The 57671-nt window shown below is 42.5% G+C and carries 55 protein-coding genes, 1 pseudogene, 1 riboswitch and 1 other annotated feature (2 of these 58 only partly in view); of the genes and pseudogenes, 53 read left to right on the top strand and 3 right to left on the bottom strand.

What is annotated here, in order from left to right:
- From RG608_RS02955 to RG608_RS02875, 17 genes are all read left to right on the top strand, one after another.
- Nucleotides 1-277, top strand: the end of a protein-coding gene (locus RG608_RS02955) for an anti sigma factor C-terminal domain-containing protein (protein WP_268687381.1). 722 nt of this gene lie to the left of the window's left edge; the window shows 277 of its 999 coding nt (coding positions 723-999); its start codon lies off the left edge, out of view; the stop codon is at nt 275-277.
- A gap of 122 nt (nt 278-399) precedes the next feature.
- Nucleotides 400-1596 carry an elongation factor Tu gene (gene tuf / locus RG608_RS02950; RefSeq protein WP_268687380.1) on the top strand — a complete coding sequence of 399 codons (1197 nt, stop codon included), beginning with the start codon at nt 400-402 and terminating at the stop codon, nt 1594-1596.
- A gap of 315 nt (nt 1597-1911) precedes the next feature.
- Entirely contained in the window at nt 1912-3240 is a 1329-nt protein-coding gene (locus tag RG608_RS02945) for a lipopolysaccharide biosynthesis protein (protein ID WP_268687379.1), read from the top strand.
- A gap of 6 nt (nt 3241-3246) precedes the next feature.
- The gene (locus tag RG608_RS02940; RefSeq protein ID WP_268687378.1) at nt 3247-4239 is read left to right on the top strand and encodes a glycosyltransferase family 8 protein; all 993 of its coding nucleotides are present in this window, start codon (nt 3247-3249) and stop codon (nt 4237-4239) included.
- Between the two features lie 36 nt (nt 4240-4275).
- Nucleotides 4276-4992, top strand: a complete 717-nt coding sequence (locus tag RG608_RS02935) for a glycosyltransferase family 2 protein (protein WP_268687377.1) — start codon at nt 4276-4278, stop codon at nt 4990-4992.
- Nucleotides 4992-5351, top strand: a complete 360-nt coding sequence (locus RG608_RS02930; RefSeq protein ID WP_002912850.1) for a DUF2304 domain-containing protein — start codon at nt 4992-4994, stop codon at nt 5349-5351. Before RG608_RS02935 ends, RG608_RS02930 begins: the two co-directional genes overlap by 1 nt.
- On the top strand, nt 5341-6120 hold the full coding sequence (locus RG608_RS02925) for a glycosyltransferase family 2 protein (RefSeq protein WP_268687376.1): 780 nt from the start codon (nt 5341-5343) through the stop codon (nt 6118-6120). Before RG608_RS02930 ends, RG608_RS02925 begins: the two co-directional genes overlap by 11 nt.
- A 24-nt stretch (nt 6121-6144) precedes the next feature.
- Nucleotides 6145-9126, top strand: a complete 2982-nt coding sequence (locus RG608_RS02920; RefSeq protein ID WP_268687375.1) for a rhamnan synthesis F family protein — start codon at nt 6145-6147, stop codon at nt 9124-9126.
- Nucleotides 9113-10420 carry a DUF2142 domain-containing protein gene (locus RG608_RS02915; RefSeq protein ID WP_268687374.1) on the top strand — a complete coding sequence of 436 codons (1308 nt, stop codon included), beginning with the start codon at nt 9113-9115 and terminating at the stop codon, nt 10418-10420. Before RG608_RS02920 ends, RG608_RS02915 begins: the two co-directional genes overlap by 14 nt.
- A 3-nt stretch (nt 10421-10423) precedes the next feature.
- Nucleotides 10424-11671: a glycosyltransferase family 4 protein gene (locus RG608_RS02910; RefSeq protein ID WP_268687373.1), complete on the top strand. Its 1248-nt coding sequence runs from the start codon at nt 10424-10426 to the stop codon at nt 11669-11671.
- Between the two features lie 113 nt (nt 11672-11784).
- A complete protein-coding gene (gene cps2T, locus RG608_RS02905) occupies nt 11785-12933 on the top strand; it encodes a beta 1-4 rhamnosyltransferase Cps2T (RefSeq protein WP_268687372.1) in 1149 nt (382 codons plus the stop codon).
- On the top strand, nt 12930-13865 hold the full coding sequence (locus RG608_RS02900; RefSeq protein ID WP_268687371.1) for a glycosyltransferase family 2 protein: 936 nt from the start codon (nt 12930-12932) through the stop codon (nt 13863-13865). Before cps2T ends, RG608_RS02900 begins: the two co-directional genes overlap by 4 nt.
- A gap of 5 nt (nt 13866-13870) precedes the next feature.
- Nucleotides 13871-14677: an ABC transporter permease gene (locus tag RG608_RS02895; RefSeq protein WP_268687370.1), complete on the top strand. Its 807-nt coding sequence runs from the start codon at nt 13871-13873 to the stop codon at nt 14675-14677.
- Nucleotides 14677-15882 (top strand): ABC transporter ATP-binding protein, encoded by a 1206-nt coding sequence (locus RG608_RS02890; protein ID WP_268687369.1) that lies wholly within the window; start codon nt 14677-14679, stop codon nt 15880-15882. Before RG608_RS02895 ends, RG608_RS02890 begins: the two co-directional genes overlap by 1 nt.
- 16 nt (nt 15883-15898) lie before the next feature.
- Entirely contained in the window at nt 15899-17569 is a 1671-nt protein-coding gene (locus tag RG608_RS02885; protein ID WP_268687368.1) for a rhamnan synthesis F family protein, read from the top strand.
- 56 nt (nt 17570-17625) lie between these two features.
- Nucleotides 17626-20094: an LTA synthase family protein gene (locus tag RG608_RS02880; protein WP_268687367.1), complete on the top strand. Its 2469-nt coding sequence runs from the start codon at nt 17626-17628 to the stop codon at nt 20092-20094.
- 79 nt (nt 20095-20173) lie between these two features.
- Nucleotides 20174-20662, top strand: a complete 489-nt coding sequence (locus tag RG608_RS02875) for an EbsA family protein (RefSeq protein WP_308946532.1) — start codon at nt 20174-20176, stop codon at nt 20660-20662.
- Here RG608_RS02875 and RG608_RS02870 read toward each other — a convergent pair.
- Complete coding sequence (locus RG608_RS02870; protein ID WP_308946531.1) at nt 20659-20856, bottom strand: ferredoxin; 198 nt, start codon at nt 20854-20856, stop codon at nt 20659-20661. The two genes, RG608_RS02875 and RG608_RS02870, sit on opposite strands and share 4 nt — an antisense overlap.
- 45 nt (nt 20857-20901) lie before the next feature.
- Between RG608_RS02870 and RG608_RS02865 the strand changes: the two genes are divergently transcribed.
- The 16 genes from RG608_RS02865 to RG608_RS02790 all read left to right on the top strand — a co-directional run bounded on the left by RG608_RS02865 (nt 20902) and on the right by RG608_RS02790 (nt 33307).
- Nucleotides 20902-21339 (top strand): SAG1386/EF1546 family surface-associated protein, encoded by a 438-nt coding sequence (locus RG608_RS02865; protein ID WP_002895035.1) that lies wholly within the window; start codon nt 20902-20904, stop codon nt 21337-21339.
- A gap of 9 nt (nt 21340-21348) precedes the next feature.
- Nucleotides 21349-22026 (top strand): (d)CMP kinase, encoded by a 678-nt coding sequence (gene cmk / locus RG608_RS02860; protein WP_268687365.1) that lies wholly within the window; start codon nt 21349-21351, stop codon nt 22024-22026.
- Nucleotides 22027-22052: 26 nt separating this feature from the next.
- Nucleotides 22053-22183: a sequence feature (ribosomal protein L20 leader region), on the top strand.
- A gap of 16 nt (nt 22184-22199) precedes the next feature.
- The gene (infC, locus tag RG608_RS02855; RefSeq protein ID WP_002895037.1) at nt 22200-22730 is read left to right on the top strand and encodes a translation initiation factor IF-3; all 531 of its coding nucleotides are present in this window, start codon (nt 22200-22202) and stop codon (nt 22728-22730) included.
- A gap of 33 nt (nt 22731-22763) precedes the next feature.
- Complete coding sequence (gene rpmI, locus RG608_RS02850) at nt 22764-22964, top strand: 50S ribosomal protein L35 (protein WP_002895038.1); 201 nt, start codon at nt 22764-22766, stop codon at nt 22962-22964.
- A 44-nt stretch (nt 22965-23008) separates the two neighbouring features.
- Nucleotides 23009-23368 (top strand): 50S ribosomal protein L20, encoded by a 360-nt coding sequence (rplT, locus tag RG608_RS02845; RefSeq protein ID WP_268687363.1) that lies wholly within the window; start codon nt 23009-23011, stop codon nt 23366-23368.
- A 217-nt stretch (nt 23369-23585) separates the two neighbouring features.
- Nucleotides 23586-24053, top strand: coding sequence for a cytidine/deoxycytidylate deaminase family protein (locus RG608_RS02840; protein ID WP_268687362.1), 468 nt, complete (start codon nt 23586-23588; stop codon nt 24051-24053).
- A 32-nt stretch (nt 24054-24085) separates the two neighbouring features.
- Nucleotides 24086-24700, top strand: coding sequence for a tetratricopeptide repeat protein (locus RG608_RS02835; RefSeq protein ID WP_268687361.1), 615 nt, complete (start codon nt 24086-24088; stop codon nt 24698-24700).
- Nucleotides 24701-24876: 176 nt separating this feature from the next.
- Complete coding sequence (metK, locus tag RG608_RS02830; RefSeq protein WP_268687360.1) at nt 24877-26067, top strand: methionine adenosyltransferase; 1191 nt, start codon at nt 24877-24879, stop codon at nt 26065-26067.
- Nucleotides 26068-26336: 269 nt separating this feature from the next.
- Nucleotides 26337-27596, top strand: coding sequence for a UDP-N-acetylglucosamine 1-carboxyvinyltransferase (locus RG608_RS02825; RefSeq protein WP_002918752.1), 1260 nt, complete (start codon nt 26337-26339; stop codon nt 27594-27596).
- A gap of 33 nt (nt 27597-27629) precedes the next feature.
- Entirely contained in the window at nt 27630-28181 is a 552-nt protein-coding gene (locus tag RG608_RS02820) for a GNAT family N-acetyltransferase (RefSeq protein ID WP_002897261.1), read from the top strand.
- A complete protein-coding gene (gene spxR, locus RG608_RS02815; protein WP_032909696.1) occupies nt 28174-29451 on the top strand; it encodes a CBS-HotDog domain-containing transcription factor SpxR in 1278 nt (425 codons plus the stop codon). Before RG608_RS02820 ends, spxR begins: the two co-directional genes overlap by 8 nt.
- A 21-nt stretch (nt 29452-29472) precedes the next feature.
- The gene (locus RG608_RS02810) at nt 29473-30330 is read left to right on the top strand and encodes a methionyl aminopeptidase (protein WP_268687359.1); all 858 of its coding nucleotides are present in this window, start codon (nt 29473-29475) and stop codon (nt 30328-30330) included.
- A gap of 33 nt (nt 30331-30363) precedes the next feature.
- On the top strand, nt 30364-31287 hold the full coding sequence (locus tag RG608_RS02805) for a YihY/virulence factor BrkB family protein (RefSeq protein WP_268687395.1): 924 nt from the start codon (nt 30364-30366) through the stop codon (nt 31285-31287).
- Between the two features lie 252 nt (nt 31288-31539).
- The gene (locus tag RG608_RS02800; protein ID WP_268687358.1) at nt 31540-32016 is read left to right on the top strand and encodes a hypothetical protein; all 477 of its coding nucleotides are present in this window, start codon (nt 31540-31542) and stop codon (nt 32014-32016) included.
- A 116-nt stretch (nt 32017-32132) separates the two neighbouring features.
- Entirely contained in the window at nt 32133-32582 is a 450-nt protein-coding gene (locus tag RG608_RS02795) for a MarR family transcriptional regulator (protein ID WP_308946530.1), read from the top strand.
- 17 nt (nt 32583-32599) lie between these two features.
- Nucleotides 32600-33307: a B3/4 domain-containing protein gene (locus tag RG608_RS02790; protein WP_268687356.1), complete on the top strand. Its 708-nt coding sequence runs from the start codon at nt 32600-32602 to the stop codon at nt 33305-33307.
- 70 nt (nt 33308-33377) lie between these two features.
- Here RG608_RS02790 and RG608_RS02785 read toward each other — a convergent pair whose 3' ends face one another.
- A complete protein-coding gene (locus RG608_RS02785) occupies nt 33378-33818 on the bottom strand; it encodes a GtrA family protein (RefSeq protein WP_268687355.1) in 441 nt (146 codons plus the stop codon).
- 28 nt (nt 33819-33846) lie between these two features.
- A riboswitch (PreQ1 riboswitch) is annotated at nt 33847-33969 on the top strand.
- Here RG608_RS02785 and RG608_RS02780 point away from each other — a divergent pair.
- The 4 genes and pseudogenes from RG608_RS02780 to pulA all read left to right on the top strand — a co-directional run bounded on the left by RG608_RS02780 (nt 33967) and on the right by pulA (nt 39827).
- On the top strand, nt 33967-34482 hold the full coding sequence (locus RG608_RS02780) for a QueT transporter family protein (RefSeq protein WP_268687354.1): 516 nt from the start codon (nt 33967-33969) through the stop codon (nt 34480-34482). Its footprint overlaps the riboswitch before it by 3 nt.
- 105 nt (nt 34483-34587) lie before the next feature.
- On the top strand, nt 34588-36546 hold the full coding sequence (gene ligA, locus RG608_RS02775; protein ID WP_268687353.1) for an NAD-dependent DNA ligase LigA: 1959 nt from the start codon (nt 34588-34590) through the stop codon (nt 36544-36546).
- A gap of 9 nt (nt 36547-36555) precedes the next feature.
- Nucleotides 36556-37506, top strand: coding sequence for a diacylglycerol kinase family lipid kinase (locus tag RG608_RS02770; RefSeq protein ID WP_002906169.1), 951 nt, complete (start codon nt 36556-36558; stop codon nt 37504-37506).
- 23 nt (nt 37507-37529) lie between these two features.
- Nucleotides 37530-39827 (top strand): annotated as a pseudogene (gene pulA, locus RG608_RS02765) (type I pullulanase).
- Between the two features lie 53 nt (nt 39828-39880).
- Here the strand turns inward: pulA and RG608_RS02760 are convergent.
- Nucleotides 39881-42076, bottom strand: coding sequence for an LTA synthase family protein (locus RG608_RS02760; RefSeq protein WP_308946529.1), 2196 nt, complete (start codon nt 42074-42076; stop codon nt 39881-39883).
- A gap of 250 nt (nt 42077-42326) precedes the next feature.
- Here RG608_RS02760 and RG608_RS02755 point away from each other — a divergent pair, with 250 nt between their 5' ends.
- The 16 genes from RG608_RS02755 to RG608_RS02680 form a co-directional block, all read left to right on the top strand.
- Nucleotides 42327-43490, top strand: a complete 1164-nt coding sequence (locus tag RG608_RS02755; protein WP_308946528.1) for a class I SAM-dependent rRNA methyltransferase — start codon at nt 42327-42329, stop codon at nt 43488-43490.
- On the top strand, nt 43487-44164 hold the full coding sequence (gene aroD, locus RG608_RS02750) for a type I 3-dehydroquinate dehydratase (protein ID WP_308946527.1): 678 nt from the start codon (nt 43487-43489) through the stop codon (nt 44162-44164). The genes RG608_RS02755 and aroD overlap by 4 nt, the downstream gene beginning before the upstream one ends.
- The gene (locus tag RG608_RS02745) at nt 44154-45008 is read left to right on the top strand and encodes a shikimate dehydrogenase (protein ID WP_308946526.1); all 855 of its coding nucleotides are present in this window, start codon (nt 44154-44156) and stop codon (nt 45006-45008) included. Before aroD ends, RG608_RS02745 begins: the two co-directional genes overlap by 11 nt.
- An 11-nt stretch (nt 45009-45019) precedes the next feature.
- Complete coding sequence (gene aroB, locus RG608_RS02740) at nt 45020-46087, top strand: 3-dehydroquinate synthase (RefSeq protein WP_308946525.1); 1068 nt, start codon at nt 45020-45022, stop codon at nt 46085-46087.
- 90 nt (nt 46088-46177) lie between these two features.
- Nucleotides 46178-47344, top strand: a complete 1167-nt coding sequence (gene aroC / locus RG608_RS02735) for a chorismate synthase (RefSeq protein WP_308946524.1) — start codon at nt 46178-46180, stop codon at nt 47342-47344.
- Between the two features lie 15 nt (nt 47345-47359).
- On the top strand, nt 47360-48466 hold the full coding sequence (locus tag RG608_RS02730; protein ID WP_308946523.1) for a prephenate dehydrogenase: 1107 nt from the start codon (nt 47360-47362) through the stop codon (nt 48464-48466).
- 18 nt (nt 48467-48484) lie between these two features.
- Nucleotides 48485-48823 (top strand): YlbF/YmcA family competence regulator, encoded by a 339-nt coding sequence (locus tag RG608_RS02725; RefSeq protein WP_308946522.1) that lies wholly within the window; start codon nt 48485-48487, stop codon nt 48821-48823.
- Nucleotides 48824-48954: 131 nt separating this feature from the next.
- Complete coding sequence (gene aroA / locus RG608_RS02720) at nt 48955-50238, top strand: 3-phosphoshikimate 1-carboxyvinyltransferase (RefSeq protein ID WP_308946521.1); 1284 nt, start codon at nt 48955-48957, stop codon at nt 50236-50238.
- Nucleotides 50231-50707, top strand: a complete 477-nt coding sequence (locus RG608_RS02715) for a shikimate kinase (RefSeq protein ID WP_049542986.1) — start codon at nt 50231-50233, stop codon at nt 50705-50707. The genes aroA and RG608_RS02715 overlap by 8 nt, the downstream gene beginning before the upstream one ends.
- Nucleotides 50704-51537 carry a prephenate dehydratase gene (gene pheA, locus RG608_RS02710; protein ID WP_268687343.1) on the top strand — a complete coding sequence of 278 codons (834 nt, stop codon included), beginning with the start codon at nt 50704-50706 and terminating at the stop codon, nt 51535-51537. The genes RG608_RS02715 and pheA overlap by 4 nt, the downstream gene beginning before the upstream one ends.
- Nucleotides 51538-51555: 18 nt before the next feature.
- Nucleotides 51556-52905, top strand: coding sequence for an LCP family protein (locus RG608_RS02705; protein WP_308946520.1), 1350 nt, complete (start codon nt 51556-51558; stop codon nt 52903-52905).
- Between the two features lie 84 nt (nt 52906-52989).
- A complete protein-coding gene (gene rlmD / locus RG608_RS02700) occupies nt 52990-54360 on the top strand; it encodes a 23S rRNA (uracil(1939)-C(5))-methyltransferase RlmD (protein WP_308946519.1) in 1371 nt (456 codons plus the stop codon).
- Between the two features lie 233 nt (nt 54361-54593).
- Nucleotides 54594-55121, top strand: a complete 528-nt coding sequence (locus RG608_RS02695; RefSeq protein WP_308946518.1) for a hypothetical protein — start codon at nt 54594-54596, stop codon at nt 55119-55121.
- Nucleotides 55121-56482 carry a hypothetical protein gene (locus tag RG608_RS02690; protein ID WP_308946517.1) on the top strand — a complete coding sequence of 454 codons (1362 nt, stop codon included), beginning with the start codon at nt 55121-55123 and terminating at the stop codon, nt 56480-56482. The genes RG608_RS02695 and RG608_RS02690 overlap by 1 nt, the downstream gene beginning before the upstream one ends.
- A 55-nt stretch (nt 56483-56537) precedes the next feature.
- Nucleotides 56538-56738 carry a hypothetical protein gene (locus RG608_RS02685; protein ID WP_308946516.1) on the top strand — a complete coding sequence of 67 codons (201 nt, stop codon included), beginning with the start codon at nt 56538-56540 and terminating at the stop codon, nt 56736-56738.
- Between the two features lie 305 nt (nt 56739-57043).
- Nucleotides 57044-57671, top strand: partial view of an ABC transporter ATP-binding protein gene (locus RG608_RS02680; RefSeq protein WP_308946515.1) — the 5' portion only. 272 nt of this gene lie beyond the right edge of the window; only the first 628 of its 900 coding nucleotides appear in the window; the start codon lies at nt 57044-57046; the stop codon falls past the right edge of the window.

Genomic DNA, 57671 nt, shown 5'->3' with positions numbered 1-57671 from the left:
ACAGACTTTCTTAGACTATTTGAAAAAGGCCGATAAAAACCTTTTCCCAACTGTCAACAAGTACAACATGTACAACGATGTTGAGTCCTATCTCAAGAAATTTGGTCGGTTAGATATTCGCGAGGAAAAGAATCGAGATCAATTGACTTTTTCAGGTGTCATCCTTACTGGAAAATCCGAAAATTTCGCCCAACTAGAAGGTAAAGAATGGAACCATGCTTCTAGTATTGGAGCCTCTATTCAAAATCAACCTTACTACAAATTAGACAAGGAATAATTCACAAAAAAATGCTAAAAGACTTGCATTTTCATTTAAATTTGATAAAATAGTAAGGAAAGTTAGACTGTATTGCCTACTGTCTATCTATAAAATATATTTTATTGGAGGCTTTTACTCAAATGGCAAAAGAAAAATACGATCGTAGTAAACCACACGTTAACATTGGTACTATCGGACACGTTGACCACGGTAAAACTACTTTGACAGCAGCTATCACAACTGTATTGGCACGTCGCTTGCCTTCAGCAGTTAACCAACCTAAAGACTATGCGTCTATCGATGCTGCTCCAGAAGAACGCGAACGCGGAATCACTATCAACACTGCGCACGTTGAGTATGAAACTGCTAAGCGTCACTACGCTCACATCGACGCTCCAGGACACGCGGACTACGTTAAAAACATGATCACTGGTGCCGCTCAAATGGACGGAGCTATCCTTGTAGTAGCTTCAACTGATGGTCCTATGCCACAAACTCGTGAGCACATCCTTCTTTCACGCCAAGTTGGTGTTAAACACTTGATCGTGTTCATGAACAAAGTTGACTTGGTTGACGATGAAGAATTGCTTGAGTTGGTTGAAATGGAAATCCGTGACCTCTTGTCAGAATACGACTTCCCAGGTGACGATCTTCCAGTTATCCAAGGTTCAGCTCTTAAAGCTCTTGAAGGTGACTCTAAATATGAAGATATCATCATGGAATTGATGAACACTGTTGATGAGTACATCCCAGAACCAGAACGCGACACTGACAAACCATTGCTTCTTCCAGTCGAAGACGTATTCTCAATCACTGGACGTGGTACAGTTGCTTCAGGACGTATCGACCGTGGTATCGTTAAAGTCAATGACGAAATCGAAATCGTTGGTATCAAAGAAGAAATCCAAAAAGCAGTTGTTACTGGTGTTGAAATGTTCCGTAAACAGCTTGACGAAGGTCTTGCAGGGGACAACGTAGGTGTGCTTCTCCGTGGTATCCAACGTGATGAAATCGAACGTGGACAAGTTATTGCTAAACCAGGTTCAATCAACCCACACACTAAATTCAAAGGTGAAGTTTATATCCTTACTAAAGAAGAAGGTGGACGTCACACTCCATTCTTCAACAACTACCGTCCACAGTTCTACTTCCGTACAACTGACGTTACAGGTTCAATCGAACTTCCAGCAGGTACTGAAATGGTAATGCCTGGTGATAACGTAACTATCGACGTTGAGTTGATCCACCCAATCGCCGTTGAACAAGGTACTACTTTCTCTATCCGTGAAGGTGGACGTACTGTTGGTTCAGGTATGGTTACAGAAATCGAAGCTTAATTCGATTCCGTTCCCAGATAACAATTATAGTCAGACACTAAACCCCGTGAAAACGGGGTTTTTTTAGTATGTAGAATAATAAAAGGTAGTTGGTAATCTCCAGAATAGATAGCTTGATTTTGCAGAAGCATCTTGAAGATGATTTAAGAGGCGGGAAGGCAAGAAGTGTAGATATAAGCTTGATAGAATTTTTGCCCTTTTTAATTAGGTTTGGGAAGAAAGTATCATTTAAAACAGAGATTCTTTCAGGAAGGATTTTCACTTTTCACTGAAAGTATAGTATAATAAGAAATAGAATACATTTGGAGAAGAAAAATGCCCTCAAAATCAGGATCATCACCTTATGCTAAAAATAATGACGGTAATAAAGAAATAGAAAAAATAATCTCAAAAGAAGGACTGAAAAATAACTACATATGGAACATGCTGGGGACAGTCTCATCCTCATTGATATCAGTTGTTTTGCTTCTACTAGCTTCTAGATTTCTAGATTCAAGAGATTCTGATATTTTTAGTATTGCTTACGCTCTTGGTCAGCAGTTCTTTGTTTTAGGTTATTTTCAGGTTAGAAATTTGCAATCTACGGATGTAAAAGAAAGATACCAATTTGCTTCTTATCATAACACGAGACTTTTTACTGTCTTTTTGATGATTTTAACATCGTTTATCTATACTCTCTGGCAAGGGTATGATGTTTACAAATCTAGTATTATTTTATTGCTTGTTCTTTATCGGGCTATAGATGCGTATTCAGATGTTTTTCAAGGATTATTTCAGCAAAAAAACAGATCAGACTTAGCTGGAAAGGTGCAATTCTATAGGAGCTGGATTTGCATGTTAATATTTGCAATAGTCCTGTTGCTTACAAAATCATTGATGGTAGCTAGTATTGTTATTTGCTGTGCGAATTTCATTCTGACCTTCCCCTTAGATTTCAGAAACTGTAGATTACATTTTTCTCAGGAAAAGTTTTCGCCTAAACTCCATGATGACAGAAAAAATGTGTATTCTATTTTGAAAAATAGTTTTCCCTTGTTTTTAAATGGATTTTTGATAACGTATATCTATAATGAGCCAAAAATCGATATTGATTACCTTTTGACAAATGGCTATTTTTCATCTGGGGTTCAAAGAGACTTTAATGTTCTATTCATGCCTGTCTTTGTCCTATCCCTTTTGTTCTTCGTTCTGAGACCGTTGACTACACAGCTTTCTATTTATTGGAATGAGAAGAAATTTACACTATTTTTCAAACAGGTCAATACCCTATATATAGTAATGACTGTTTTAGGAGTTGTCATTGTTGTTTTAGGTTATATGATTGGTACAGAAGTGCTTGGTGCTGTTTACGGTATCCGATTACAGGAGTATAAGCTTCCTTTCACTATACTACTTATAGGTGGTATTTTGAATGTTTTTGCTCTAGTAGTCGATATCATTATGACCATCTTTAGAAAACAGCATTATCTGATGATAGCCTATTTATTGACATTTGCTGTTTCAAAATTTATTACGTTGCCATTTATCCGCGACCAAAAATTGCTCGGAGCTGCTAATTCCTTTTTAATCTCCATGTGCGTCTTTTATGCAACAAGTCTGATTATTTATGGCGTTGTTAAAAATAAGGAAAAAAGAAAGAAGTAGGATTCTATGAATATCTTATTTACATTAAATGATTCGTTTGTACCTCAAGTTGCAACCTGTATGTGTTCTATATTTGAGAATAATAAATCCGCTGAGAATATTACAGTATATTTAATTGGCGAGAGGATAAGCCAAGAGAATCAAAATAAATTAAAAGGATTCGCTAAAAGTTACGATAGAAAAGTTTGTATTATTTCTATAAATAATATCGAAGACTATATTGACTTTGATTTTGATACAAACGGTTGGTCTTCAATTATTTTGGCACGTCTTTTTTTAGATAAGCTTCTTCCACAAAAAGTTGATAGGATCTTATATCTCGATGGAGATACACTAGTTCTAGAAGATTTAAGTTCATTGTTTTATAGCGACTTAGGAGATAAGGTAATAGGTATGTGTCCCGAACCAACTGTGGATAAGTCAAGAAAGGAATTTCTAGCTTTGAAAGAGTACCCCTATCATAATTCGGGTGTCCTATTGATCGATCTAAAAAAATGGCGTAGTGAAGAGATTGGTAAACAGGTCATAGAATTTTATCAGTTTCATGAAGGAAAGCTATTCGCACCAGACCAAGATGCCTTAAATGGAGCCTTGAAAGAGCAAATTTTCACCTTGCCGATTTCCTTTAATTATTTTAATATTTATGATGTCTATCCTTACAAAACGTTGAGTGAATTAAGTAAGCCAACTATGTTTACATCACGGGAAGATTTTAATCATTTTCGAAAAGCACCTACAATTATTCACTATCTTGGTGAAGAGAGACCTTGGCGGAAGGGAAATACACATAGATTTAAAAAGGAGTATCTCTATTATCTCCACAAAACTCCATGGAAGGATACACCAATGGAAGAAGGTTGGCAGCTGTATTTTGTTTGTTTTAGAATCTTTAATATTGTTATGAAGCCTTTTCCAATGTTAAGATATAAGATTATCAATTCCCTAATCCCGAGCTTTATGAAATATAGAAAAAAACAGTTGCAGAAAAACAAAAAATAATGTGATGACATGTTATAGAAAGAATAGATTAAATTAATGAAAGTTTTAATGATAATTCCTGCTTATAATGAGGAAGAGAGTATTTTAAATACGGTTATGAGCATTGTAGAATATCGGAAGAAAGTTGATTTTGACTTAGACTACGTAGTGATCAATGATGGGTCAGTTGACAGAACTAAGGAGATTTTGGACAACCATCATCTGAATGCTATCCATTTGGTTATGAATTTGGGGATTGGCGGAGCTGTTCAGACGGGCTATAAGTATGCTCTTGAGAAGAATTATGATGTGGCCGTACAGTTTGATGGAGACGGCCAGCATGATATTGAGTCGCTGGATGCTTTGCTGGAGCCTATTCGTCGCCAGCAGGCTGATTTGGTTGTTGGTTCTCGTTTTATCGGTGACAAGGCTTCGGAGTTTCAGACGACTTTTATGCGGCGTTTTGGTATTACCATTATTTCAGCTTTTATTAAATTAACAACAGGCAAAAGGATTCTGGATACCACATCAGGCTATCGTTTGGCCAATCGAGACATTATTCGACAATTCGCTGCGCGCTATCCTATCAAGTATCCTGAGCCAGAATCAATCGTCCATATCTTGAAGCGGAAATATAAAGTGGTGGAAGCACCAGCCAATATGTTTGAACGTGCAGGAGGAGTCTCTTCGATTACTCCTATTAAGTCCATTCGCTATATGATTGAAGTTTGCTCTTCGATCTTGATTGCTGCTTTTATGAAAGAGAGTGAATAATGTCCATTTTGTCTATTGTTATGCTAGTGGCTTCAGTTCTATTCCTGTATTTTGTCTTTCGGAATATCAATCAAAACAATATTTTATTTGAGCAAGCCTTTATGTGGATTATTATTGGCTTTGTACTGATTGTTATCTCTATTTTTGATTGGATTCCAGTTTCGATTGCCAAATTGTTAGGCTTTGAACTGACCTCAAACTTTGTCATGTCCTTGGCCATCTTTTTCCTGCTGGTTATTGTTTTTTTACATACTATTTCTATTTCCAAGCAAAAGGAGCAAATCAAGCAGTTGGTGCAAGAACTGTCCATCATGAAGCAAAGAATGTCCAAGTTAGAGAGTGAAAAAGATGAAAAATAATCATACCTGGGTGATTTGTGCCTATGGCGAAAGCGAATTTTTAGAAGCTTGTATCCTATCTTTGCAAGCTCAAACCTTGCAATCAAAGATAATCTGCTATAGCTCAACACCGCTGGATTCAATCAAGCAGCTGTGCCAGAAGTACGGTATTCCTTTTTATACGAAAGAAGGCGGAGGTATCGGTAAGGACTGGAACAATGCTCTTTCCTTTGTTGAGACTTCTTATGCTACCATTGCCCACCAGGATGACTATTATGAGCCAACTTATCTAGAAGCAGTGATGCAGAAGATAGAGCAGTCTAAAGACATTCTCATTGCTTATACGGACTACTTTGAAGAGAAAAATGGAGTTAAAATTCCGGCTAATACTAATTTGAAAATCAAGACTCTCATGCTTAAAACCTTGAATCTGATGCCGACCAGCCGTTTTTGGAGAAATCGGATCCTGGCTTTTGGCAATCCTATTTCCTGTCCGGCGGTTACTTACAACTTAGAGGCGTTAAGGGATTTTCGATTTGATGAGGAAATGCGCGTGAGTCTGGATTGGTATGCTTGGTACAAGATTAGCGCCTATAAGGGTCGCTTTGCTTATATTTCTGAGAAGCTTATGTGCCACCGGATTCATGGAGAGTCTGAAACAACCAAGACTATTTCAGATAATACGCGGACCAAAGAAGACTTGTTCATGTATCAGCTTTTCTGGCCCAAGTGGGTTGCTAATCTGATAAATAAAGCATACATGAAGAGTCAAGATGCTAACTCAAACTAATAGAGTTATTTACAAGGAAAGTATATGAAAGATTTAATATCTGTTGTTGTAACTTGTTACAACCATCAAGATTACATTGAACAGTGTTTGCGCAGTATTTTTGCTCAGACCTATCGAAATATTGAGTTACTGGTATTGGATGATGGCTCCTCAGATCATTCTGCTCAAATCATAGAGGCTGTCTTGGCGGATTCCCCTTTTCCGAAGCGGTTTGAAAGCCATGAAAATATGGGGGTTGTCAAGACAAGAAACAAGGCTTTGCAGCAAATTCAAGGCACTTATTTTATTTTTGTGGATAGTGACGATTTTCTGGACTCAGACTATATTGAGAGTTTCTACACAAGCATGGTGCAAGAGGAGGCAGATATTGTCTATGGTGATTTGTATGATCCTGATAAAAAGGAAGTTTACCTTAAATCACGGCCATTTGACAAGCTAGCTTTCTTAACGGAAAATTTTATTTCCAACTGTTCTCTCATTCGTCGTTCGGTTGCTGATGGTATTTATTATGATGAAGCGCTGAATCGTGAAAAACTGGAAGACTATGATTTTCTTTTAAACTTAATTATCAATCAAGGCGCGAAACCAGTTTATGATGCAAAAACAAAGCTGAATTATCGGGTCTTTGATAAGGAATCAATTTCTAAACGGGATTCTACGAGATATCATTACGAAATGTATCTGAGAATCCTTCGTAAGTATGTGAGACAGATACCAGATGATATTTACCAAGCTTTGGGTAAGAACATATTTACACTGGAAGGTCGTTTGGATGAGTTGATTCAGCATATGGATAAAGTGAACGACTACGTTCTTGAACTGCAGGAGGATCAGCGACAGTTACATAAAAATCTAGACTCCTTGAAATCCAGACTGAGAACGATAAAAGAACAGCGAGATGATGCTATTCAGGAGCAGTTTCGTATTCGCCGATCTATTTCCTACCGGCTGGGAAATGGCTTGATTACGCCATTGAAACGTCTGGCTCAGATAATCAAAAATCCTCGCAGTATCAAAGCTGTTTTAAGTCGGATTAAGCAACAGCTGGTTCGTTTGAAACGCCAAGTTAAGTCTCCCAAGGTTTATTACTATCAAAGGCTGCGGAATTCTCAACGAGAAAAAGCTTTAGCTTCAGTTTCAAGTGGCGAAAAAGTCTTAGTCTATGTCATTTTTGAATCCGAGCCACGCTTGCAGCAGTATAAGACTATCTTTTTAGAAAAGTTAGCAGCTTTGGCTGATAAGACTCTCATCGTCGTTAACGGCGGACTGGCTGAAGAGGACATAGAAACTTTAGAGCAGTATGGGCAAGTCTTGGTGCGGGATAATAGTGGCTATGATACGGCAGCTTTTCGTGAAGGCATTCTTTCCTTAGGAAAGGAAACTCTGCAACATTGTTCTCAGCTGATGCTCGTCAATGACACCAATATCGGACCTATGAGTGATTTGACGGCTGTCTTTCAAACTATGGCTGACAGAAATCTTGACTTTTGGGGAATTTCCTATGGTGAGACCCAGGAAGATATCACTGGATTTAACCGCTATGGTTACATTCCCAATCACCTACAGTCTTATTTTTTGGTGATTGAGCCCTTGCTGCTTCAGTCCGAAGAATTCTACGACTATTGGCAAGTGCTGACTGACACGGATTCAAGGGACGAGGCTATCGGAAAACATGAAACGACTTTTACCAAGTACTTTGCCGACTTGGGCTATCGTTACGATGCCTTGGTTCACGAAAATCGGGATTCGGCTATGTATATTCATCCATTAAGGATGTTAAAGGCGGGTAGTCCTCTGATTAAGTATACTTCTTTGAAGAATTATGATGATCAGCAGTTTTTATGGCAAGGTCTGGAAAGAGAGTCAGAGGTTCCTGATGTATTGGACTATGTCCGGGAGAAGACAGACTACCCAGTGGAGATTCTTGAGAACATCGTTCAAAAATTCAAAGATGTGCCTCGTGATCAATATATTCTCATCATTGACGGTGTAGAGAATATCATTCCGCAGTGTACGCGCTACCGTGTGCTCAATAAGGCAGAGCAGCTTAGAAAGAATGGCTTTGCTGTGAAAGTGGTTAATGTGTCTGAGTTTAGTCTGGCTCAGGCCCAGTATGCCAGCCACATCATTATCTACCGCGCTCCTTGGTCCGCCCAGCTCCAGCTTTTGTGTGATTTGACTCGGAAGGAGAATAAGCCAGTCTATTTTGATATTGATGATTTGGTCTTTGATACCCTTTATACGGACCAGCTGAGCTATACCCAAGGCTTGTCTGAGAAGGAAAAGGGCAATTACGATGCAGGGGTGAAGAATTACGGGAAAATGCTAGCAGCTTGTGATGGGGCGATTACCTCCACTAATCAGTTAAAAGAGGAATTGTTCAAATATAAGGACTCCGTCCTGCTGAATCGTAATCTGGCGTCCAGCGAATTGATTGCGGTTAGCTCGCAGTTCTTGAAGGAAGACTTTGGCGCAGACGACAGAATCAAAATCGGCTATTTCTCTGGCTCCATCAGCCACAATGAAAATTTTGAACTCATCAAGCCGGCTATCAAAGAAGTGCTGGACAATTACCCATTCGTGGAGCTTCATATTGTAGGGCACTTAGATATCCCGCAGGATATGAAACAATATACGCAGCGTATTATCATCCATGAGTATGTGGACTGGAAGGCCTTGCCTCAGTTGATTAGTCAGGTTGATATTAATCTGGCTCCGTTGGTTGACTCAGTCTTTAATCGGGCCAAGTCAGAAATCAAGTGGATAGAAGCAGCTCTAGTCAAGGTGCCAACGATTGCCAGTCATATCGGTGCTTTTGCAGACATGATGATTGACGGTCAGACGGGACTTTTAGCTAAAGATAGTGAATGGAAAGAAAAGTTGGAAAGCCTGATTCTTTCTGCGGATTTACGCAGAGAACTGGCGGAGAACGCCTACGCTTTTGTATTAGAAAATTGCAGTTTAGATAAAAAAGATGAAATGGTGACTTATTTTGAAAAGAAATAAAGAAGTAAAAGTTGAGAATATTTTCTTATTATTGGCAAGTATCTTTGTCTTGACTTTTATGATTGCACAGCCGATTAATCGGGTGCCTGATGAGACCAATCACGCTCGTATGACATGGGAAATCTTCCATAAACCGACCAATCGAACATATAAATGGATGGAAAAAATCCCATCCACTCCGAATGTTTCGCCAGCAGAGTATAAGCAGTTGTTCTCAGAGAAGATAGATCTGGCGCAAGAAGAGTTTATCTTTGGCTTTAATCTCAAGGCTATCTCTTTCCTGCCTCAGCTCCTAGGTATGACCTTGGGGAGCATGCTTTATCCGTCAGTAGGCTTCATCGCGATGATGGGGCGGCTCTTTAATGCCTTGGTCTATATCTTTGGGATTTATTTCCTGATTAAATACTTCAAATATGGCAAAAAAGCTCTACTTTTCCTATCTCTTTTGCCTATTATGGTCCAGCAGGCAGCTTCTCTCTCTTACGATGTGATGAGCTATCTGGAGATTATGCTGGCAATTGGCTTTTTGACTAATATTGCCTATCATAAGAAATTCACTAATAGAAATGTACTGGAGCTTTTGGTGATTTCTATAGGCCTCTTTATCACTAAACCGAATAATGTCCTTTTATTAGGCTTGCTGCCTTTTATTGACTTTGAGTTTGAAGGATTCCTTGCGGTTCTCAATAAGCCTTTTGTTGCAACCAAAGCTTTTGTAGCTCGTAATCGCCCTATCTTTTATATACTTGGCTTTGCAGCTTTCTTTCTTGCTCTACATCTTGCCTTTCGCAATCAGGGTGGGCTCTTGCACTATTGCCAAGTTTTGCTGAATACGCTCTTTAAGCAAAGTGTTAATGGTGACTTGAATACCATTTTGACAATCGGTATGTTTGGCTTTTTGGGGAATTTTACTATCCAGCTGCCGCTTTGGCTGATTTTTATCGATGTGGCAGTCTTGGCGCTTATTTTCTTGCAGTCGCAGAAAGATTTCATGACCAAGGGCTACACAGTCATGTCGCGTTATCTGTTTCTGGTTCAAGTGATTGCTGTTGTGTCGATTATGTATCTGCAGTGGACGCCCATTGTCCTCGGTAAAGGTGCCATGATATCGGTTGGTGCTCAGGGACGTTATTTTACCCCCTTCCTGATTTTACTGCTACCAACTGTTGCTAATCTAGGAACCTTGGACATTAAAGACAGGGTGGTGAATCGAATGATGGTTGGGACTCTGGTAGCTAACTTCTTGGTTTCCCTCTACTTGATGGTGCCCTTTTATTGGAATGTATTAGGATAAGCTATGAAAAAAAAGATATTATTCATTTCGCCGACTGGAACGCTGGATAATGGAGCTGAAATCTCTATTGTCAATTTGATGGAATACTTGGTCCAGACGGGCCATCAGGTTATCAATGCGATTCCGGATTATCATGTAGCTGTTCAGCAGGACTATATATCCAGCTTGGCAGCCTTGGGTGTTGAGACTATAGCCTTGCCGTCAGTTAAATGGTGGTGGGAGGACGCACCTGGTGGCCTGCCAGGTAGTCCTGAGTCTAGAGTTCGGTCTTATCAGGAAAATACCTCAGCGCTCAGAAAGATACTAACGGAGCGAAAGATTGATTTGGTTATTACCAACACGGTCAATATGTTTCAAGGTGCAGTGGCAGCTGCCTGCGAGAATGTTCCGCATTTCTGGCTGATTCATGAATTTCCTGACGGAGAGTTTGGTTACTATAAGGAAAAGCTAGATTTTATCAGTGATTACTCGCAGGAAATATTTGCAGTTAGAGGAGCCTTGCAGAGACAGTTACAGGAGCTGCTACCAAACAGAAAAGTCTTGTCTTTTGCTCCTTTTACGAAAATTCAGCCTACTGATACAGAAGAAAAGGATGGGGCCGAAAGGCGTATTGTGTCAGTTGGACGTTTGACAGAGCGTAAGAATCAATTAGAATTGATAAAAGCCTATGACAAGTTATCTCAGCCAAAACCGGCTTTGGTTTTTATCGGTGCCTGGGATGAGGAGTACAAAAAAAGATGCGATACTTATATATCTGAACACCAGGTTAAAAATATTAGTTTCTTGGGACACAAGGACAATCCTTGGGCAGAGGTGACGGAAGCAGATCTTGCGGTATTTCCGTCTGCGATGGAAACCTTTGGCTTAGTCTATATTGAAGCGATTATGAATGGCCTTCCGACCATTTTGTCGGACAATCCTGGTCATCTATCCGCCTATGAAATCTTTGAAGAAGGTCAGCTGTATTTATCTGGCAATATCGAGGAGTTGGCTGATAAGATAAACATTGCCTTGGCAAACTTTGAGAGATTGAAAGACCAGTCGGTGGCCAATCTTGACAAGATTCAAGAGCGCTACAGAGTTCAGAGTGTTTACCAAAACTTATTGGATAAGATTGAAAACACTGAAATATACAAGTCTAACTCTTTGCGTCATGTCAAGTGCTTATTGGATACAAATTTACCTTCTCAACCAGCAGGCTCTTTCTTACGCAAAGTGAAAAATAAGTTGCTTTCTGGCAGAAGAGGTTAAAGAAAGAAAAGGACAAGTGTAGCCGCGGCTCTACCTGTCCTTTTTGTATTATACAAACACACTAGAAAGTGGTATAATAGAATGGATTGTAAAATCTTGAATTGAGGGAAATCATGAAACATGTCTTCATCATCGGGAGTCGGGGACTTCCTGCCAAATATGGAGGATTTGAAACCTTTGTCGAAAAATTGACAGAGCATCAAATCTCTTCTCAAATCCAGTATCATGTGGCTTGCTTATCAGATGATGAAGCTTTTCATCATTTTGATTACAAGGGGGTAGACTGTTTTACAGTCAAGCCACCCAAGCTTGGTCCGGCCCGCGTAATTGCCTATGATATGATGGCTGTCTCCTATGCCCTCAAGTTTGCTAAGAAAGAGCAGATTGAGCAGCCAATTTTTTACATTCTTGGAAATACGATTGGTGCTTTTATCTTTCTCTTTGCTCGTCGTATCCATCAGGCAGGAGGTAAATTCTTTATCAATCCTGACGGGTTGGAGTGGAAGCGGGCAAAGTGGTCTAAGCCAGTCCAAGCTTATCTCAAGTATTCTGAGAAGGTCATGACCAAGCATGCAGACTTGGTTATTGCTGACAATCAAGGCATCGAAAGCTATATTCAAAAAGCTTATCCTTGGTCTAAAACGATCTGTATTGCTTATGGGACTGACGTTTATCTGTCTAATCTGACGGAAAACGAAGGCAAGGTCAGGGTCTTCTTTGAAAAGTGGGCCAGTAAGGAAAAAGACTATTACCTCATTGTCGGACGCTTCGTTCCGGAGAACAACTATGAAACCATCATTCAAGAGTTCATGAAATCCGAAACCCAACGTGACTTGCTGATTATCTGCAATCATGAGGGAAATCCCTATTTTGAAGAACTCAAGCAGAAAACGGGCTTTGACCGTGATTCTCGCATTAAATTTGTTGGAACGGTCTATGATCAGAATCTGCTCAAATATATCCGTAATCATGCTTTTGCATATATACATGGACATGAGGTTGGCGGGACCAATCCGGGACTTTTGGAAGCACTGGCTCAGACAGATGCCAATCTGGTGTTGGATGTGGACTTCAATCGGAAGGTAGCAAAAGAGACGGCTCTGTACTGGAAAAAAGAACCTGGCCAGCTGGCCCAGCTGATTGACCGAGTAGATGCTCAAACAGAGTTTACGGAGCTAGGTCAAGCCGCCAAAGAAAATATGAAAGAAAACTACACCTGGAAAAAAATTGTGGGTGAATACGAGGATTTATTTTTATCATGAAAGTGACCATTCTTCTGTCCACCTATAATGGGGAGCAGTTTCTGGCCGAGCAGATTAAGAGTATTCAAGAGCAGACATATAGGGACTGGCAGCTGCTGATTCGTGATGATGGCTCTACAGATGGGACGCGTGCTGTCATCGAAGACTTTTGCCGCAAGGATGACCGTATTTCCTTTATCAATCGGGAAAATCCACAAAATTTGGGTGTCATTCAAAGTTTTCATAGCTTGCTTCAATACCAAGATTCGGATTTCTATCTCTTTAGCGACCAAGATGACGTTTGGCTGCCAGACAAGATTGCCATGCAATTGGCTGAGGCAGACAAGTATGATAGCAGTCAGCCCTTGCTGGTTTATACTGACTTGAAGGTCGTAGATCAAGAGCTACAGGTTGTTCACGAAAGCATGATTCGCACTCAGTCGGATCACGCTAATACAGAACTAGTCCAAGAGTTGACAGAGAATACGGTGACGGGCGGCGTTTCTATGATAAATCGCGCCTTGGCCCAACTTTGGACTGGGAAGGAAGAACATGATCTGCTCATGCACGATTGGTATCTGGGCTTGCTGGCTGCGGCTTTTGGCAATCTAGTCTATATTGACAAGCCAGGTGAGCTCTATCGCCAGCATTCAAATAATGTTCTAGGAGCTCGAACGCTCAGAAAACGCGTAAAAAACTGGGTGCGTCCCCATGTTCTTTTCGCCAAATATTGGAAATTGATAAAAGACAGTCAGACCCAGGCCAGAAATTTGCTGGTCCTGCCGCTGACTGCTGAAAATAGAGAGTTAATTGAGAACTTTGTGACCATTATGGAGGTGCCTTTTAAGGAGCGCTGGCGTAGGATTCGTCAGTATGGCTACCGAAAAAACCGCACTTTTCATACTCTTGTTTTTACGAGCCTCATTCTCACAAAGTTTGCTTATAAGGAGTAATATTCATGGATTTTTTTAGTAAAAAAAATCGTATTCTTTTGAAAGAATTAATCAAGACGGATTTTAAGTTGCGTTATCAAGGGTCCTTGGTCGGCTATCTCTGGTCGATTTTGAAGCCGTTGATGATGTTTACTATCATGTATCTGGTCTTTGTCCGCTTTTTGCGCTTTGATGACGGCACACCCCACTATACAGTAGGACTCTTGCTGGGGATGGTCTTCTGGTCTTTCTTTACCGAAGCTACCAATATGGGCATGCTTTCCATCGTTTCTCGGGGAGATTTGCTGCGTAAATTGAACTTTCCAAAGCATACCATCGTCTTTTCATCAGTTCTTGGAGCAGCTATCAATTTCCTGATTAATCTGGTCGTTGTTTTCCTCTTCGCCTTGATTAATCAGGTGAAATTCGGCTTGCATACGCTGGTTATTATTCCTCTTTTTCTGGAGGTATTGGTCTTGGCAATGGGCTGCGCCCTTATGCTGTCTTCCTTGTTTGTAAAGTATCGGGATATTGGACCGATTTGGGAAGTGGCTCTTCAGGCTGGAATGTACGCCAGCCCCATTATCTACTCTCTGAACTTCCTTTTGGATGGTAAAAAACTTTTTGTAGCTAAAATTATGATGCTCAATCCGATTGCCCAGATGTTGCAGGACATGCGCCATTTCATTGTTGATCCTGTTAATTTCAGAGGCTGGGACATCGTTAATAACAAACTAATCGCCCTCATTCCCTACTTGATTCCTTTTGTGATATTGGCTCTAGGTTTGTTCTTCTTTAATAAAAATGCTAAGAGATTTGCGGAGATTTTATAATGTCAAATAATATTGCAGTAAAAGTCGACCATGTAAGTAAATTCTTTCGATTGCCTACTGAGGCTACTCAGAGTTTGAGAACCAGTTTGGTCAATCGTTTTAAGGGGATCAAAGGTTACAAAGAACAGCATGTTTTGAAAGATATTTCCTTTGAAGTTGAAAAAGGTGACTTCTACGGGATTGTCGGCCGCAATGGCTCTGGTAAGTCCACCCTCCTAAAAATTATCTCTGAGATTTATATTCCGGAGAAGGGCAAGGTAACTATTGACGGTAAGTTGGTTTCCTTTATTGAGCTAGGTGTCGGTTTCAATCCAGAACTAACTGGTCGCGAAAATGTCTATATGAATGGTGCCATGCTGGGATTCTCAACAGAAGAAGTAGATGCCATGTACGATGATATCGTGGAGTTTGCTGAGCTGGGCGAGTTTATGAACCAAAAGCTCAAGAACTACTCTAGCGGTATGCAAGTGCGTCTGGCCTTTTCTGTGGCCATCAAGGCTCAGGGTGATATTCTGATTTTGGACGAGGTTCTGGCTGTTGGGGACGAAGCCTTTCAGCGTAAATGTAATGACTACTTCAAAGATCGCAAGGAATCAGGCAAGACGACCATTCTGGTAACCCATGATATGGGAGCTGTTAAAAAGTATTGTAACAAGGCTGTCTTGATTGAAAATGGCTTAGTCAAAGCTATCGGTAATCCAGATGATGTGGCCAACCAGTACAGTCTGGACAATGCGACTGAAACAAAAGCCATGAACGAAGGATTCCAGGTTGAGAATGCAGCAGTTTCTGATTTGAAGGTTAAGCTCTTGCATTCGCCTCAGATTTCACCTGAACAAGAGATTGAATTTGAAATTTCTTATCGGGTAAATCAAGACCTACCGACCTATGTTTCCTTTTCTCTGACAGATATCGATCGAACTATCTGGCTTTACAATGATAACTCCATGGATCAGCCAACAGAAGGACCTGGACAGAAGCGTTTGACTTACAAGTGCCATGTGTCACAGATAAATAACGCTAAGTTAAAACTGCAGGTTTCAGTGCGGGATAAGGAGGAACAGATTTTAGCCTTTGCAGACTCTCAGAACAACCCAGTTATCTTAATCAATCGTCAGGATATTAAGGATGATGATGTCTCTGCTAAGGATTCTGCTACTGGCTTAATCCAGCGTAATGGCAGTTGGAAGATTTCTCAATCATAAAGAATAAGGTAGTTTCATGGAACGAATATTACTCTATGTTCATTTCAATAAATGCAATCATATAAGCGGTCATGTCTTCTATCAATTGGAGCACCTTAAGCCGCTTTTTTCTAAGATTCTTTTTATTTCAAATAGTCCTTTGAGCGATGAGGACAAGTGTCGTTTAAGAGACAACTTGGGCATTTCTGACTTGCTTGAGCGAGAAAACCGAGGCTTTGACTTTGCAGCTTGGCGTGATGGCATGAACTGGCTGGGTTTTGACACTTTGCAGAACTCAGACTCTCTGACTCTCATGAATGACACTTGCTTTGGTCCGCTATGGGATTTGGAGCCCATTTATCAGCGTTCTGAAGAGGATTCGCAAGTCGATTTTTGGGGAATGACTAATTTCCGCAAGACCAGGTACTTTGAAGAACACCTGCAGAGCTACTTTGTCACCTTTAAGCAGTCAGTTCTCAAAGACAAGGCTTTCCGTGAAATTTGGTCTCAGGTAGAAGATTTTACTGATGTTCAAGATGTGATAGACCATTACGAGACTAAGTTTACCAAGCGCTTTGTAGAGGCAGGATTTAAATATCAGGCCCTTCTTGATACCCGTCAGGAAGAAGCAGGAGAATTGGTTCATCCAGACTTTTCATACTATAAGCCTCTTAGGATTCTGGAAGCAAAGATTCCTTTTCTAAAGGTAAAAGCTCTCACAGGCAATCCTTTTTTGGCTAGGTATTTGCTGGGAGATCTTGAAACCAACTCATCCTATCCGACTTCTCTTATTAGGGAACATCTTTTCTATCATTTTGGTCCGGACCTTCCTTGTTTGCTAGAGGACAAGTATTTGTCCCAGTCAACTTCGAACTATCTTACAGACCAGCCTGTCCTACTGCATATTCATGTAACGGATTTTCCTATTTTTCAGCAGTATCAGGACAAGATATTTTCTCTATCTTCTCAGTACCAGTATTTAGTGACAACAGATCAGCCAGAAGTGCTGAAACAGCTACAGACAGTGCTGGCTCATCTGGGCAATAAAGTTCAGCTTGTCCTAAGTCAGACATCTCATGCCTGGCTTGCCATGCTGGAGCAGAAGGAAATTCTGCAAAACTATGCTTATATCGGCCATCTATCTACTCATCGATTGGTGGAGAATCAGGCAGTTTTTGACCAAGCTATGCGCTCTGATTTGATAAATCTAATGGTGGATTATGCGGATGCAAGTATAGAAGCGCTAGCGCAGGAGTCTGCTGTAGGGTTGATTATTCCAGATTTACCGCGTCTAGTCAGAGACGGCTTGTTTGAGTCAGAACCGCCGCGTTCAAGACTATCTGCTATTTGGCAGGATGCTGGTTTGCATAAGTCTTTTAACTTTATGAGCACCCCTTCTCTGACGAGAGTCTATGGCGGTTTCTTATGGTTCAAATATTCTGCTTTGGCTAGTGTGTTCCAGATGAAGAACTTAAAAAGTTTGCCATCATCTGGTCAGGAGCTGTCTGATGTTTTAGAGCATTTATTGGTTTATCTAGCTTGGGACAGTCATTATGATTTCAAGATTATGCCCTTATCTTCCCTCCCCTCTTTACTGGACTGGCAGAGGAAAAGGGAAGAGTTGACCGAGCAAAAAGAAAAATTAAGTCAGAAAAATTTATATCAAAAGATTAGAAATCGTTTATCCAATCTTTTAAAGAAAAAGTGAGATTCTTAATTCACAAAAATCTTGCTAGAGAATATAAGTATTTACCAGAAAGAAAAATGAAATTTTTACTCAACCACTATAAGCAGTTCTCATACTTGCTGATTAGTTTTTTACTTTTAGATACAGTCGCTGTTACAACAGTCTTGCTATTGGAGGAAGGCGAAGATTTTCGGAATTATCCAGCCTTGTGGCTGGCCTTTCTGATGCTGCTCCCTCTTTTGTTTGGCTTGGGCAAGCTTTTGTCTCAGCTCTTCAGCAAAAGATTCTTTATATGGTCAGCTATTATTTACGCTCTCTATACTGGATTTTCTTACTTACTGACAGTAACGCAGCATGTCAATGATTTTGAGTTCAAAGCAGATCGAGTTTTTAGCAATCATTTTTGGCAGTTTAACTCCCTGCCTGGCTTGCTTTTGATTTTCTTATTTGCGTATATTTTTATCCATTTTCCAAAGCTTAAAAAACGCTTCCCAGGTAAGTTCTTGCAAGTTACTAAGAAAAATAGAGAGGTACTGGAAAATCTTTTTCTGTCTCAACTCTTCCTATTTCTTGCTTTGATGGACGATAAGATGCCGGAATTGCTGCATCACCAAAGCTATTTAGTAAATTTCCTTGAGGAAGGCAAGTTGGAAATAACGCAGAACTTTATGCTAACTTTCCTCTGCCTTATCGCACTTATCTTTATCCTGCTTTCTCTCCCTAGCTTTCTAGCTGTTAAGGGATTACGCAATCTCGCTCAGAATAAAGCCAGTGTTTCTGTTGCTTTTTTGTTGAGTGCAGTCTTTGCTCTGGTCTTTAATTACACCATTCAAAATACTATCCGTGGAGATGTAGTTGTTTTAGAGAGGTATCTTTTCACTGGAGCCAGTCTCTTTCAAATCATCGTTTTTTTCATGATTTTTATGGCTCTTTACCTAATTTTCAATCATTTTCTCCTGCCAACCATGCTGATAACGACCTTAGTGGTGATTGGCACCATAGCTAGCAGTCTGAAATTCCAGTATCGTCAAGAGCCAATTTTGCCTAGCGATATGGTCTGGCTGAGAAATCCTAAGACCCTCTTTGACTTTCTCGGAGGCAATTATGGATTTTATGCTATCTTGGGACTAGTTGCTCTAGGCGCTCTCTATTGGTATTTGCGCAAGAAAATCTTGCCAGGAAAGCTCATTACCGTTCTTAAATATCAGCTCCTCTTGCTAGTCCTGCCTCTGGTCTTTTTCTTGGGAGTCATGGATATATTTGCCACTAAAAAGAATGGCAAAATAGTAGAGAATATTCCAGTTATTTCAGTCTTGAATAATTACCATGACCTGACTTGGATGGGAAATACTGTCAATTCACAGATGCGCTCCCTTTCCTTTGTCTGGTTTTCACAGATGTCGGATACAACCATGACCGAGCCACGTGGCTATTCCAAAGCAAAGATTCAAGAGATAGAAAAGAAATACAAGGGGATTGCTGAAGCTATTAACAAAGAGCGCCAGAATAAAATCGAAGATCAAACGGTCATTTACCTCCTAAGTGAAAGTTTTTCTGACCCTGCTCGGGTTGACGGCGTTACTATGTCTGAGAATCCAATTCCTTATATCCAGGAAGTTAAAACTCGCACCACCAGTGGACTTATGAAGTCAGACGGCTATGGTGGAGGAACGGCCAACATGGAATTTCAGACCCTGACTGGTTTACCTTTTTATAATCTGTCTCCGTCTATTTCGGTTCTCTACACTGAAATTGTCCCGAGGATGAATAGATTTCCTTCCATTAGTGATGCTTATTCATCTAAGAATCGGACAGTAATCCATCTGGCCTCCCCTAGCAATTATGCCAGAAATGTCATTTACCAGGATTTGGGATTTGATACCTTTATTCATTATGGTACCAAAGGCCTGAAAGGTGATAATATAGGTGGTAATTACAGCGATCAAACGACTTATAATCAGGTCTTGGAGCATTTGAATGGCAAGCAGGGACAGTTTTTCTCTGTCATGACCATGCAGAACCACATGCCTTGGAGTGAGCCCAATCCTGTCTACATGTCTGCCAGCTATCCTGACTTTAGCAAGGAAGGGAACGAATCTCTTTCCAGCTATGTCAGAATGCTTTACCATACAGATCAGGCGACCAAGGAGTTTTTGGAGAAGCTTTCAAAGGTAGATAAAAAGGTAACAGTCGTCTTTTATGGCGATCATCTGCCAGGTCTCTATCCTCAGTCAGCCTTTAAAGAAGATCCAGAAAGCCAATATTTGACAGATTATTTCGTTTGGAGCAATTATGAAACTCCTAAACTCGATTATCCAAGAGTCAATTCTAGTGATTTCTCCGCTCTCTTACTGGAGCAGACAAATTCCAAAGTATCACCTTACTATGCTTTATTAACAGAAGTATTGCATAAGGCCAGCGTGGATAAAAAGGAATTGGACGAAGAAGCCCAAGAAATAGCAGATGATTTGAAACTGATTGAGTATGATATGGTCAGAGGCAAGGGCTACTTGTCTGATAGCTTCTTTAAGACAGCAAAATCATAAATAAAAAAATAGAATAGGCAAGTCTACCTGTTCTATTTTTTCTTAATTTATGCTAAACTAGTAGTATGGGGGTGTGAGCATGATAAAGATTTTCGGTAAGGTTCGCTATCACTGGCAGCCAGATGTAGCTATCCTGATAATATATTGGTCTTTATCGGTCATTCCGATTTTTGTTGGCCTGGCTTTGATGTATGAAAGCTCACGAGTGCCGACTCTTGTTCTGTTTTCTTTCTTCTTGTTCATGGTTTTGCTGGGAATGGGAGTTCATCGTTATTTTACCATTTATGACGATGGAACCTTGCGAATTATCACAGCCAATCCCTTTACTCCGATAAAGGTCAAGATTTCAGATATTGAAAAAGTCGAAGTGACTAAGACGTCAATTACCTTATATTTTAAAGGTCAGAGCCGCAGCTGGAGTTTTTGTATGCGCAAGTGGCCTAAGAAATATTTTGTCAATGCCCTGGCCCTTAATGAGCATTTTAAGGGTGAGGTAGAATTAGTAGATAATTTTACCCATATTGACTATTTTGAAGCTTACTATGGCAGTCGGTCCAAAAAATCCTAGTCTTTCAAAAGAGCTCGGGTTGGGCAGTTTTTGATGGCTTCCACGACATCGGGAACCTCAGCGATTTCCTTTTCTAGGAGCTGGTCGTCCTGGTAAAATTTGACGATGCCATTGTCATGATAGTCAAAAAGATCTGAGTAGGTTTGACAAAGCCCACAGGCAATGCACCGTTCGGGAATGAGTGTTACTTTCATACCCATATTGTAATAAGATTTTAAGAAAAACTCAAGGAGGAAGTCATGGAAAAAGAACCATGGGAAGAAGATGTATACGATAACGGAGAAGATAAGTTGAAACGAACTAAGAAGTTTAGCGCTTTGAATGCAGACCGCTTGTTGACCATATTAACCATTATTTTCTGTATTTTAGTGGTTGCGGTGGTGTGCTTTCTGACCTATCTGTCTACTGGTGGAAGTAATAGACAAACCCAAATGGAAGGTTTCTACGGCACTTCAGCAGCAAGTTCCAGCAGTGAAGCGTCTTCTACAGCAGAGCAGACAGCAGCAAATACCACAGAATCCTCTGAAGGAACTCTGACTGTTCAGCCTGGTGAAGGTGAGGCGGCCATTGCAGCGCGTGCAGGTATTTCTATTGCTAAGCTTGAACAGCTTAACCCTTCTCATATGTCTACTGGTTCTTGGTATGCCAATCCAGGTGACGTTGTGAAGATTGAGTAGGAGCCAGCCATGAAACAGATTCAAATTGCAATTGACGGTCCTGCTTCCAGTGGAAAATCGACCGTTGCCAAGATTATTGCTAAGGATTTTGGCTATACTTATTTAGATACAGGAGCCATGTATCGGGCTGCAACCTATCTGGCTCTGCGGCATCATCTAACAGAAGCAGATGCCACTGAAATTGTAGACTTGCTCAATAATCATTCGGTCAGTTTTGGTCGAGCAGAAGATGGCGAGCAGCTAGTCTTTGTTGGCGATGTGGATGTGACTCACCCAATTCGGGAAAATGAAGTTACCAATAACGTTTCTTGGGTATCTGCCATTCCTCAAGTCCGTGAGAAACTGGTGGCCTTGCAGCAGCAAATTGCAGCTCAGGGAGGGATTGTCATGGATGGCCGTGATATTGGAACAGTTGTCTTGCCTCAGGCTGAGCTCAAGATTTATTTGGTAGCCTCGGTTGAGGAAAGAGCTGAGCGCCGCTACAAGGAAAATCTATCTAAAGGTATTCCTGCTGACTTGGAGAAACTGAAAGAAGAAATTGCCGAGCGGGATTATAAGGACAGTCACCGCAAGGTTTCGCCACTGAAACCGGCAGACGATGCCATTCATTTTGATACCACGGGTGTTGGCATTTTTGAAGTTGTTGCATTTATCGAAGAAAAAGCGAAAAAAATCATTGACAAATAAAATGAAACTTGGTATGATAGTAGAGTTGAGAAAAGCAGAAGTGAGAGCTTCTCGCCTTGCGACTAACGTTGTCTGGCTCTACAGGATTCAGTTTCAGTGATGAAATACTATCGTGTAGTGCGGGTTTGCGTTAGCAGGTCCGCACTTGTTTTTCTCTAAAAATAAAAAAAGAGGTGAAAACCATAGCAAAACAAGACTTATTCATCAATGATGAAATTCGTGTGCGTGAAGTTCGCTTGATCGGTCTTGACGGCGAACAATTAGGTATTAAACCACTGAGCGAAGCGCAGTCTCTTGCGGATGAAGCAAATGTCGATTTGGTCCTGATTCAGCCACAAGCTAAACCACCTGTTGCAAAAATTATGGACTATGGCAAGTTCAAATTTGAGTACCAGAAAAAACAAAAAGAACAACGCAAGAAACAAAGTGTTGTTACTGTGAAGGAAGTCCGTCTGAGTCCAACCATTGACAAGGGAGACTTTGACACTAAACTTCGCAACGCACGCAAGTTCCTTGAAAAAGGAAATAAAATAAAGGTATCTATCCGTTTCAAAGGCCGGATGATTACCCACAAAGAAATCGGGGCTAAAGTTTTAGCAGATTTTGCTGAAGCGACTCAAGATGTTGCTATTATTGAGCAAAAGCCTAAGATGGATGGACGTCAGATGTTCATGCAGATGGCGCCAATTCCTGACAAAAAATAGATTGTCAGAAAGACAGAAAAAGGAGAAAACATTATGCCAAAACAAAAAACACACCGCGCATCAGCTAAACGTTTCAAACGTACAGGTTCTGGTGGCTTGAAACGTTTCCGTGCTTACACTTCTCACCGTTTCCACGGAAAGACTAAGAAACAACGCCGTCATCTTCGCAAAGCAGGAATGGTGCATGCAGGAGATTTCAAGCGTATCAAAGCAATGCTTACAGGTCTGAAATAAGAGATACTGTAACGATTATCTAGGAAATATTGGAGGAAATATAAATGGCACGTGTTAAAGGTGGCGTTGTATCACGCAAACGCCGTAAACGTATTTTAAAATTAGCTAAAGGTTACTATGGAGCAAAACATATCTTGTTCCGTACTGCAAAAGAGCAAGTAATGAACTCTTACTACTATGCATACCGTGACCGTCGTCAGAAAAAACGTGATTTCCGCAAACTTTGGATCACTCGTATCAATGCGGCAGCTCGTTTGAACGGACTTTCATACTCACAATTGATGCATGGTTTGAAATTGGCTGAGATTGAAGTTAACCGTAAAATGTTGGCTGACTTGGCTGTTAACGATGCAGCAGCTTTCACAGCTCTTGCAGACGCAGCTAAAACTAAGCTTGGTAAATAATTAAAATAAGAGCTGAGGATTTCCTTGGTTCTTTTTCGATAACTCTTAATGAAAAGTTTGAAGAGAGAAATAGCCTGCCATGCCACTTATAGTATAGATAAAGGCTTGTTACTGATAAGACAGCTTTCATGATAAAGCTAGTTAAAAATAGGGATTTGCGATATAATAGAAAAAACAGACATTTATGTAAATAAAAAATCAGTAGAATGGAGAAATTATGTCAGAGAATCGTTTAGCTTGGGATCAGTATTTTGCGGCTCAGGCTCTCTTAATCGCTAATCGCTCAACCTGTAAGCGAGCCAAGGTTGGCGCTGTATTGGTCAAGGATAATAAGGTTATTTCAACTGGTTACAATGGCTCAGTTTCAGGGACTAAGCACTGTATTGACCACGAGTGTCTAGTTATTGACGGTCACTGCGTGCGGACCTTGCATGCTGAGGTCAATGCCATCTTGCAAGGAGCCGAGCGGGGAGTCCCCAAAGGATTTACGGCTTATGTGACCCATTTTCCCTGTCTCAACTGTACTAAGCAACTACTTCAGGTCGGCTGCAAACGGGTGGTCTACATTAACCAATATCGCCTAGATGACTATGCTCAGTATCTCTACAAGGAAAAAGAGGTAGAATTGGTTCATCTGCCGCTGGATGATGTCAAGAAGGCTATCGCTCAGACGGATTTGGTTTAGGGAAGAAGTTCTGGAGGTAAAGGAGAAGACAGATGAATGATAAATTGGCAGCCGCTTGGCAGCATTTCTTTGAAGGACAGTTAAATAAGGCCGAAGAACTAGAGCAGCAGCTGGAAAAAGATTCCTTTAGCCGCTGGAATTTACGAGCTTATCTAGCTGTAGAAAGGCAAGATTATCAGAATGCTTTTGCAAATTTGGAGATTTATCTGATTCAGGCTCAGAATGATAGTGATATTGAAAATGAGCATATAGCTTATCATCAGCTAGGTTATGTTGCTAGAGCTGCGGGAGATTTTTATCAAGCTTTAGAGTGGATAGAAAAAGAAGCTGCTTTCCTAGCGATGTATTTCCCAGATGACCATTATCGTCAATCAGTTAATCTCTATGAGCTAGGCTACCTAAATCTTAAATTAGGCCGATTGACTCAAGCTCAGGAGTTTATGCGAAAGGCGCATATCTATGCTAAGGAGTCAGATGATGTGGTAAACCATGCATGTATTTGCCGAGGATTGGGTGAAATTGCTCAAGCTTTGGGAAATCTCAAAGAAGCAAGAACCAACTTTGCGGCTGCTATCAGACTTTTTGACCAAGCTGGTGATGCTATCGGTAAGGCGGAAGTTGAAGAGTTGTTAGCAAGCTGCCTTTAGTTTATCATTGCAATAAAGCTATAGTTTCTGGCTATAACTTTTTCTATTTAAAAACTTCTGAATTTTTTAGCGAAAAGTGGTATAATGAAGAAGTTATATAGTCCCGATAAGGTGGTAGTTACTTCTATCAGTACTTTGTAACTCTATAACAAATTTATTTAAGGGGGGACATTTCTATGTCAGAACGTAAACTTTTCACGTCTGAGTCTGTATCGGAGGGACATCCTGATAAGATTGCAGACCAAATTTCCGATGCTATTTTGGATGCTGTCTTGAGTCAGGATCCAGATGCCCATGTGGCTGCTGAAACAGCCGTTTATACAGGCTCGGTTCATGTTTTTGGTGAAATTTCGACCACAGCTTATGTAGATATTAACCGTGTGGTTCGTGATACCATTGCAGAGATTGGCTACACCAATACAGAGTATGGATTTTCAGCCGAGACAGTCGGTGTGCATCCGTCTTTGGTAGAGCAGTCACCAGATATTGCTCAGGGTGTCAATGAAGCTTTGGAGGTTCGCGGGGATACGGATCAGGATCCATTGGACTTAATCGGTGCTGGAGACCAAGGCCTTATGTTTGGCTTTGCGGTGGATGAAACGCCAGAGCTCATGCCGCTGCCTATCTCGCTCAGTCACAAGCTAGTTCGTCGATTGGCTGAGTTGCGCAAATCAGGAGAGATTGCCTATCTGCGTCCAGATGCTAAGTCACAGGTGACCGTTGAGTATGATGAAAATGACCAGCCAGTGCGCGTGGATACAGTGGTTATTTCGACCCAGCATGACCCAGAAGCGACCAATGAAGAGATTCATCATGATGTAATTGAAAAGGTGATTAAAGCCGTTATCCCAGCCCAATATTTGGATGAGAAGACAAAATTCTTCATCAATCCAACCGGCCGCTTTGTAATTGGGGGTCCGCAAGGGGACTCTGGCTTGACTGGCCGCAAGATTATTGTGGATACTTACGGCGGTTATGCTCGTCACGGCGGCGGTGCCTTCTCTGGTAAGGATGCAACCAAAGTCGACCGCTCAGCTTCATACGCAGCTCGCTACATCGCTAAAAACATCGTGGCTGCTGGACTGGCCAAGAAAGCAGAAGTGCAGTTAGCCTATGCCATTGGTGTGGCTCAGCCGGTTTCAGTACGCATCGATACTTTTGGCACTGGTACTGTTGCAGAAAGTAGGCTGCAGGAAGCAGTACGTCAGATTTTTGATCTGCGTCCAGCCGGGATCATTCAAATGCTGGATCTGAAACGCCCAATCTATCGTCAGACGGCAGCTTATGGTCACATGGGTAGGACAGACATCGACCTGCCTTGGGAAAAGTTGGATAAGGTAGAGGCTTTGAAAGCAGCAGTGCAGTAAGAAGACAGTTCTCAATCGTCATGATTGGGAACTTTTCTATTTTTAAAAGAAAAAGTCATTTCTATACAGACAACTTTTAAAAGGCAAGCAGTCTAGCCTTGCGCTTCTTTCATTTTTTGAAATATTGTTTTTTTCTGAAAAATTATTGAAAAAGCCATTGTCCCTGTTTCATTTTAATTTCAATTGTCTTATTTATCTAAAAGTATAGGAAATTTCCCGAATCTGTGGTATAATAAATGGCAATACCTTGAAAGAGCTTTATTTTAAATATGAAAAAAATTGTAATACATGGTGGTCGCCCCTTAAAAGGAGAGGTGACTATTAATGGTGCTAAAAACAGTGTCGTTGCCTTGATTCCGGCTGTGATTCTGGCAGATGATATTGTAACGTTGGATGGCGTTCCGGATATTTCGGATGTGGATAGCCTGATTGATATTATGATTGCCATGGGGGCTAGTGTTACTCGCTCTGAGGACAGTTTGACGATTGATCCGCGTGGTATCCAAAACGTCCCTATGCCTTATGGAAAGATCAACAGTCTAAGAGCTTCCTATTATTTCTATGGCAGCTTGCTTGGTCGCTATGGTGAAGCAACGGTAGGTCTGCCTGGTGGTTGTGACTTGGGGCCGCGTCCTATTGACTTGCATCTCAAGGCTTTTGAAGCCATGGGGGCTAAGATGACCATGGACGGCAACTACATGAACCTATCCACAGGAGGTCAGCAGCTGAAAGGCGCTAGCATTTATATGGATACGGTCAGCGTGGGTGCTACCATCAATACTATGTTGGCTGCTGTCAAGGCCAAAGGTCGGACTATTATTGAAAATGCAGCGAGAGAGCCAGAAATCATCGATGTGGCAACTCTCTTGAATAATATGGGAGCGCACATCCGCGGAGCAGGAACTGATATTATTACCATTGAGGGGGTTCCACACCTTCATGGAACGCGTCATCAAGTAATTCCTGACCGTATTGAGGCAGGAACTTATATTGCCCTTGCTGCAGCTATTGGTCAGGGAATTCAGATTAATAATGTCCTTTATGAGCATTTAGAGAGTTTTATTGCTAAGCTTGAGGAAATGGGTGTTCGGATGACGGTTTCTGAAGACAGCATTTTTGTCGAAGAGCAGCAAACTCTGAGAGCTATAAACATTAAGACTTCTCCTTATCCAGGCTTTGCAACTGACCTACAACAGCCTATTACCCCGCTCTTGCTGACGGCTAATGGCCATGGTAAAATCACGGACACCATCTATGAGAAGCGGGTTAACCATGTGGCAGAGCTGGCTAAGATGGCAGGCAAGATTTCGACCAGCAGTGACCAGATTGTCTATGAGGGACCAAATCAACTGCAGGGAGCTCAGGTCAAGGCGACCGATTTGCGAGCAGGAGCTGCCTTGGTTATTGCAGGTTTGATGGCTCAAGGAAAGACAGAAATTACTAATATCGAGTTTATCCTGCGTGGCTATTCTAATATTATTGAAAAATTAACAAGTCTGGGTGCAGATATCCAGTTGATAGAAGAATAAGCGTTTTTCGCTTATTTTTTATAGAGGTAGCAGATGAATTTGTGGACACATTTGGCAGCCTGCTCATTTATTGAGACGGAGCATGCTTTTTTGCGGCCCATTGTCTTTGAAGATGCAGGAGCCCTATATAAGATTGCGTCCAATCCGGAAAATACTCAGTTCATTTTTCCGACAGAAGCAAGCCTAGAGGAAAGTGAATACGTCATTGCCAATTTCTTTATGAAAAATCCTCTGGGGATTTGGGCTATTTGTCACAAGGAAACGCAGGAAATGATTGGCTCTGTCAAGTTTGAAAAGATGGACGAGATTAAGAAAGAAGCTGAGTTAGGCTATTTTCTGCGGCAAGACTACTGGGGACAAGGGCTGATGACAGAAATTGTTCGGGAAATTGCTTTTCTATCTTTTACCCGCTTTGACTTCAAACGACTTAGTATTATCACTCATGCAGAGAACCTAGCTAGTCAAAAGGTAGCTCAAAAATCTGGCTTCAGCCTCTACCGGCAGTTTAAAGGGAGCGATCGGTACACGAGGAAGATGAGAGATTATCTGGAGTACCGTTATGAGAGAGGAGATTTTAATGAGTAAGCATCAGGAAATTTTAACCTATCTTGAAAATCTTCCAATAGGCAAGAGGGTCAGTGTCCGCAGTATTTCAAACTATCTGGGAGTCAGCGATGGTACGGCCTATCGAGCTATCAAGGAAGCGGAGAACCGCGGTATTGTTGAGACTAGGCCTCGGAGTGGTACGGTTCGGGTTAAGTCCAAGAAAGTGGTCTTGGAGCATCTGACCTACAAGGAAATCGTTGATATTACAGGCTCAGAAGTATTAGCCGGAGAAGATGGTCTAGAAAAAGAATTCAATAAATTTTCCATCGGAGCCATGACGGAGCAGAATATCCTGCGCTATCTGACAGAGGGCGGTCTCCTGATTGTCGGAGACCGGACGAAAATTCAGCTCTTGGCTCTGGAAAATGAGAATGCGGTGCTGGTAACCGGAGGCTTTGAAGTCAGCTCGGAAGTTCTAAAGATGGCTAATCTACTTAATATACCAGTGCTCAGGACCAAGCACGATACCTACACTGTCGCAACCATGATTAATCGGGCCCTGTCCAATATGCAAATCAAGACCGATATATTAACAGTCGAGCAGGTCTATCGCTCCAGTCATGAGTACGGCTTCTTGCATGATACAGATACTGTTCGTGATTATCTGGACTTGGTCCGCCGCAATCGTGCTAGCCGGTTTCCGGTTATCAACCAGCAGCAGATGCTGGTGGGAGTAGTAACCATGAGAGATGCGGGGGATAAGTCTCCTCTGACAACCTTGGACAAGGTCATGACGAAAAACGTCTTTATGACAGGCTTATCTGCCAATATTGCTAATATCAGCCAGCGCATGATTGCAGAAGATTTTGAAATGATACCAGTAGTGCGCAGCAATCAGACCTTGCTGGGTGTGATTACGCGGCGGGACATTATGGAAAAAATGAGCCGTTCTCAGATTTCCAGCCTGCCGACTTTCAGTGAGCAGGTAGGACAGAAGATTAGTCGTCAGGATGATTTGTTTTCCTTTACCGTTGAGCCTTTTATGCTGGAGCAAAATGGTGTGCTGGCCAACGGTGTTCTGACAGAAATTTTGACTCGGATTGCCCAGCAGCTCATGGTCAACAGCGGCCGTAGCTTGATTATCGACCAGCTGATGATTTATTTCTTTCAGGCGGTCCAGATTGATGACCTGCTGCATATTCAGCCGCGCATTATCCGTCAAACTAGGCGGACAGCTATTATTGACTTTGAGATGTATCTGGAAGCGATGCTGGTTGCAAAAGCCACGATTACAGTGAAAATTAATTAAGAAGAGGAAATTAGAGAAAGAATGATTACTTTAAAATCACAGCGTGAAATTGACTTGATGGACAAGAGTGGAGATTTTCTGGCTTCGGTCCACATTGGTTTGAGAGACTTGATTAAGCCAGGTATTGACATGTGGGACATTGAAGAGTATGTTCGCAAGCGTTGTAAAGAAGACAATGCACTGCCTCTGCAGATTGGTGTGGAAGGCTCTGTCATGGACTATCCTTATGCGACCTGCTGCTCTCTTAATGACGAGGTGGCTCATGCCTTTCCCCGTCATCAGAAGCTGGTAGAAGGTGATGTTATCAGCGTTGATATGGTGGTTGGCTTGGTAGATAAGGCAGAGCTGGATGTGTCCAAGCTAGATTTTGACAATGTGGAACAGATGAAGCAACACACAGAGAGTTTCCGGGGCGGTGTGGCAGATTCTTGCTGGACCTATGCAGTAGGGAAGATTAGCCCAGAGGCTAAGCAGCTGATGGATGTGACCAAAGAATGTCTCTATCGTGGAATTGCGGCAGCTAAGGTTGGCAATCGTATCGGCGACATTGGCGCAGCTATTCAGGAATATGCTGAAAGTCATGGCTATGGCGTTGTGCGTGATTTGGTGGGGCACGGTGTTGGCCCAACCATGCATGAGGAGCCTATGGTGCCGCATTACGGTCGAGCAGGACGCGGCTTGCGCTTGCGTGAGGGAATGGTTCTGACTATCGAGCCCATGATTAATACAGGTACCTGGGAAATTGATACGGACCTTGAGACCGGCTGGGCACATAAAACGCTGGATGGCGGCTTGTCTTGCCAGTATGAGCATCAGTTTGTCATTACAAAAGATGGTCCTGTCATTCTGACCAGCCAGGGAGAAGAAGGGACATATTAGAAATCAAAGGCTGGGCAGTTGTCTCAGCTTTTTTTGAAGGAGAAGAGAGTGAAGAAATTATTTAGTAAGGTTCGGAAAAATCAGTTTTTAAGAGCATTTTTCCATTTTTATAAAGAGGCAGATAGTGAGCTGAGCAGCGTTGCAGTTGCTTATTATTGGCTGATTTCCGTTTTTCCTTTGCTCTTGATTGTCGTCAATATTCTGCCTTATTTCCATATTCCAATTGCGGATTTTCTGACAGCTATCAAGGACATGCTGCCAGAGACTTTATATGATGTTGTAGCAAAAGTCATGCGTGAAGTGCTGACCCAGCCTTCGACTGGGCTGCTGAGCTTCTCAGTCTTGTCTGCTCTCTGGACTTTTTCCAAGTCAATGAATTTTCTACAGATTGCTTTTAACAAAGCCTATGGGGTAGCCAAGAGCCGGGGGCTGATTTCTCATCGCGTCATGAGTCTCTTTGTGAGTCTAGGTCTGCAGATTCTCTTTGCCTTGGCCTTCTTTCTGACCATGTTCGGCCATATGTCGCTGGATTTTCTCCGTACTTACTGGAAACTAGATAGTCAGCTTTATCAGCACTTGCAGAATTTTACGGAGCCATTGATTTACGCCTTACTCTTTGCGGTTTTGGTCATGTTCTATTATTTCCTGCCTAATGTGAAAATCAACAAAAAACGCTATGTTCTGCCGGGCAGCGCCTTTGTGCTCCTGACTATTCTTGCCTTGCTGAATATCTTTTCCGTTTACATGGATAATTATTTAAATCACCTGGTTGATGTTCGTTTTTTTAGTTCTATCATTATGGTTGTGATGATGTTTTGGTTTATCATGATTGCTAAAATTTTGATTGTTGGCGCAGTGCTTAATGCCAGTGTCCAGAGCTGCTGTGAGTCAGGATTTCAAGTCGAAAGTACAGGTAAATTTTCTTTTAAGAATCAGCTGGTGAAAGAAAAACAGTAGGATAGATACACAAAAAACTAAATTTTCTAGTCACTATGTCTTAAAAAATGAAAGGAGAAGAAAACTATGCCTACTTTAAAAACTGCAAAACAATTAGCAGTATCTTCAAATAAAGAACTTGTTTCTATGCTCCTATCTCAAAAACTACCTCTACTTAAGAGAGCAAGCCAAGCAAATTAGACGCCAACGTATAGAAGGCCTGGATCAAGCATTAGCTGAAGCTCTGGGCTTTGTTATGACTAAACCAAGGTCTTGGGAACTCAGAATGAGTTGATTTTGACCATTGCAGCTACGGAATGTACTAGCCTACTACCTTATTTGGAGGAATTAGTTCAAGGAAAATACTCAGCGACTGTTCTCTATCGAAGCTTGGCTTTAGCTATCGTATATTTACAAAATAAAGACAAGAAAGAGTTGAGCTATGTATATTCTAGCTTAGATAGTGGCAACCAGAACTTATTTGCTAGAGCTTTGCTAGGCTTGAATCAAAGAGAGGTTGTACTCAGTCATGAGGAAATCCAAGACTTTTATAGTGCAGCTAAACGTGAAATTTACTTAGAGAACTTCAGGCAGGTCATTTCTCCAATTCAGGTCCTAGTATCAATGGCTTACCTGTTTGAGGACAAGGATCGAAAAGAACTGATTAACTACTGTCAAGAATTGAATTCCGTATTTTTCTCTACCATCATTACTAATCTTAATAAGAAGAAAAAGGTTCCTTATCTGTAAGGATTTTGGTATAGATTTTTTAAAGAGGATTTTCCTCTTTTTCTTTTTAGTTAATTTTATTGCATTTGCAATAAAATGTGCTATAATAGAGTCAAATAAAAATCAAAGGAGGGGATATGTCAGTATTGCGGGAAATTGGAATTATCGCCCGAGCTTTAGATTCCATTGCTAATATTGAGTTCCGTGATATAGAGCTGGCGCGGGGGCAATATCTTTATCTGGTGCGAATAGCGGAGAATCCGGGAATCATCCAAGAGGAGCTGTCGGAGCTGCTCAAGGTGGATCGTTCAACGGTTGCCCGTTCTGTCAAGAAGCTAGAGACCAAGGGCTTGGTCCAGCAGAAAGCAGCCAAGGGCAACAAGAAGAACAAGGAATGGTTTGTGACGGAAAAAGGAGAAAAACTTTATCCTTTTATCCTAGCTGAGAATGCCTATTCTGAAGAGACATCCCTGCAGGGCTTTTCTCAGGCGGAAGTTCAAGCCTTGGAGAAAATGCTGGTACGAGTGCGTGAAAACATCACAGATGACTGGGAAGCCGTCAAAAAAGGACAAAAAAGAAGCTATTAAGATTAAAAAGGTGCATCATGAAAGTTACAGTTGAACATGAATTTTGGCAAGTATTTCCAGAAGCTCAGATTAGTATTTTAGTGGTCAAGGGGCTGTATAATAGCGTGGAAGAAAGTAAGGACCCATATTTCAAATCCCTGCTGGATAAGGGATCAAAGCGAGCTGAGGACTTTATCCCAGACGAGAACTTCACTCAAAATGAAGTCATTCAGGAGTGGCGACAGGCCTTCAGTCAATTCAAGACTAAGAAAGGAGCGCGCTCTTCTATCGAAGCCCTGCTCAAGCGGGTCAGTCAGGGGCGGGAATTTCATCCAATCAATCCTTTGGTTGATATCTACAACAGTGTCTCGCTGTCTTATGCGGTTCCATGTGGTGGTGAGGATTTGGATAAGATTGTCGGAGGTCTTCATCTTGGAAAAGCCAAGGGTGGGGAAGCCTTTTTCCCGCTGGGCGCTGAGAGTGACGCACCAGCACTGCCAGAAGAAATCATCTACTATGATGAAGAGGGGGCTGTCTGCCGTTGCCTTAACTGGAGAGAAGCCCAGCGGACTATGCTGACAGAGGAGACCAAGGACGCCATCTTGGTCATTGAGGCCATTAATGAAGAGCAAGCAACACGCGCCCAAGCAGCTATGACAGAACTCCAGACTCTGATTGAGGACTATTTTGGTGTCAAAGGTGAAATTACTCATATGACTCTTGATAATCCAAGCTTGGAAATTTAAGACTATAAAAATCTGGATCAGAATTATCTGGTCCAGATTTGATATTTTAAGGTTGAAGTATCATAGTCAATTAGTTTTTCTTGTTTTCAAAGATAAAGACTTTACTGAAAACATAGTTGAGAACAATAATAAGTACTTGAGAAAAAAGTGACTCGATAGAGTTGATAAGATTGCGGTTATTGTTGACAAATTGCCCGATAATATTAGGATAAGTATCTACTAATAATTTTGCAAGAATGATGTCTAGCAAAAGAGTGCCAGAACGCGCCAGAGCAAATTTAAAAAGTCGCTTTTGCCAACCTTTGCGTTGCTGCTTAAAGACAATGGTATCATTTGTGATAAAGGCAAAAAGTACTGCTGTGACATTAGCAGTAATGGTCGCAAATAATGTCTGTCCTGTAAGAGCGAAAATAAGGAGACGAGTAGTCATATAAACAAGGGTAGCTGCCACACCAAAGAAGAGATAGGACAGAACCTCATTGTCAAAGAATTTTTTGATTAAAGTTTTCATAAAGATAGTCTATCATATTTCCAGGATTTATGCTATACTAGTTGGGTTGCCGAACTAGAGAGTGACAAGCTCTTGGTGACGCAACCCTTGGCGCTTAACTTCTTTCGCCAAGCATATTACACGCGGTAAAGCCGCTAAAGGAGAAAACATGAAACAAGAAAAACTGACAGTTCGTGATTTGGCTCAGATTGCCATTGTTGCTGCTATTTATGTTGCCCTAACGATTACGCCTCCTTTAAATGCTATAAGCTATGGTGCTTACCAGTTCAGAATTTCTGAGATGATGAACTTTATGGCCTTTTATAATCGGAAATATATCATGGGAGTGACTATTGGCTGTATGATTGCCAATCTCTATAGTTTTGGAATCGTTGATGTCTTTGTTGGTGGTGGTTCTACTTTAGTCTTCCTGTCACTGGGTGTCTACCTTTTCAGTCGCTATAAGAATCAATATCTGATTAAAGGCTTGATTCGTTTGGATCATTTCTATTTTGCAGTTTTCTTTTCTATTTCGATGGTGACCATTGCTGCAGAATTACACTTCTTGCAAGGCTATCCATTCTTCCTGACTTGGTTTACAACAGCCATTGGAGAATTTGCTTCCTTGATTGTTGGAGCTATCCTTATTAACCAGATTGCGAAAAGGATTGATTTGACAAAATAAGACAGCAGAGAGCGGAATTTCCGCTCTTTTTGTCTCCCTTTCTTTTTTAGGAAGAATTGAGAACAAATAGAGGAAGATTTTGTGTATTTGTGATAAAATAGAAGTATGAAAGAAAGAATGTCAGAATTAGTAAAATTGCTCAACCGATATGCTCATGAATATTATACGTCAGACAGGCCAAGTGTATCGGACAGCGAGTATGACAGACTCTATCGTGAGTTAGCGGAGTTAGAAGAAAAGTACCCAACCGATATCCTGCCTGACAGTCCGACACATCGGGTGGGAGGGAAGATTTTAGAAGGATTTGAAAAATATCCACACCAGTATCCTCTCTTTAGTTTGCAGGATGCTTTTTCACGTGAAGAATTAATAGCTTTTGACCAGAGGATTCGCAAGGAATTTCCACAAGTCTCTTATCTCTGTGAGCTCAAGATTGACGGGCTCTCTATTTCTCTGACCTATGAAAAGGGAATCTTGGTAGCAGGGGCGACACGGGGGGATGGCTCAGTTGGTGAAAATATCACTGAAAATCTCAAGCGGGTCAAGGATATTCCACTGACCTTGAAAGAACCGCTGGACATTACGGTTCGCGGAGAGTGCTACATGCCCAAGGCTTCCTTTGATGCGGTCAATCAGCTGCGGCAGGAGAATGGTGAGCCTGAGTTTGCCAATCCCCGCAATGCGGCAGCAGGAACCTTGCGGCAGTTGGACACAGCAGTTGTGGCCAAGCGCAATCTAGCGACTTTCCTCTACCAAGAAGCGAGTCCGACTCAGGTCGACAGCCAAGAAGAAGTCTTAAACAAGCTGGCAGCTTTGGACTTCTCAGTCAATCCTACTCATATTCTGGCGGATTCTATCGAAGCAGTTTGGGAGTTTATCGAAAAGATTGCTCAGGAGCGAGATAGTCTGCCTTATGAGATTGACGGTATTGTCATCAAGGTTAATGACTTGGCGGTGCAAGAGGAACTTGGCTTTACTGTCAAGGCACCTAAGTGGGCCATCGCCTATAAATTTCCAGCTGAGGAAAAGGAAGCCCAGCTCCTGTCTGTTGACTGGACAGTAGGTCGGACGGGAGTTGTGACTCCGACAGCCAATCTGACGCCAGTTCAGCTAGCGGGAACGACTGTCAGCCGAGCAACTTTGCACAATGTGGACTATATTGCGGAGAAGGATATTCGTCAGAAAGACACCGTTATCGTCTATAAAGCGGGAGATATTATTCCTGCTGTTTTGCGAGTGGTTGAGTCCAAGCGTGTCTCAGAGGAACCTCTGGAAATACCAAGTCACTGTCCGAGCTGTGAGAGTGAGCTAGTGCACTTTGAAGATGAAGTCGCTCTGCGCTGCATCAATCCTCTTTGTCCAGCCCAGATTAAGGAGGGCTTGATTCACTTTGCCAGCCGAGATGCCATGAATATTACTGGCCTTGGTCCAGCAGTGGTTGAGAAGCTCTTTGCTCAAAATCTAGTTAAGGATGTGGCTGGAATCTATCGGCTGACGGTAGAAAATTTACTAGAACTAGAGAACTTTAAGGAAAAATCAGCAAATAAATTGTATACTGCTATCCAAGCTTCCAAGGAAAACTCGGCCGAACGCCTCTTGTTCGGCTTGGGGATTCGCCATGTGGGAAGCAAGGCCAGTCGGATTTTGCTGGAGAAATTCCATGATATTCCTAAGCTGTCTCAGGCCAGCCAAGAAGAGATTGCAGCTATTGACAGTCTTGGAACTGTGATTGCCCAAAGCCTGCATACCTATTTTGAGCAGGAAGGCTCTCAGATTCTTTTGGCGGAGCTACAAGAAGCAGGTGTGAATCTGGACTATCTGGGGCAAAAGGCAGCGGCTGATGCAGCCCTATCTGGTATGACGGTTGTCCTGACTGGTAAATTACAAAAATTGACACGCAATCAAGCCAAGGAAAAATTGCAGAGTCTGGGTGCTAATGTTTCTGGATCTGTTTCTAAAAAAACGGATCTGGTAGTGGCTGGCCAAGATGCTGGCAGCAAGCTAGCCAAGGCTCAGGAGTTAGGAATTGAAATTCGGGATGAAGATTGGCTTGATAGCTTATGAGGCTGAAGTATGAAGGATAAAATTAAACGAGCACGATTGATTTATAACCCGACTTCGGGACAGGAAATTATTAAGAAAAATATAGCGGAAGTTCTGGATGTTTTGGAGGATGTGGGCTATGAAACCAGCGCCTACCAAACCACTCCAGCGCCTCTTTCTGCTCAAAAAGAAGCTGAAAGGGCAGCAAAAGCAGGGTTTGATTTGATTATTGCGGCAGGCGGCGACGGTACCATCAATGAGGTAGTTAATGGCGTGGCGAATCTGGATGAACGGCCTAAACTGGCCTTTATTCCAACTGGCACAACCAACGACTATGCGCGTGCTCTGAAGATTCCCATGGGAGACCCAGTAGCGGCAGCCCGCATTATTGAAAAGAACCAGACCATAAAGATGGATATTGGCCGGGCCTATGGGAACAAGTATTTTATCAATATTGCAGCAGCGGGAACTCTAACAGAGCTGACTTATAGCGTACCTAGCGAAGTTAAATCCCGCCTAGGCTACTTTGCCTATGTCGCAGAAGGAGCAAAAAAACTCCCTCGCTCTAAGTTCCGCAAGGTTCGTATCAAGCACGACCACGGTGTCTTTGAAGGGAAGATTTCGCTGATGTTTGCGGCTTTGACTAACTCTATTGGTGGTTTTGAAAAGCTAGCACCAGACACCAAATTAGACGACGGCAATTTTACCTTGATTTTAGTCAAGACAGCCAATCTCTTCGATATGCTGAGTCTGATGATGCAGGCTATCAATGGCGGTCAGCACGTTGGCGATATCAATGTAGAATACCTCAAAACAAGCAAGCTGCAGCTGGAAATTTTAGATAAAAAAGGTCCATTTATGCTGAATTTGGATGGAGAATACGGCGGTGATACGCCTGTTGAACTGGAAGTGCTGCACGGACATTTGGAGTTTTTTGCCAATATTGATGAAATCAGTCAGACAGCCCTTTCAATAGAATAATTTTAGATAAGAGATGAAAGAACATGCTAGACTATAAAGTCTTAGTCCATTACCACAATCCGACTGGAGATTATTTCTCCTATGATATGTGGCAGTGGCAAATAAACCAATGGGGGAAGGAAGCAGCCTTTTCCAAACTTGATTATTTTGGTATTCAGGGGGAATTGTCATTTGAGACTTGGGAGCCCTTAAATCACGCTCATGTGATTATCAAACGTTCAGACTGGTCTAGCCAGTCCTGTGACTATCATATTGATTTGTTGCCTCCTCATCTGGTTACGGAAATTTGGCTGATTGAGGGAGATGCTCAGGTGTATTATTCCCTGCAGGCTGCAACGACAAGTCACCAGTATTCACGCCGGCGTCCGCATAATTTTGATATGGCCCTGAGAACAGACTATTTCGATGAATGTTGGGGTTATCAAGGCTGGTTGGGACACCGTCAGACGGACGGCGCACATACTTTCAAAGTTTGGGCACCGACAGCTAGGAAAGTAGAGCTGGTAGTCTATGAATCTGCTGCCAACCAAGCTCCTGTTTATAAAATCTTCCCAATGCAAAAAGGAGGCCGATATTCTCACGACCATAAGGAAAACACCATCGGTGTCTGGTCAACTGAAATAGCAGAAGATTTGACCGGCAAAACTTATCACTACCATGTTAGCTTTGAATACCGCAATTTTTATACTCGTGATCCCTATACTGTTGCGACCAGTCCAGATGGCAAGCGCTCAGCGATTCTTGGGGTAAATGAGACTGAAGTAGCTGGTTTTCAAGTTCGGCAAGGCAAAGAAGCTCTCTGGCGTTTGGACAATCCAAATCAGGCAGTGATTTATGAGATGCACATTCGGGATTTGACCAAGTCAGAGACTTCTGGCGTGGATAGTCAGCTGCGCGGGACCTTCTTGGGAGCCTGTTAAAAAGGAACTACCAATCATCTAGGGCAAAAAACAGGTTTTGACTATATCAGCGATTTAGGCGTTAATGTTGTCCAGCTTCAGCCTGTCTCTGACCGTCACAAGGACTATGATGAAAATGGAGAGCTGATTTACAACTGGGGCTATGACCCACAGAACTATCATGCTCCGGAGACTAGCTTTTCCAGCAATCCTGCCGACCCAGCGCAGGCTATTCGAGATTTGAAAACAATGATTCAGGCCTACCATGATGCGGGTATTTCGGTGACACTGGATGTTGTTTACAATCACATCTACTCGACCTATGATTCTGCTTTCCAAGCTACGGTACCGGATTATTACTATCGGATGAATCCTAATGGCTCTTTCCAAAATGGAACTGGTGTGGGGAGTGAGACAGCCAGCGAGCACGAGATGTTCCGCAAGTTTATGATTGACTCTCTGCTGTACTGGGTAGAGGAGTTCAATGTAGATGGCTTCCGCTTCGACCTGATGGGAATTCATGATGTGGAAACGATGAATGCCATCCGTCAAGCTATGGATGAGGTGGGTCCACGAATTCTGCTCTATGGAGAAGGTTGGGATATGGGAACGGGCCTGATGCCAGAAGACAAGGCCAAGAAAGACAATGCCTACCAGCTTCCACGGATTGGATTTTTCAATGATACAGAGCGGGATGCGGTCAAAGGAGCAGAAGTTTACGGCGGCATCAAGGCTGGTTTTGTCAGTGGTCAGGCGACGGAGGATATCGTCGCTAAGGCTATCCTTGGCAGCAGTGAGCTAGGCAGCTATCTCAGTCCTGATCAAGTCCTTAACTACGTGGAGGCACACGATAATTTCAACCTGCATGATTTGTTGGCGGAGCTGCATCCCGACGATGATGTTCTGACTCTCACCAAGCGGATTGAACTGGCAACTGCTATGAACCTGCTCATGCAGGGCATGGCTTTCATGGAGGTTGGACAGGAATTTTCCCGAACCAAGCTCGTAGCTACGGGGGAGGACGGCCAAGTCCTGCATAGCGATCGCGAAAGGGCTATGAACAGCTACAATGCGCCAGATGCAGTCAATCAGGTGAATTGGGATATTTTGCAGGACCATCAAGAGAGTATTGATTTTATCAAGGACATCATTCGTCTCAAGACAAGCTGCAAGGCCTTTTCTTATCAGACCTATGAAGATATTTATAAACATGTCTTTGTTCAATCAGCAGAGCAGGGCAGTGGCTTGATTATCTTTGAGATTAAGGATGACAAGCATTATCAAGTCATTTTTAATGCCAGCGGGCTTCCTTACTATCTGCCTAATGCAGACAAGCTACGTCTCATAGTGGGCAATAGCCGTCATAAGAAGCCTTTCTATGTTGAAAATCTGACGGTTTCTGTTTTTGAAGTTATTCAATAAGTTATTAGCTACATGAAAAGCCTTAAGTCCATTGGACTTAAGGCTTTTGCTATCTATGGATTGGCTGTGGAACTAGAGCTGGAAGAGCTCGAGTCTTCCTGACTGCTGTCTTCGTCGCTGCTGCTAGTTTGGAACTGCTCTGGATGCAGTGCCCGGTAGCTTGGCGAGTTAAAAAGGTCCACAGTGGAGACATTGCCTCGCTTAGAGTAAAGACTGGTTGATTGGTCGCCTTTTTCCTTTTCAATAGCCAACAAGGCTTTCATTGAATTAAGATAAGAGTAATCTTTAGGGTTGACCTTGCCTAAGTCATTTCCCTTGTAGAAGCGAATCAAGTCACCTGTTTGAATTGCATCACTCATCTTAAGCTGGGTATTAGCGGCATTGCGAATCTCATCCAGTTCTTTCTTGATAGTTTCATCTGGATTGGTAATTTCCTCACCGGTTTGGGTGTAGTAGGTCCGTCCGTTGAAGCTAGTGTATTTTGGAGTGACAAAGTTATTGCTGGATCGGAATGCTGTGATTTGCTGATGCTGAGTTGATAGCAGGTCTTGTCCAACCTGAAGGTAGTTTTTAGAGTCAATGCCTAGCAAATGCTCCAATGTTGGCAGCATATCTACTTGACCGCCGTAGGTATCAATGATCTTTCCTTTGTCCATGCCAGGTACCACTACCATGTATGGTACGCGCTGCATCATAGCATTGTCATAATTGGACCAAGTCTCAGAGGATTTGCCTACAAGAGGGGCCAAGTTAGGATTACGGGTTTGGGAAATTCCAAAATGGTCTCCATAGAGAACGATAATAGAGTTGTCATAGAGGCCAGATTCTTTGAGATAGTCAAACAAGGCCTTGACAGAAGAATCTAGATAGTTAGCAGTGGCAAAGTAGCCGTTGATGGTTTCATCCTTGGTCTTAGCCAGCGGGAAGCCAATTTCGTCGCCAATCAGACTTGTCGTGTAAGGATAGTGATTGGAAACCGTGATATACTTAGCATAGAAAGGCTGCTGTAGGTGTTCCAGGTATTTGATGGAATCTTTCAGCATAATCTTGTCATTCAAGCCGTACTGGAAGGAGTTGGTGTCGTCCTGCTTGGTAAAGTAAGACGCATCAAAGAAATGGTTATAACCCCATTGCTTGTAAGCTGTATTGCGATTCCAGAAGCTTCCAGTATTTCCATGGAAAACAGCAGAAGTGTAGCCGCCATTTTTGGAAAGAATAAAAGGAGCTGCTTGCTGGGTATTGGTACCACCGTAGTTGACCATGAAGGATCCTTGATTGAGACCGAAGAGCCCAGTTTCAATCATAGTTTCAGCATCAGAAGTCTTACCAGCCTTGACCTGATTGAAGACATTAGAGAAAGCCAGAGTCGAATTGGAGTGGTAGAGGGAATTGAGGAAAGGTGTCACCTCGTACTCTTTCCCATCTGCCTGTAGCTTATAGTCAATCAGGAATTGCTGGAAGCTTTCCAGATGGACATAGATGACATTGCGACCCTTGGCAATCCCGTAATATTCTGGATTTGGTTCCGCATAGTGGGATTGGATATATTCTGTTACTGGTTCCAAGTCTTTTTCAGAAGCTTTGGAGCGCTCACGATTGGCAGTATATGTCTGGTTGGCACTGTAACCTAGAAAGGCTGGCAAGCCCAGAGCCCGAACGACATAATAGTTGGAAAATCCACGTGACAAGAGCTCAGGCCGGTCAATTTCAGCCAAGAAAAGGTTGGCAGAGAACAGCATGGCAGACAGGGGTGTCACAGCAAAGCTGGCGCGTTTATTGAAAGGCCTGTCATCCATGCGGATGTATTTCTTAAAGAATAAGAAGGCCAAAATCGGGAAATCAATCAGATAAAGAATATCCCAAGGGCGGAAAAGCTCAAGTGCTGCTTCCCCAAGTCCAGCAGAAACGCTGCTAGAAGCCAGCATAGTATTGACTGTAACAAAGTCGCTGAACTCACGGTAGTAAATGGAATTAGATACCAGCCAAGCAAAGAGGAGCAGATAGATTCCGAAGGCAAGGCTGTAGAATAATTTGGTTCGTTTTACATAAAGCGCCAGTCCCAGCAGCAAGAGGCTGATAGGGAAAGGGTTGATAATAGCTAAAAATACTTGATAAAGACCTTGAATATCGAGGTTAAAATCAATCGTGTAGGCCCACATGGTTTTTATCCAATAGAGGACCAGTAAAATCAAGACAAAACCTAGTCTCGTACTCATGAAATTGAGTAAATTCTTGGTTATTTTTTTCACAAAAAGTTACTTCCTTGTCTTATTTCCTAAAAATTTTCTCCTCTAAGTATAACATAATTTCTCCAGTTAAGGAAAATTTGAGCCGCATTTGAGATATTTTAAATCGGCGAAATTGTAATATTTCTATAAAAGCCTTATCCTCTCTATAGAGAGATTTATAGTCGTTTTGCACTCGTTTGTGAAATCTTTTATTAACTCAAATGTAAAATATGTTTTGAGAATTTTCACAATCTTTGGTATAATATAATTTATGAATAAACTTACTGTTAGTCAAGAGGCAGAAGAAAAACTGAGAAAGGGCATTCTTTTATTAGATAAAAAGGATTTTGGCGCTCTTTCGCTTCAGAATCAATGTGTGGAGCTGCAAAACCGTCAGGGAAAGTTCTTAGGCATAGCTTATCTCTCTCCTCAGAATAAGGGAGTTGGCTGGCTGATTTCCCAGAAGAAGGTAGAGCTGAACTCGGATTTTTTTCAAACTCTCTTTGAGCAGGCTAAGAGCAGACGTTCTACTTATTTTCATTCGGCTGACACGACAGCCTTTCGACTCTTTAATCAAGAGGGGGATGGCTTCGGTGGCTTCACGGTGGATTTCTACAATAACTTTGCGCTTTTTTCTTGGTACAATGACTTTGTCTTTGCTATCAAGGAGCAGATTCTGACAGCCTTCGCTAAGGTTTTCCCAGAGATTCAGGGAGCTTATGAAAAGATTCGTTTCAAGGGTTTGAACTACGAATCGACTCATCTCTATGGAGAGGAAGCACCGGAAACCTTCACAGTCTTGGAGAACGGTGTTCGCTATCAGGTTTTTCTGAATGACGGTCTTATGACCGGTATCTTTCTGGATCAGCACGATGTGTGTGCTAGTCTGGTAGATGGTCTGGCTGCTGGCAAAAGTTTACTCAATATGTTTTCCTATACAGCTGCTTTTTCAGTAGCTGCAGCCATGGGCGGTGCCAGTCAGACAGTCTCAGTTGATTTGGCCAAGCGCAGCCGTGAGCTGTCAGAGGCTCATTTTCTGGCCAATGGTTTGACACTGGATCAGCATCGCTTTCAGGTGATGGATGTCTTTGATTATTTCAAATACGCTAAGCGCCACGATCTAAGCTTTGATGTCATTGTGATAGATCCGCCCAGCTTTGCTAGAAATAAAAAGCGGACATTCTCGGTTGCTAAAGATTATCATCGTTTGGTTGCACAAGCTCTGGAAATCCTGAATCCTCAGGGAATCATGATTCTAAGTACCAATGCAGCCAATCTTTCCAAAAGTAAGTTTAAACAAGAAATTGAAAAAGGCCTTGCCGGCAGAAAGCACCGCTATCTTGCGGAGTATGGCCTGCCAGCAGACTTTGTCTATAATAAAAAAGACGGGAGCAGTAATTACCTCAAGGTATTTACAATAAAGGTGGACCAATGAAATTAGTCGTTTCTGTAATGCCCAAGAGTTTAGAAGAAGCTCAAGAAATTGATGTATCACGCTACGAAGAAGCGGATATTATTGAATGGCGGGCAGATTTTCTGGCCAAGGATGACATTTTAAATGTTGCGCCAGCTATTTTTGAAAAATTTGCCGGACGTGAATTGATTTTCACCTTGCGGACCCGTCAGGAAGGCGGAGAAATTGAACTGTCCGATGATGAATACGTAGCTCTCATCAAGGAAGTAGCCGGTTTTTACCAGCCGGATTATATCGACTTTGAATATTTCTCTCACAAGGGGAAATTTGAAGAAATGCTGGAGTTTCCTAATCTAGTGCTGAGCTACCATAACTTCGAGGAGACGCCTGAAAATATGATGGAAATCTTGTCTGAGCTGACTTCTCTGACCCCTAAGGTGGTCAAGGTTTCTGTCATGGCTCACAATGAGCAGGATGTGCTGGACTTGATGAACTATACTCGCGGTTTCAAGACTTTGAATCCTGAGCAAGATTTTGTCACCATTTCCATGGGAAAAGTCGGCAAGATTTCACGCATTGCGGCTGATTTGACAGGTTCCAGTTGGTCATTTGCCAGCCAGGAGATGGCGTCAGCACCTGGTCAGATTTCTCTGAGCAATATGAAGAAAATCCAGGAGATTTTGAATGAGAATTAATGGCCACACCCGCATGGCTGCTGTGGTTGCCAAGCCAATTAAGCACAGTATTTCTCCTCTTATTCACAATATGGCTTTTGAAAAGACTGGTGTCAATGGTGTCTATCTAGCTTGGGAAGTAGAAGCGAAGGATCTGCAGGTCAGTATAGAAAATATCCGCAGATACGATATGTTTGGTGTCAATCTTTCCATGCCCTATAAGCAGGAAGTGATACCTTATCTGGACGAGCTTGATGTCAGCGCCTGCCTTATCGGAGCAGTCAATACGGTTGTGAATAAAAATGGAATTTTAGTTGGTTATAACACAGATGGCAAGGGATTTTTTAAGAGCTTGCCTTCTTTTGCTATTCAGGGCAAAAAAATGTCGATTTTGGGAGCAGGTGGAGCAGCGACAGCTATTATTGCTCAAGCAGCTTTGGACAATGCAGAGGAAATTTTCGTCTTTACTCGGCAAGCTTCCTATAAGAAGACTGTCAGAAAGATGGCAGCTATCAGCCACCAAACCAAGTGTCGTATCCAGGTACTAACCTTGGAGGATGCGGATAGCTTGCAGGATAAAATAAACCAATCAGACCTTCTGGTTAATGGGACTAGTCTAGGTATGGATGGCATCAGCATGCCCCTGCATGAACAGCTTGAACTGTCCAGCCAGATTTTAGTTGCAGATGTTATCTACCAACCTTTCGAAACGCCCTTTCTCAAATGGGCCAGAAATCAAAATGTCACAGCGGTCAATGGACTTGGTATGCTGCTTTATCAAGGAGCAGAAGCCTTTGAGCTTTGGACTGGCAAAACCATGCCCAGTCAGGAAATTTGGCAGTGTTTAGAAGAATTGTATAAATAAGGAGGCACCTTATGAAACTGAACGTAAATCTCCCGCATCATCCCTATGATATTCTCATCGAAAAGGGGTCTTTATCTAAGGCTGGAAGTTGGCTGAGTCAGCTTTGGCAGCCTCAGAAGGTGGTTATCGTCACGGACAATCGAGTGGCTCGACTCTATGCGGAAAAGGTCAAGCTGAGCTTGGAAGCGGCTGGGTTTGAGACTTTTGTCTTTGACTTTTTGGAGGGTGAAGCCAGCAAGAACTTAAAGACAGTCAACAAAGTCTATGAGTTTTTGGTCAAGGTTGGTCTGACTCGCAGTGATGGTATCGTGGCCTTGGGTGGCGGCGCTGTTGGTGATTTGGCAGGATTTGTTGCTTCAACCTACATGCGGGGCGTTCATTTCGTGCAGATTCCTACCAGTCTGACAGCTCAAGTGGACTCCTCTATCGGCGGTAAGACAGGTGTCAATACACCTTGGGCCAAGAATATGGTTGGGACTTTTACCCAGCCTGACGGAGTTCTGATTGACCCAGAAGTCTTGGATACCTTGGGCCAGCGGGAACTGATTGAAGGTATGGGCGAGGTGGTCAAGTACGGCTTGATTGAGGATAAGGAACTCTGGGACGAGCTTTTAGAAATGAATGGCAGCCCAGAGTCGATTTTGGAACATGCGGAGAGCATCATTTACCATTCTTGCGATGTCAAGCGTAAGATTGTGGTCGAGGACGAGCTGGATAATGGCGTCCGCCTCTATCTGAATTTCGGCCATACTATTGGGCACGCTATCGAAGCGACAGCAGGATACGGCAAGGTCATGCATGGTGAAGCTGTAGCGATTGGCATGGTACAGGTTTCCCGTGTCGCTGAAAAGAAAGGCCTTATGCCAGTCGGGATCACAGAAGACATCATCCAGATGTGCCAGAAGTTTGGTTTGCCGGTGGATTACCAGCCCTGGGATGAGAATGCTCTCTATCAGGCCTTGACCCATGATAAGAAGGCACGAGGCAACTCTATCAAACTAGTACTGGTGCCCGAGCTAGGGTCGGCTAGTATTCACCAGATTCCGCTGGAAGAGATGAAAGAATTTCTGAAGAAATAAGTACCAGATGGAGTTTAAGACGATTGGACAGTTTGGATGAAAAACGGATAGAATGTCCAGTATTTCCATCCCAGAAATAGGAGAAAATGTATGAGATACTTAACTGCAGGAGAATCCCACGGACCACGTCTGACAGCTATTATTGAGGGGGTGCCGGCTGGTCTTCCTTTGACCGCTGACTATATCAATGCTGAGCTCAAGCGCCGCCAGGGTGGGTACGGCCGCGGTGCCCGCATGAAGATTGAAAGTGACCAAGTCGAGATTACGTCTGGGGTTCGGCATGGCTTGACCATGGGCGGTCCAATTACCCTCAATGTCACAAATCTGGATCATCAGAAGTGGCTGGAGATTATGAGTGCGGCAGATGTGGATGAAAAGAAAAAAGGGCTGCGCAAGATTACCAAACCACGCCCTGGTCATGCGGACTTGGTTGGGGGCATGAAATACCGCTTTGACGATTTGCGAAATTCCCTTGAGCGCTCTTCTGCGCGTGAAACGACTATGCGTGTAGCAGTCGGAGCAGTAGCCAAGCGTTTGCTGGAAGAAATCGGTGTAAAGGTAGCCAGTCATATCGTAACCTTTGGTGGCATTGATATTGATGTGCCGAATAATCTAACTGTAGCAGAAATCAAGGAAAGAGCTGCCCAGTCAGAGGTTTCCATTGTCAATCCCGAGCGAGAAGAAGAAATCAAGGCCTACATTGATCAGATTAAGAAAGACGGTGATACCATCGGTGGTGTCATTGAGACTGTTGTTGGCGGTGTGCCGGTCGGTCTGGGTTCCTATGTCCAATGGGACAAGAAGCTGGACGCCAAGATTGCTCAAGGAGTCGTGTCCATCAATGCTTTCAAGGGAGTTGAGTTTGGCGTGGGCTTTGAAGTCGGCCGTCTCAAAGGCAGTCAAGTCATGGATGAAATCCTCTGGTCTGAGGAAGATGGCTTCACTCGCAGAACTAATAATCTAGGCGGCTTTGAGGGAGGTATGACCAATGGTCAGCCAATCGTGGTTCGTGGGGTTATGAAGCCAATTCCGACTCTTTATAAGCCGCTGATGAGTGTGGATATTGAGACCCACGAGCCTTATAAGGCGACAGTGGAACGGAGCGATCCTACGGCTCTGCCAGCGGCGGGTGTAGTTATGGAAAGTGTGGTCACGACGGTTCTGGCCACAGAAGTGCTGGACAAGTTCTCTTCGGATAATCTGGAAGAACTAAAGGATGCGGTAGCCCGCCATCGGGAATTTGTCAAGAACTTTTAGAAGAAAGGAGTGGGCATGGAGAGAAAAACAGTCTATATCGCAGGTCTGGGACTGATTGGAGCTTCCTTGGCTCTGGGCATCAGGCGAGCTCATCCTGAGATAGAGATTCTTGGCTACAATCGCAGTGAAGAATCGCGCAGAGTTGCATTAGAGCGGGGAATAGTAGACCGGGTAACGGATGATTTTGCGGCCTTTGCACCTCTTGCTGACGTGATTATTCTAGCTGTGCCTATCAAGCAGACTATAGCATTTATCAAGGATCTAGCGGAGCTGGGCCTGAAGGAAAATGTTATCATCTCAGATGCGGGCTCAACTAAATCGGAAATTGTGGCGGCCGCAGAAAGATATCTGCAAAATAAAGCTGTCCGCTTTGTTGGTGCTCATCCCATGGCTGGAAGTCACAAGACTGGAGCCAAGGCTGCCCATGTCAACCTCTTTGAAAATGCCTATTATATCTTCACCCCCTCTAGTTTGACCAAGCCTGGTACGCTTGAGGAAATGAAAGGCTTGCTGAGTGGTCTTCATGCCCGTTTTATTCAGGTAGATCCTGCAGAGCACGACCGAGTGACCAGTCAAATCAGTCATTTTCCACATATCTTAGCCTCCAGCCTTATGGAGCAAGCGGCAGCTTATAGCCAAGAGCATGAGCTGACCCAGTCTTTTGCAGCTGGCGGTTTTCGAGATATGACGCGGATTGCAGAGAGTGAGCCAGGTATGTGGACCTCTATTCTCTTGACTAACCCTGAAGCTATCTTGGAGCGGCTGGAAGACTTTAAAAACCAGTTAGACAAGGTAGCTGCGGCGATTGAGGCTAAGGATGAGACAGCTATCTGGGAATTTTTCGACCGAGGACGGCAAAGCCGCAAGCAGATGGAAATTCATAAACGTGCTGGTGTAGATAGTTTTTATGACCTCTTTATTGAAGTGCCTGACGAAGAAGATGCGATTTTGGGCATTTTGGAGCTTCTGCGCGGAATTTCTGTCGTCAATATTCGTATTAACGAGGAAAACCGGGAAGATATCAACGGTATTCTGCAAATCACCTTTAAAAATCGCCAAGATTTGGAAAAATCTGCTACAATAGTAAGAGAAAATACGGATTACCTAGTGTCCGTAGACTAATATAGATTGGAGAACTCTATGTCAAATATTTATGATTTAGCCAATGAACTGAGCAGAAATCTGCGTGATTTGCCTGAGTACAAGGCCGTCGTAGAAAGCAAGAAAGCAGTAGATGCTAATAGCGAAGCGAAGGCTATTTTTGCAGACTATCTGGCTTTCCAGCAAGAACTGCAACAGCTGGCTCAGACTGGTCAGGTACCGACTCAGGAGGTGCAGGACAAGATGACTTCCTTTGGCGAGAAGATTCAGGGCAATGCTGTTCTTTCTGAATTCTTCAATAAGCAGCAGCAACTGTCCATCTATCTGGCGGATATCGAGCGTATTATCTTTGATCCGGTGCAGGATTTGCTTAAATAAGCTAATAAAATGAAGAATCTGGGATGAATACCCGGATTCTTTTTGCTTCAGCTCGGATTCCAGAAATTTTAAGAATTTCTGGTCTTTTTATGATAAAATAAGAAGCAACAAAGGAAAGTACGAGGTCACCTATGAAATTATCAACCAATGTAAGAGGCCTGAAGGGTCATATCCGCGTACCTGGAGATAAATCCATCAGTCACCGTTCCATTATTTTTGGCAGTTTGGCCAAGGGGGTCACTACTGTTCGTGACATTCTGCGAGGAGAAGATGTGCTGTCAACCATGCAGGTTTTTCGTGACTTAGGCGTGCAGATTGAGGACGATGGAAATCTAGTCAAGATACATGGCGTAGGATTTGAAGGTCTGCAAGCACCGAAAAATAAGCTGGATATGGGCAATTCTGGAACGTCTATCCGTTTGATTTCTGGTGTCTTGGCCGGCCAGGATTTCGAAGCGGAGATGTTCGGTGACGATAGTCTATCCAAGCGTCCTATGGATCGGGTGACCATTCCTCTGAGGCAGATGGGAGTCGAGATTGCTGGTCGGACCGAGCGTGATTTACCACCGCTCAAGATGAAAGGCAGCAGGGAACTGCAGCCTATTCATTATCAGCTGCCAGTGGCTTCTGCTCAGGTTAAGTCGGCCTTGATTTTTGCTGCCCTGCAGGCTCAGGGAGAGTCGGTTATTATTGAAAAGGAAATCACCCGCAATCATACGGAAGATATGATTGCCCAGTTTGGCGGGCAAATTGAGGTTGAGGGCAAGGAAATCCGCATTCAAGGTGGTCAGGAATTTACTGCTCAGGAAGTGACGGTTCCGGGTGACATTTCCAGCGCGGCCTTCTGGCTGGTGGCTGGATTGATTGTGCCGGACTCCAAGATTGTTTTAGAAAATGTCGGCATCAATGAAACTCGTACAGGCATTTTAGAAGTCATAGAGGCTATGGGCAGACAAATGGTGCTGTCAGATGTCGATCCAGTAGCAAAGTCTGCAACTATCACTGTTGAGACGTCTGAGCTTAAGGGCACTGAGATTGGCGGCGAGATTATCCCACGCTTGATTGATGAGTTGCCGATTATTGCGCTTCTTGCGACTCAGGCTCAGGGACGGACTGTCATTCGTGATGCAGAGGAGCTCAAGGTCAAGGAAACCGACCGTATCCAGGTAGTAGCAGACGCTCTCAATAGCATGGGCGCAGCTATTACCCCGACGGAAGACGGCATGATTATCGAAGGGAAAACACCTCTTCATGGTGCCCAAGTCAATACCTTTGGTGACCATCGTATCGGAATGATGACGGCAATTGCTGCTTTGTTGGCTCAAAGCGGTCAGGTGGAACTTGAACGGTCTGAAGCCATTAAGACCAGCTATCCAAGCTTCTTCAGCGACTTGGAGGGCTTGATGCATGGCTAAGATATTGCTAGGCTTTATGGGAGCCGGAAAATCCACAGTGGCCAGAGGCTTAGCCCAAGACTTTGTCGATATGGATGAACTGCTCTGCCAGCGGCTGGGCATGTCAATCAAGGATTATTTTGACCAGCACGGTGAAGCGGCCTTTCGGTCTGCTGAAGCCCAACTCTTAGCTGAGTTAATCGATACGGACTTGGTCGTCTCAACTGGCGGCGGTGTAGTCGTCAGCCCTGAAAATCGCAAATTACTGACTCAGAATGCTGACAATATCTACCTGAAAGCAGATTTTGAAACGCTCTATCAGCGAATCCAGCAGGATGCAGTGCAGGAGAGACCCTTGTTCTTAAACCAGAGCAAGTCAGACTTGCAGCAGATTTTTGAGAAGCGTCAGGCCTGGTATGAGGAAGTAGCGACCCAGATTGTTGATACGAGGCTCAAAAGCCCGCAGGAAATTATTGAGGAAATTCAATGAAAATAGCATTTTTAGGTCCTAGAGGCTCCTTTTCTCACCATGTAGCCCAAGCTGCCTTTCCCAGCGAGGACTTGGTGCCTTATCAGAATATCACCGAGGTCATGAAGGCTTATGAGGCTAGGGAAGTGGATTACTCGGTTGTTCCGGTGGAAAATTCCATTGAGGGCAGTGTCCATGAAACCTTGGACTATCTCTTTCATCAAGCAGACATTCAGGCGGTGGCTGAGATTGTGCAGCCCATCAAGCAACAGCTTTTAGTGACGGATTTAGAAAAGCCAATTGAGAAAATATTTTCTCACCCGCAGGCTATTGCCCAAGGAAAGAAATACATCCGCCAGCATTATCCGCATGCGGCCATTGAGGTAACAGCAAGTACAGCCTATGCAGCTCGTTTTGTGGCAGAGCATCCTGAAAAGAATTTTGCGGCTATTGCCCCGCGCACGGCTGCAGCAGAGTACGGGCTCAAAGTAGCGGCCAGCGATATTCAGGAAATGGAAGAAAATTATACCCGCTTCTGGATTTTGGGCCATGAGGTGCCAGAGCTTCAACTGGCTAAGACAGGAGACAAGCAGACACTGGCCTTGACCTTGCCGGACAATCTGCCTGGTGCCCTCTACAAGGCTTTGTCGACCTTCGCTTGGCGTGGGATTGACCTGACCAAGATTGAGAGTCGGCCTCTAAAAACGGCTCTGGGAGAGTATTTCTTCATTATTGACATTGACAACGAGCAGAAAAAATTGGCGGATTTTGCCTATCAAGAGTTGACAAGTCTAGGAATTACTTATAAAATTTTTGGTAGCTACAGTGTGTTTCTGATTCAGGACAAGTAGCGGTAGATTGGAGAAGAGATGAAGAAACCAGAAAATCTTAGCCATCATGAACGGCTCCGCTTAGATTATCTCTATAAAAATTATTATTATCTAAACGCTAAAGAAAAGAAAGAATTTGACTATTTGCGTCAGAAGTCCAAGGGGATTGGAGGTTCAGCCAGTGTGCCTGACCATGAAGAGCAGCCGCAAACGGCTAGCAACACCTACGAGCAAGAGCCAGTGGAAATGGATTCTTCTGGCCTCTTACCCAAGTACCCTGAGCGTTCTTCTCGTAGCAGAAAGCAAAAGAAGGAGCCGGGAGTTCTGTCAGGAGCTGGTCTGGGACAAGACAAGCCTAAGAAACCCCGCAAAAAAATCCGCTTGAAACGAATTTTGCTTTGGGTAGGAATTTTCCTGCTGATGGTCTTGGGGGGCATGATTTTCATGTTTGTCAAAGGCTTGACGACAGCTCATAATGGAAATTCTAAACCGGCAGAAACGGAATTCTTTGACGGCAAGGATACTAAGGACGGAGTGAATATCCTCATTCTTGGGACGGACGGCCGAGTTGGTGATGACTCGACTGAGACACGGACCGACTCCATTATGGTCTTGAATGTTGGTAATAAGGACCATAAGGTGAAATTAGTCAGCTTTATGCGTGATACCCTTATTCACATCGATGGCGTCAGCAATGAGTACACGGATCCGTCGCAGGCAGATTACTATGACCAAAAGCTCAATTCTGCCTACACGATTGGGGAGCAAAACCACAACCGCGGTGCAGACTATGTCCGCCAGATGCTCAAAGATAATTTCGATTTGGACATCAAATATTATGCACTGGTAGATTTCCAGACCTTTGCAACAGCTATTGATACCCTTTTCCCAAATGGTGTCAGCATGAATGCCCAGTTCTCAACGATTGATGGGGAAAAGGTAACAGAAGTTGAAGTGCCAGACGACTTAAATATGAAAGACGGTGTGGTCCCCAACCAAACCATCAAGGTTGGTCAGCAGCAGATGGATGGTCGGACCTTGCTCAACTACGCTCGCTTCCGTAAGGATGACGAGGGTGACTTTGGCCGAACCCGCCGCCAGCAGGAAATTTTGACAGCTGTTTTCCAGCAGGTCAAAGATCCGACTAAGCTCTTTACTGGGTCAGAGGCCCTAGGTAAGGTCTTTGCCTTGACTTCGACCAATGTGCCTTACAGCTTCCTTTTGACTAATGGTCTCTCTATGGCAGGAGATTCCCGCAATGGGGTTGAGCGCCTGACGATTCCGGAAAATGGCGACTGGGTTGATACCTATGACATGTACGGTGGCCAAGGGCTCTTGATTGACTTTGAAGCCTATAAAGAAAGACTGCAGCAAATGGGTCTCAGATAAGATATATGATATAATGAAAGGTAGGACGATGTCCTGCCTTTTCTTTTGGGAAATGGCAGAGCGATAAAGCAGAAAGAGAAAAATATGTTAAAAAAGAATGATATGATTGAAGTTGAAATCGTGGATCTGAGCCATGAGGGAGCAGGGGTGGCCAAGGCAGAAGGCCTGGTTTTCTTTGTGGAAAATGCCCTGCCGGGTGAACTCATTCGCATGCGTGTGCTCAAGGTCAACAAAAAAATTGGCTTTGGCAAGGTAGAGGAATTTCTCCGTATTTCAGACCAGCGCAATGAAAATCTTGATATGGCCTATCTGCGTACGGGTATTGCTGACTTGGGGCATCTGAACTATCTAGCCCAGCTGGACTTCAAACGTAAACAGGTCAAGGACAGTCTCTATAAGATTGCTGGTTTGTCTGATGTTGAAGTGCCACCGACACTTGGTATGGAGCAGCCGCTGGGCTACCGTAATAAGGCTCAAGTGCCTGTCCGCCGCGTCAATGGCCAGCTGGAAACAGGATTTTTCCGTAAAAATTCCCATGACCTCCTGCCGATTGAAGATTTCTATATTCAGGACCCAATTATTGATCAAGTTATCCTCTTTACACGCGACTTGCTGCGTCGTTTTGACCTCAAACCTTATGATGAGCAAGAAAAGACTGGACTCATTCGCAATCTAGTTGTTCGCCGTGGGCATTATTCAGGGGAAATCATGGTAATCCTAGTCACAACCCGTCCGAAGATATTCCGAGTGGAGCAGATGATGGAGCGCTTGACAGAAGCCTTCCCAGCTATCAAGTCCATCATGCAGAATATCAACGACCAGCCGGGTAATGCGATTTTCGGAAAAGACTGGCGAACGCTTTATGGCCAAGACTACATTACCGACCAGATGCTGGGAAATGACTTCCAGATTGCTGCACCGGCCTTTTACCAAGTCAATACCGAAATGGCAGAAAAGCTCTATCAGATAGCCATTGACTTTTCCGAGCTGACTGCAGATGATGTGGTTATTGATGCCTACTCAGGTATCGGGACGATTGGGCTCTCTGTTGCTAAACATGTCAAGCAGGTCTATGGTGTGGAAGTGATCCCAGAAGCGGTCGAAAATAGTCGAAAGAACGCAGAAATCAATGGCATTGCCAATGCCAGCTATGTCTGCGCTCCTGCTGAAGAAGCCATCCAAAACTGGCTTAAAGAGGGCATCCAAGCGGATGTCATTCTAGTCGATCCACCACGAAAAGGCCTGACAGAGAGCTTCATCAAAGCCAGCGTCAGCATGGAGCCCAAGAAAATCACTTATATCTCCTGCAATGTCGCTACTATGGCGCGTGATATCAAACTCTATCAAGAATTAGGATATGAGTTGAAGAAAGTCCAGCCGGTGGATTTATTTCCGCAAACGCATCATGTGGAGTGTGTAGGATTGCTTGTTCGAGCTGAGGCATCAGCGAAGTAGAAGTAGATGATCCGCCCATGGGATAGGACTCGTAGAATGAGGAAATTATGACGAAACGATACGGTAACAGCTGTGTAGCTTTGATGGTAAAACAATAAAAAAATTTTAATATCTTAGTCAAGATAATTATTACATTACCTTTTGATATATAAGTGGAAAACTGTAACTTTTATGTTGCAGTTTTTTTATTACATCATGATATAATTAAGAAAACAAAATATAGAGGAGCTTTTATGAAAAAAGAACAAGTATTTCAAAATGTAGAATCATTACAGCAAGTCGTAAATGTCATTAATGAAGCGTCTGGTGCGCTGAATGACAAGACACGTACAATGCGAGAGAGTGCAATACCAGAAGTTTTAGCAGGTGCCCTGGGAGCAGGCGTCGGTGGAATTGGATCATTTGCTGCTCTCTACGGTTTAGGTACTGTTGGCTTATCCGCTGCCGGAATTACATCTGGACTTGCAGCTGCAGGAAGTATTGTTGGTGGCGGAATGGTAGCTGGCGTCTTTGTTTTAGCAGCACCTGCTGTTGTCTTAGCTGGAGGAGCTATTTTATTAGCATCTAATTTAAAAAATAATCAACTTAAACAGGAAAAAGAACGATTATATAAAGAGGCGCTACAAAAACATGAAGCAATTATACAAGCACTGAAGGCTGAGACGGATGCTGATAAAGAGCGTCTGGATTATTTACAAAGTTTAAATATTCTTCTTACACAAGCGATAAAAGATTTAAAAAATGATTTAGGAAAATCGTAATGAGTAAATTTAAATATTCAGATGAAGAAAGACAATTTAATAATATTTTTGTCTATCAAACTAGAGAGTTAAGTCTAATCAAAAGGCATGATAAGACAGGTGTGGAAGCAAGGATATCAGAAAGTGAAGAGTTATTAAAAGAGCTAGGGTATAATCTAAATTATTTACCAAAAATAGATACTGAAGCAGAAAAACGAACTATAGTAGTTCCTAAATGGGAAGATTTAATTGCAAAGTCTGAACATGAAGTCGGTTCTACGAATGACTTAGAAGTACTTTTTACAAATGAAGAGCTAGAGATAAATGAAGCTATTGTTCGAGAATTGAATGATGATTTTAATAATATACATAAACTTGATGCTATTGACATTTCGATTTGTGCTGGCGCTGGTGTATTAGCAGCAATAGTTGATATACTTTTAATTGGAATACCTAAAAAAACTCCACAAGGTTTGAAAGGTGGTCCTTTATCGAATCATGTAAGAGATTGGTTCAATCAGAGATTCCCCGAAGAAGAAATGGAAAAGCTGGCAAATTCAAAAGTTAGTAAGGTTCCTTTTGATGCACAAGATAATCGTCATACAAAAGTTAATGTTAATGGCCTATCTGCTTACTATCATAGATTACTATCTCTTGGACATGACCCACTTCTTGGTCTAGTAATTGGTGTGTGTGATATTCTTAATGGAAAGATGACTACTATCGATAAAACTGGAAAAATAGTATCTCAATTTATGGACAACTACACAGATAGAAAAGAAAGTGATATTTTCGCTGCAATTGCTAAGCAGATAATTCATTTTAAATCTGATATTACAACTTCAATGGGATTACCTGCTCCATTGATGGGACTATTCAATTTATTTCAGTTCGGAAAAATTGGGAATGAGGAACAAACAATAGCAGAAATAGTACAAGGGATGTATTACGAAGGTTATGATTTTATTCATTTTAGCAGCATGGCAATTTCAACTATGATTGTTGAAGTTGTCATCAGACTAGGATACGCTTTAAAAAGAATTAACGAAGGAAATTCTTTAAAAAACTCTATCCCATTTTCGGTGGATAGAGAAAAACATCCAAAATTACATACTATGCTATTTATAGGACATTCCACAGCTACAGCAGCTAATGCTGGGAAAATATACTTTACAAAAAATCCTATGATAATAAATTATGCACAATGGGTCACTTTTGCAAAGTACTCATATTCACATTTAAAGTGGGTACTAATTGAAAAAAACGAAATGAAAGACCTATATGTTTCGGAAAAAATTTCTAAAGAAAACCAGGAAGTTTACAATCAAATAAAGAGTACGTTTGATAACTTCAGCAACGATTATGTATTTACATTCGATTAATTTATTGAAGGAGAAGCTATGAAAAAGAGTACCTATAATATTAACTAAAATTCCTATGTATGGAATTTTATTAAAACAATCGAGTAAAGGTGAGATGATGCTATGTAGTCCATTCCTTCAAGATATGGCGGAAGAAGGGATTAGACCAATTGAAATTTGTACACTTCTAGAGGAAAAATATCCAGGTGAAGTGGTAACAAGAGAACGTTTTTATGAAGGTTATAATAAAATACTTGAATTAAAGTTTAAGCAGTAGATAAACTAAACGTCTCAGTTTTACATTACAAGGAGATGAGCTTCATAGTTTTCACTGGGGTTTTACTAATCAAATCTAATAAGGTTCACATACGAACCATATGCTGTTGTGGTAAGTTTAGTAGAGAAGAGTAGCTAATCCTCAAAAGCTTCTCCAAACATTTTAAGTCCCACAAATGCATCATGTCGAGTGTGTAGCTCTGCTTGTGAAAAACTAGGAATATTAAAGTGAAAGTCATTCAAAAATCCTTGTTTTTAAATTTTTGGCAGTGTAAGTATTAGTAATCGAAATAGGTTAATGCAGGCATGAATGAAATTATTGTACGGAATATAAAGAAAAATTTTCGTGGTAAAGTTGTATTGGACATTCCTAGCTTTGAATCGCATTCAGGAGAGATTATTTCTATAGTGGGCACCAATGGTGCAGGTAAATCAACTTTCATAAAAATTATCTCTGGCTTAATGTTACAAGATGCAGGTGATGTATTTGTTTTTGGCAGTAAGAATACTTCGAAAGATATTCATAACAATGTCAAGCTCGTACTAGAAAGCGGTAGAGGCTACTACGAATATCTGACGGCAAATCAAAATATTGATTACTTTTTACATTTGAATAAAAGTTCGCGTGGTCAGGTTAAGGAAGAATTGGAGGATTTATTTAATAAACTAGCTTTCCATCCCTATGTTGATGTATTGGTGTCCGAATTGTCACAAGGAACGAGACAAAAATTGTCTTTGATTATTGCATTACTTTGTAAGCCAAAAGTATTGTGTTTAGATGAACCAACCAATGGTCTGGATGTCATTGCCAAAAAGCAGTTTGCGAAATTGTTACTAACTCTCAGTCAGGAAAAAGGAACCATTGTTCTCATGACGACTCATGATATCTATTTTGCAAAAGAAATATCAATAAGAATTTGTATCATGAGTAGAG

The organism is Streptococcus sp. IsoGale022, from assembly GCF_031142805.1.
Lineage (GTDB): Bacteria > Bacillota > Bacilli > Lactobacillales > Streptococcaceae > Streptococcus > Streptococcus sanguinis_A.
Note: the sequence above shows the minus strand (reverse complement) of the source record. Positions and strands in the feature narration are given on the sequence as shown.

What these genes read in the sequence shown, in the direction of transcription:
- tuf (WP_268687380.1), top strand. Translation starts at nt 400, where the DNA reads ATGGCAAAAGAAAAATACGATCGTAGTAAACCACACGTTAACATTGGT.
- RG608_RS02945 (WP_268687379.1), top strand. Translation starts at nt 1,912, where the DNA reads ATGCCCTCAAAATCAGGATCATCACCTTATGCTAAAAATAATGACGGT.
- RG608_RS02940 (WP_268687378.1), top strand. Translation starts at nt 3,247, where the DNA reads ATGAATATCTTATTTACATTAAATGATTCGTTTGTACCTCAAGTTGCA.
- RG608_RS02935 (WP_268687377.1), top strand. Translation starts at nt 4,276, where the DNA reads ATGAAAGTTTTAATGATAATTCCTGCTTATAATGAGGAAGAGAGTATT.
- RG608_RS02930 (WP_002912850.1), top strand. Translation starts at nt 4,992, where the DNA reads ATGTCCATTTTGTCTATTGTTATGCTAGTGGCTTCAGTTCTATTCCTG.
- RG608_RS02925 (WP_268687376.1), top strand. Translation starts at nt 5,341, where the DNA reads ATGAAAAATAATCATACCTGGGTGATTTGTGCCTATGGCGAAAGCGAA.
- RG608_RS02920 (WP_268687375.1), top strand. Translation starts at nt 6,145, where the DNA reads ATGAAAGATTTAATATCTGTTGTTGTAACTTGTTACAACCATCAAGAT.
- RG608_RS02910 (WP_268687373.1), top strand. Translation starts at nt 10,424, where the DNA reads ATGAAAAAAAAGATATTATTCATTTCGCCGACTGGAACGCTGGATAAT.
- cps2T (WP_268687372.1), top strand. Translation starts at nt 11,785, where the DNA reads ATGAAACATGTCTTCATCATCGGGAGTCGGGGACTTCCTGCCAAATAT.
- RG608_RS02900 (WP_268687371.1), top strand. Translation starts at nt 12,930, where the DNA reads ATGAAAGTGACCATTCTTCTGTCCACCTATAATGGGGAGCAGTTTCTG.
- RG608_RS02895 (WP_268687370.1), top strand. Translation starts at nt 13,871, where the DNA reads ATGGATTTTTTTAGTAAAAAAAATCGTATTCTTTTGAAAGAATTAATC.
- RG608_RS02890 (WP_268687369.1), top strand. Translation starts at nt 14,677, where the DNA reads ATGTCAAATAATATTGCAGTAAAAGTCGACCATGTAAGTAAATTCTTT.
- RG608_RS02885 (WP_268687368.1), top strand. Translation starts at nt 15,899, where the DNA reads ATGGAACGAATATTACTCTATGTTCATTTCAATAAATGCAATCATATA.
- RG608_RS02880 (WP_268687367.1), top strand. Translation starts at nt 17,626, where the DNA reads ATGAAATTTTTACTCAACCACTATAAGCAGTTCTCATACTTGCTGATT.
- RG608_RS02875 (WP_308946532.1), top strand. Translation starts at nt 20,174, where the DNA reads ATGATAAAGATTTTCGGTAAGGTTCGCTATCACTGGCAGCCAGATGTA.
- RG608_RS02870 (WP_308946531.1), bottom strand. Translation starts at nt 20,856, where the DNA reads ATGAAAGTAACACTCATTCCCGAACGGTGCATTGCCTGTGGGCTTTGT.
- RG608_RS02865 (WP_002895035.1), top strand. Translation starts at nt 20,902, where the DNA reads ATGGAAAAAGAACCATGGGAAGAAGATGTATACGATAACGGAGAAGAT.
- cmk (WP_268687365.1), top strand. Translation starts at nt 21,349, where the DNA reads ATGAAACAGATTCAAATTGCAATTGACGGTCCTGCTTCCAGTGGAAAA.
- rpmI (WP_002895038.1), top strand. Translation starts at nt 22,764, where the DNA reads ATGCCAAAACAAAAAACACACCGCGCATCAGCTAAACGTTTCAAACGT.
- rplT (WP_268687363.1), top strand. Translation starts at nt 23,009, where the DNA reads ATGGCACGTGTTAAAGGTGGCGTTGTATCACGCAAACGCCGTAAACGT.
- RG608_RS02840 (WP_268687362.1), top strand. Translation starts at nt 23,586, where the DNA reads ATGTCAGAGAATCGTTTAGCTTGGGATCAGTATTTTGCGGCTCAGGCT.
- RG608_RS02835 (WP_268687361.1), top strand. Translation starts at nt 24,086, where the DNA reads ATGAATGATAAATTGGCAGCCGCTTGGCAGCATTTCTTTGAAGGACAG.
- metK (WP_268687360.1), top strand. Translation starts at nt 24,877, where the DNA reads ATGTCAGAACGTAAACTTTTCACGTCTGAGTCTGTATCGGAGGGACAT.
- RG608_RS02825 (WP_002918752.1), top strand. Translation starts at nt 26,337, where the DNA reads ATGAAAAAAATTGTAATACATGGTGGTCGCCCCTTAAAAGGAGAGGTG.
- RG608_RS02820 (WP_002897261.1), top strand. Translation starts at nt 27,630, where the DNA reads ATGAATTTGTGGACACATTTGGCAGCCTGCTCATTTATTGAGACGGAG.
- spxR (WP_032909696.1), top strand. Translation starts at nt 28,174, where the DNA reads ATGAGTAAGCATCAGGAAATTTTAACCTATCTTGAAAATCTTCCAATA.
- RG608_RS02810 (WP_268687359.1), top strand. Translation starts at nt 29,473, where the DNA reads ATGATTACTTTAAAATCACAGCGTGAAATTGACTTGATGGACAAGAGT.
- RG608_RS02795 (WP_308946530.1), top strand. Translation starts at nt 32,133, where the DNA reads ATGTCAGTATTGCGGGAAATTGGAATTATCGCCCGAGCTTTAGATTCC.
- RG608_RS02790 (WP_268687356.1), top strand. Translation starts at nt 32,600, where the DNA reads ATGAAAGTTACAGTTGAACATGAATTTTGGCAAGTATTTCCAGAAGCT.
- RG608_RS02785 (WP_268687355.1), bottom strand. Translation starts at nt 33,818, where the DNA reads ATGAAAACTTTAATCAAAAAATTCTTTGACAATGAGGTTCTGTCCTAT.
- RG608_RS02780 (WP_268687354.1), top strand. Translation starts at nt 33,967, where the DNA reads ATGAAACAAGAAAAACTGACAGTTCGTGATTTGGCTCAGATTGCCATT.
- ligA (WP_268687353.1), top strand. Translation starts at nt 34,588, where the DNA reads ATGAAAGAAAGAATGTCAGAATTAGTAAAATTGCTCAACCGATATGCT.
- RG608_RS02770 (WP_002906169.1), top strand. Translation starts at nt 36,556, where the DNA reads ATGAAGGATAAAATTAAACGAGCACGATTGATTTATAACCCGACTTCG.
- RG608_RS02755 (WP_308946528.1), top strand. Translation starts at nt 42,327, where the DNA reads ATGAATAAACTTACTGTTAGTCAAGAGGCAGAAGAAAAACTGAGAAAG.
- aroD (WP_308946527.1), top strand. Translation starts at nt 43,487, where the DNA reads ATGAAATTAGTCGTTTCTGTAATGCCCAAGAGTTTAGAAGAAGCTCAA.
- RG608_RS02745 (WP_308946526.1), top strand. Translation starts at nt 44,154, where the DNA reads ATGAGAATTAATGGCCACACCCGCATGGCTGCTGTGGTTGCCAAGCCA.
- aroB (WP_308946525.1), top strand. Translation starts at nt 45,020, where the DNA reads ATGAAACTGAACGTAAATCTCCCGCATCATCCCTATGATATTCTCATC.
- aroC (WP_308946524.1), top strand. Translation starts at nt 46,178, where the DNA reads ATGAGATACTTAACTGCAGGAGAATCCCACGGACCACGTCTGACAGCT.
- RG608_RS02730 (WP_308946523.1), top strand. Translation starts at nt 47,360, where the DNA reads ATGGAGAGAAAAACAGTCTATATCGCAGGTCTGGGACTGATTGGAGCT.
- RG608_RS02725 (WP_308946522.1), top strand. Translation starts at nt 48,485, where the DNA reads ATGTCAAATATTTATGATTTAGCCAATGAACTGAGCAGAAATCTGCGT.
- aroA (WP_308946521.1), top strand. Translation starts at nt 48,955, where the DNA reads ATGAAATTATCAACCAATGTAAGAGGCCTGAAGGGTCATATCCGCGTA.
- RG608_RS02715 (WP_049542986.1), top strand. Translation starts at nt 50,231, where the DNA reads ATGGCTAAGATATTGCTAGGCTTTATGGGAGCCGGAAAATCCACAGTG.
- pheA (WP_268687343.1), top strand. Translation starts at nt 50,704, where the DNA reads ATGAAAATAGCATTTTTAGGTCCTAGAGGCTCCTTTTCTCACCATGTA.
- RG608_RS02705 (WP_308946520.1), top strand. Translation starts at nt 51,556, where the DNA reads ATGAAGAAACCAGAAAATCTTAGCCATCATGAACGGCTCCGCTTAGAT.
- rlmD (WP_308946519.1), top strand. Translation starts at nt 52,990, where the DNA reads ATGTTAAAAAAGAATGATATGATTGAAGTTGAAATCGTGGATCTGAGC.
- RG608_RS02695 (WP_308946518.1), top strand. Translation starts at nt 54,594, where the DNA reads ATGAAAAAAGAACAAGTATTTCAAAATGTAGAATCATTACAGCAAGTC.
- RG608_RS02690 (WP_308946517.1), top strand. Translation starts at nt 55,121, where the DNA reads ATGAGTAAATTTAAATATTCAGATGAAGAAAGACAATTTAATAATATT.
- RG608_RS02685 (WP_308946516.1), top strand. Translation starts at nt 56,538, where the DNA reads ATGTATGGAATTTTATTAAAACAATCGAGTAAAGGTGAGATGATGCTA.